The sequence below is a fragment of the Microbacterium sp. F2E genome (assembly GCF_020905435.1).
In the GTDB taxonomy this organism is placed as follows: domain Bacteria; phylum Actinomycetota; class Actinomycetes; order Actinomycetales; family Microbacteriaceae; genus Microbacterium; species Microbacterium lacticum.
Window position 1 is genome coordinate 1 of sequence record NZ_JAJJIB010000021.1, and the last position, 42476, is coordinate 42476.

A 42476-nucleotide genomic window follows, 5' to 3' on the forward strand; every position below is an offset into this window, starting at 1 on the left:
TCGTCACTCAGGACCAGATCAGCTTTCGGACGCCCAACTCGTGCCATACCCCATTCTAAGAGATAGACAACGAATTACTGGCGTACGACACTAGAGCGTCTCGCGACAAGGCGGAGAGCGGTCTGACCACCCGGTCCGGTCGCACCGGTCCCACCCCCCAGCACCACCCGAAAACCGAAAGGAACACCATGCGACACAGCACCAGACGCAGTCTCATCGTCGCCGCTACGGTGACCACCGCCGCCCTCACCCTCTCCGCGTGCGCGGGCTCGTCGAGCCCCGACAGTACGACCGACGCCGAGGGGACGTTCACCCCGCTCACCGAGATCTCGCTGCAGCTGCAGTGGCTGCCGCAAGCGCAGTTCGCCGGGTACTACCTCGCTCAAGAGCTGGGGTATTTCGAAGAGGAAGGCTTCGACTCGGTCGAGATCGTCCCGTCCGGCGGCGACATCGTGCCCCAGGACGCGCTGGCGGCGGGCGACGTCGACTTCGCGATCGCCTGGGTGCCGAAGGTGCTCGGCACCATCGAGTCCAGCGGCGTCGAACTGACCGACATCGCCCAGGTCTTCCAGAAGTCGGGCACGACGCAGGTCTCGTGGGCAGGGGACGGCATCACGAGCGTCGCCGACTTCGAGGGCAAGCGCATCGGCTCGTGGGGCTTCGGCAACGAGTGGGAGATCTTCGCCGCGATGGTTGCGGAGGACCTCGACTCGACGTCGGTGTCGATCACGACCCAGGACTTCTCGATGAACGCGCTGCTCGACGGCGACGTCGACGCGGCCCAGGCGATGACGTACAACGAGCTCGCGCAGGTCCTCGAGACCGTCAACCCCGACACCGGCGAGCTCTACACGCTCGACGACCTCGACGTCATCTACTACGAGGACACCGACGGCGCCATGCTGCAGGACGCCATCTGGGCGGACACCGAGCGACTCGCCGAGGACCCCGCGTACGCCGACGCCGCGGTACGGTTCCTCAAGGCGATCATCAAGGGCTGGCTGTACGCCCGCGACAACGTCGAGGAGGCGGCCGACATCGTGTGGGACGTCGCATCGACGGCGGAGCTGGCCTACCCGGTCGGCCCCGTGCACCAGCTGTGGCAGCTCAACGAGGTCAACAAGCTGATCTGGACGGATGCTCCGTTCGGCGCGATCGAGAGCTCGGCGTGGGAGAAGACCGTCGCCGGCGCGCTCGCCGCCGTCAACCAGGACGGCATGAACCTCATCACGGCGGCGCCCCCGGCATCCGCCTACTCCAACGAGTACATCGAGGCGGCCATCGCGGCCCTCGAGGCCGACGGCGTGACCGTCGACGGCAGCTACACCCCCATCGAGGTCACCCTCACCGAGGGCGGCCAGTAACACCACTCGATCTGCCGGGGGCCTCGCGCCCCCGGCAGATCACCTCACCGGGAGACACACCATGAGCACCACCGACTCCACCACCGACCTCGACCAGCTCACCCGCACGCTCGACCGTGCCCATGTCTTCCACTCCTGGTCGGCGCAGGCCGCGATCGCTCCGTTCCCGATCGCGGGCGGGCTCGGCACGCACGTGTGGGACCACTCGGGCCGCCGCTGGCTCGACTTCTCGAGCCAGCTCGTCAACGTCAACATCGGCCATCAGCACCCCGCCGTCGTCGCAGCCATCAAGGAGCAGGCGGAACTGCTCACCACGATCGCCCCCTCGACGGCCAACCTCTCGCGCGGCAGGGCCGCCGAGCTCATCGCCGGTCTCGCCCCCGACGGCTTCGAGAAGGTCTTCTTCACCAACGGCGGTGCGGATGCCAACGAGAACGCGATCCGGATGGCCCGCCTCCACACGGGGCGCGACAAGGTCCTGTCCCAGTACCGGTCCTACCACGGCAACACGGGCGCCGCGATCGTCGCGACGGGCGACTGGCGCCGCGTGCCCAACGAGTTCGCCCGCGGGCACGTGCACTTCTTCGGCCCGTACCTCTATCGCAGCGAGTTCTGGGCGAGCACGCCCGAGCAGGAGTGCGAGCGCGCCCTGCACCACCTGCGGCGGGTCATCGAGGCCGAAGGGCCGGCGACGATCGCCGCGATCCTGATCGAGTCGATCCCGGGGACCGCGGGCGTCCTGGTCCCGCCGCCCGGATATCTCGCGGGGGTGCGGGCGCTCGCCGACGAGTTCGGCATCGTGCTCATCCTCGACGAGGTGATGGCGGGGTTCGGACGCACGGGTCGCTGGTTCGCGTTCGAGGACCACGGCGTCGTCCCCGACCTCATCACCTTCGCCAAGGGCGTCAACAGCGGGTACGTGCCGGTCGGCGGCGTGCTGATCTCCGACCCCATCGCGGCGACCTTCGACGACCGGGTGTTCCCGGGCGGACTGACCTATTCGGGGCATCCGCTCGCCGCGGCATCCATCGTCGCGACGATCGAGGCGATGCGCTCCGAAGGCATCGTCGAAGGCGCCCGGCGCGTCGGGGCCGACGTGCTCGGTCCCGCGCTGCGGCAGCTCGCCGAGCGGCACCCTGCGATCGGCGAGGTCCGCGGCGTCGGTGTGTTCTGGGCGATCGAGTTCGTCGCCGACCCGCAGACGCGCGAGCCGGTCTCGGCGGCGGTCATGGGGCGCCTGAAGGCCGACCTGTTCCAGCGCGGACTGCTGCCGTTCGTCGCCGACAATCGCATCCACGTCGTCCCCCCGTGCCCCGTCACCGCCGACGAGGTGGCGGAGGCGATCGACATCTACGACGCCGCGTTCTCCGCGGTGCTCTGATCCGACGACGATCCGGAGAAGGACGACATGAGCAACGGCAGCATCTCGACGCCGATCATCGACCACCGCGTGGGGGGAGCGCCCTGGTCGGGGGCCTCATCCCGCACCGCACCCGTGTACAACCCCGCGACCGGTGCGGTGAGCGCTCAGGTGCGTCTGGCCGGCGCCGCCGACCTCGACGCCGCGGTCGCGACGGCATCGGCCGCGTGGCCGGCCTGGCGCGACGCGAGCATCGCCAAGCGGCAGACCGTGCTGTTCGCGTTCCGCGAGCTGCTGAACGCGCGCAAGGACGAGCTCGCGGCGATCCTGACCGCGGAGCACGGCAAGGTGACCTCCGACGCGCTGGGCGAGATCACCCGCGGCCTCGAGGTCGTCGAGTTCGCGTGCGGACTCGGCCACCTGCTGAAGGGCTCGTACTCCGACAGCGTCTCCACGGGAGTCGACGTGTACACGCTGCGCCAGCCGCTCGGCGTGGTCGGGGTCATCAGCCCGTTCAACTTCCCCGCGATGGTGCCGCTGTGGTTCGTGCCCATCGCACTGGCCGCCGGCAACGCGGTCGTGCTCAAGCCGAGCGAGAAGGACCCGTCCGCGTCCGTCTGGATCGCCGACCTGTTCGCCGAGGCCGGCCTGCCGGACGGAGTGCTGAGCGTCGTCCACGGCGACAAGGAGGCCGTCGACGCCCTCATCGACCACCCCGCCGTGCGCGCGGTGTCCTTCGTCGGATCGACGCCCATCGCGGCCTACATCTACGAACGCGCCGGGGCCGTGGGCACACGCGTGCAGGCGCTCGGCGGTGCCAAGAACCACATGCTCGTGCTGCCCGACGCCGACCTCGACCTCGCCGCCGACGCCGCCGTGAACGCGGGGTTCGGTTCGGCGGGCGAGCGGTGCATGGCCGTGTCGGCGGTGCTCGCCGTCGAGCCGATCGCAGACGCGCTCGTCGCCAAGATCGCCGAGCGCATGGCGACGCTGCGCACGGGCGACGGCACCCGCGGGTGCGACATGGGGCCGCTCATCACGCGCGAGCATCGGGACAAGGTCGCCTCGTACATCGACATCGCCGCCGCGGACGGCGCCGATGTCGTCGTCGACGGGCGCGATGTCGTCGTCGACGGCGAGCCGGGCGGGTTCTGGCTGGGGCCGACCCTGATCGACCGTGTGCCCCTGTCGTCGCGCGCGTACACCGACGAGATCTTCGGCCCTGTGCTGTCGGTGATCCGGGTCGCGGGCTACGACGAGGCGCTCGCGATCATCGAGGCGGGGCCCTACGGCAACGGGACGGCGATCTTCACGAACGACGGCGGCGCCGCGCGGCGGTTCCAGCGTGAGGTGTCCGTGGGCATGGTCGGCATCAACGTGCCGATCCCCGTCCCCGTCGCCTATCACTCGTTCGGCGGGTGGAAGGCGTCGCTGTTCGGCAGCGCGAAGGCGTACGGTCCGCAGGGGTTCGAGTTCTTCACGCAGGAGAAGGCCGTCACCGCTCGCTGGCTCGACCCCTCGCACGGCGGCCTCAACCTCGGGTTCCCGCAGCACGATTGAGCCCTCCCATGCCCCGCCCCGGCTCCGTTCTTCCCGCGTCCGTCGTGCCCGCGCAGATCGACGACCTCGATGAGGCGATCGCCGCGCTCGGCGCCACGGGCGACGACTTCGCGCGGCTGCTCGACAGAGCATCCGCGATGCGCGACGAAGGGCTGCGCCGGGCGGGCAGACCCGGGGTGATCACCTACTCGCGCAAGGTGTTCGTTCCGCTGACGACCCTCTGCCGCGACCGCTGTCACTACTGCACCTTCGTGGACACGCCGGCCCAGCTCATGCGCAAGGGGGCTCCGCTGTTCCTGTCCGACGAGCAGATCCTCCGCATCGCGCGGGCCGGGCGCGAGCTCGGCTGCCGGGAGGCGCTGCTCACGCTGGGCGATCGCCCTGAGGAGCGGTGGCCGCAGGCGCGGCAGTGGCTCGACGAGCACGGCTTCGCCTCGACGCTGGACTACGTGGCGCGCGCCGCGCGCCTCATCACCGAGCACACGGGGCTGCTCGCGCACGCCAACCCCGGCGTCATGTCGGCGGACGAGCTCGGCATGCTGCGCGAGGTCGCCCCCTCGATGGGGATGATGCTCGAGACGACCTCCCGCGACCTGTTCGAGCGGCCCGGCGGCGTGCACTACGGCTCGCCGGACAAAGACCCCGCGGTGCGGCTCGCGGTGCTCGAGGATGCCGGCCGGGCGCGCATCCCGTTCACCTCCGGCATCCTCGTCGGCATCGGCGAGACGCTCGCCGATCGGGCCGCGTCGCTGTTCGCGCTCCGCGACGTGCACCGCCGCCACGGGCATCTGCAGGAAGTGATCGTGCAGAACTTCCGCGCCAAGCCGCGCACCGCGATGCGCGATGCGATGGACCCCTCGGAGCGCGAGTACGCCGCCGCGATCGCGGTCGCCCGACTCGTCCTGGGCCCCGAGATGCGGATCCAGGCGCCGCCGAACCTCACGCGCCTGGACGACCTCGCGCTGCTCGTGCGCGCGGGCGTCGACGACTGGGGCGGTGTCTCGCCGCTGACGGCCGATCACGTCAACCCGGAACGGCCGTGGCCGCAGCTCGACGAGCTCGCGATGCGCACCCGCGCGTGCGGCTACGAGCTGACCGAGCGCCTCACCGCGCACCCCGAGTACGTGCAGGATGCCGCACAGTGGATCGATCCGGCGCTGCACGGTGCCGTCACGCGTCTCGCCGGGCCCGATGGGCTCGCGGCGACCGGCGCGGCTGTCGATCAGGACGCGCGCGTGCCGGAGGCGAGCGCGCGGCGCGCGGGCGCGGCGGTGGCCGATCTCGTCGACCGCGCCGCGATCGACCCGGGCGTGCTCGACGATCGCGAGTGGGAGATCCTGCTGCGCGCCGAGGGCGCAGAGCTCGAGCAGGTCGTGGCGGCGGCCGATGAGCTGCGCCGGCTGACCGTCGGTGAAGCCGTCAGCATCGTCGTCAACCGCAATCTCACCTCGACGGGGCTGCGCGCCCACGACACGGGGAGAGCGGGGGAGTTCACCCTCGCCGAGGTCGGGGAGATCGCCCGGGACGCCGTCGCGCTCGGCGCGACGGAGCTGTGCGTCCAGGGCCGGCTGCCCGACGGCGAGGACCCGAGCGGCTACCTCGAGATCGTGCACGCCGTGCGCCGCGCCGCGCCGGCGCTGCACCTGCATGCGTTCCGCCCGCAGGACATCGACGACCTCGCCACGCGCGGTGGTCTCGGCGTGGACGCGGCGCTCGAGGCCCTCGTCGCAGCGGGAGTCGGGACCTTCCCGGGGACCGGCGTCAAGGTGCTGAGCGAGCGCGTGCGCCGCCTCGTCGCCCCCGAGGACCTCGGGATCGACCGGTGGGTCGAGATCGTGGTCGCCGCGCATCGACGCGGGCTCCGCTCGACGTCGGTGCTGTTCTACGGCCACGTCGAGACCTCGCTCGAGCGCATCGCCCACCTGCGTCTGCTGCGCGAGATCCAGCGCGACACGGGCGGCTTCACGGAGTTCGTCCCGATCCCGCTTCCCGGTCACGGCGTCCCGCTCGTGCCCGGCAGGTCGCCGCGCGACGAGCACCGTGCGATGGTCGCCGTCTCACGGCTGCTCCTGGGTGGATCGATGGGCGGATCGATCCGGAACCTGCAGATCCCGTGGACTCGGCACGGGGTGGACCTCGCCGCCGAGCTGCTGCGCTGCGGCGGCAACGACCTCGGCGGCACGCTGCTGGACGGCGGCGTGCGGCCCGACGCGGGCGTCGAACAGGGACTCGAGCTGCCGGTCGCCGCGGCCGCACGGCTGGCCGGGCGGGTGATGCGCCCGTTGCGGGTGCGCGCCACTGACTACGCCGATGCCGGCCACGCCGTCGCCGACGCCGCCGAGTCGGGAGGCGCGGCATGACCACGCGGATCGGCGTCGCCGTCATCGGCGCCGGGTTCGCCGGCATCGCGGTCGCCGCGCGGTTGCGGGCCGCGGGCCACGACGTGCGCATCATCGAGCGGGCGCCCCGCGTGGGCGGGACGTGGCGCGACAACGTCTATCCGGGTGTCGCCTGCGACGTGCCCTCGCACCTGTACAGCCTGGCGGACCACCCGCATCCGGGCTGGTCGACGCAGTTCGCCCCGGGCGGGGAGATCCGCGACTATCTCGAACGCATCGTCGCCGAATCGGGGCTGCACGACGTCCTGCGGCTCGGCGTCGCCCTGGAGCACGCCGACTGGGACGCGCATGCCCGTCGGTGGCGGTTGACGCTGGCAGGCGGTGAGACGCTGCACGCCGACGCGCTGGTCCTCGCGTGCGGCCGCCTCGTCGAGCCGCGGCTTCCCGACGTGCCCGGAATCGCGTCCTTCCCCGGACCCGTGCTGCACACGGCGCGCTGGGATGCCGGGTTCGACCCCGCCGGAAAGCGCATCGCCGTCATCGGGACCGGCGCCAGCGCCGTCCAGCTCGTGCCGCAGCTGGCCCGCCGGGGCGCCGAGGTCACCGTGTTCCAGCGCACGCCCGCGTGGATCGTGCCGCGGGGCGGGCGCGACTACACCACGGCCGAGCGCGACCGCTTCGCGCGGCATCCGGAGCTCATCGCGGCGCTGCGTGCGCGCCTGCTCGCCGACGACGAGGCGCGCTTCGCGGCGCGGGCCGGTCACGACCGTGCGGCGGCCGACGCCGCGCGGTCCGAGGCGACCCGGCACCTCGCGGCACAGGTGCCTCCCGGCGCGCTGCGCGCACGGCTGACGCCGGACTACCCGTTCGGCTGCAAGCGGGTGCTGCGCTCCGACGACTTCTATCCCGTGCTCGCCTCCGGGGCCGCCGTGCTGGAGCCGTCCGCCCTGGCCGCCGTCGAGGAGGGCGTGCTCGTGGCGGCCTCCGGGGCGCGGTACGCCGACATCGACGCGGTCGTGCTGGCCACCGGCTTCCACGCGCAGCGCCAGCCGTACGCGGAGATCGTGCGCGGCGAGGACGGGATGAGTCTTGCGGACCACTGGGCGACGGGCATGACCTCGTTCGCCTCGACGGTCGTCGCGGGGTTCCCGAACTTGTTCGTCCTCAACGGGCCGAACGCGGCGCTCGCCCACACGTCGTCCCTGCTGATCCTCGAAGAGCAGGCGGGCTACGTCACGCGGGCGCTGGGCCGGCGCACCGCGCACGGCGGCGTCCTGCGGACCAGGCCCGAGGCCGAGCGCGGGTACACGGCATCCATCGATCGGCGTGCCCGCGGCACGTCCTGGCTCGGCGGCTGCGACAGCTGGTATCGCGACGATCGCTCCGGCCGACTCACCCTGCTGTGGCCGGGCACGGTGGCCGATTTCCGTGCGATGATGGCGGCCGCCGACGGCTCCGAGTTCGAGCCCGCGTTCGATTCCGATGGACGGCCGCTCACACCGGAGCGGCTCGCGCACTACCAGGAGGTGTGAGATGACCGTGCGATTCGGCTACAAGGCATCCGCCGAGCAGTTCGGTCCGACCGAGCTGGTCGATCTCAGCGTGCGGGCGGAGCGCGCGGGGTTCGACTCGGTCTTCGTCTCCGACCACTTCCAGCCCTGGATGCACGAGGGCGGGCATTCGCCCTCCGTGCTGCCCGTGCTCGGTGCGATCGGTGCGCGCACGGAGCGCGTGCTGCTGGGAACGTCGGTGCTCACCCCGACGTTCCGCTACCACCCGGCCGTCGTGGCCCAGGCGTTCGCGACGCTCGGGGTCATGTTCCCGGGGCGCGTCGTCCTCGGCGTCGGCACGGGCGAGGCGCTCAACGAAGTGACGCTCGGGCTGTCGTGGCCCGACCCGCCCGAGCGGTTCCAGCGGCTCAAGGAGGCGATCGCCCTCATCCGCGAACTGTGGACCCGCGAACGGGTGAGCTTCGACGGGACGTATTACCGGGTGACGGATGCCACGGTGTACGACCGACCCGACATCCCCGTCCCGATCTGGATCGGTGCCGCCGGCCCCGCCGCCGCACGGCTGGCCGGACGCGTCGCGGACGGGTTCATCACGACGAGCGGCAAGGACCCCGCGCTGTACACCGACACCCTCCTCCCCGCCGTCGCGCAGGGGCTCGCCGCGGCGGGCCGTGCGGACGACGACCTCGAGCGCATGATCGAGGTCAAGGTCTCGTATCACCCCGATCGCGACGAAGCGCTCGAGCGCACCCGGTTCTGGGCGCCGCTGGCGCTCACCCCCGAAGAGAAGACCGGCATCGACGACCCGCTCGAGATGCAGCGGGCCGCCGCACGGCTGCCGATCGAACGCGCGGCATCCCGGTTCATCGTCTCGGACGACCCCGACGAGCACGTCGAGCGGATCGCCGCGTACGTCGACATGGGGTTCCGCCACCTCGTGTTCCACGACCCGGGGCACGATCAGGGCGGCTTCTTCGACCGCTACGAGGCCGAGATCCTGCCCCGTCTGCGCGAGAGGTTCCCGCAGTGACGCCGACGGCCGACTGGGTCGTGATGATCCCCGTGCGCGCCGCGGCCACCGCGAAGTCGCGTCTCGCGCCGCTCGGCGGTGCCCGTGCGCAGGTCGCCCGCGCGGTCGCCCTCGACACGATCACCGCCGTCGTGCAGTGCCCCGCCGTCGCGCGCGTGCTGGTCGTCACCGACGACGCCACGCTGCCGGCCGCCCTTCCCGCCGGCGTCGAGGTCGTCGCCGACGGTGCGGAGGGGATCGACGAGGCGCTGCGCCTGGCGGCGGCGCTGGCCGGTGACGACGCTCACCGCGCGGCGCTGCCGGGGGACCTCCCCGCGGTGACCGGCGCGGAGCTGGCCGCGGCGCTGGAGCGCGCGCACGCGGTGCGACGCGGCGTCGTCGCCGATGCCGAGGGCACCGGGACGACGCTTCTCACCGCACGCGCCGGGGTGCCCTGGCGCAGCGCGTACGGCGCCGGTTCCCTCGGGCGTCACGTCGCGCTCGGGTGCGTCGTGCTCGAGCTGCCCGCAGACTCCGGCCTGCGACGCGACGTCGACACCCCCGACCAGCTCGCGGCGCTGGCCGACCGGCTCGGCCCCACCACGGCGGCTTCGCTGACCCGCGCGACGGCCGGGGCGGATGCCGCGCCCGAGACCCCGGACTGAGCGAGCCCGGACAGAGAGAAGGGCCGGTCGGCGTGACGCCGACCGGCCCTGTCATCTTGTTGCATCAGCGATGTGCAGAAGAGGAGTTCTGCAACGCGATCCCGCAGCCTGGGGAAGCCGGCGGATCGCGGTGAGACGACTGTATGACGCGGCGACGGCGGCGGCGGCGACTCTCGTCGTTCGCATACCGGTCGCATAGCCGACTGTCAGGAACGCAGCAGAGCGAAGCCCGCCGACACCGAGACCGACACACGGTGATCCGAGCCGGCGTCGACGGTCAGCCGGTTCTGGAACTCGCCCGCCGACACGTCGCTCGCCACGGCGTACGACGCATCCGGGAGCGTCAGCTCCAGTCGACCCGCGCTGACGTCGACCGTCACCTCCTGGGGTGCCCTGCCCGTGAGCTCGCCGCCGATCGCGCCGGCGCTCAGGCGCAGATCGGCCTCGTCGACGCCGTCCAGGTCGAGCACGAGACGGCCCGCCGAGACGTCGGCGTCCAGGCTCTGCGCGGTCCCCGAGACGCTCATCGAGCCCGCGCTGAGATCGAGGTCGAGGCTGCTGTACCGGCCGTCGGCACGCAGGGCTCCCGCACTCAGCGACAGATCGGCGTCGAGCGCGACGCTCGCGAGCGACTGCGGCAGCGTCAGCACCGCGACGTCGCCTTCGCCGAACAGACGCCAGCCGCCCCACCAGCCGCGGTCGGTGCGTACGGTGACGCTGTCGCCGTCGCGGCCGAGGCGCCAGTCCGCGGCGCCGCCCTGCACATCGAGGCTGACGGTGTCGCCGCCGTAGACGATCGTGAGGTCGGCGGCCGCCACGTCGACGTCGAGGCTGCGGATGCCCGTGGCATCCGCCGTCAGCGTCAGCGTCTCGGTGCGCTGCGATGCCGCGCGCACCGCCGAGAACACGCCGCTGAACACGGCGCCGACGATGAGCACGGAGCCGAGCACGATCGCCAGGATCGCGATCACGCGCGCCGAGGAGCGCGGACCGTCCTGCTGGGGACCGTTCCCGGACGGACCGGGGGCCGGGGGCGCGGGGGGCTGCGGGGGAGTCAGGGTGGTGCTCACAGGTGTGCTCCGTTCTGAGGGGCGCCGTCGGCGCCGGGATGCTGGCCGTGCTCGAGGTGCACCAGCACCGCGAGCACACGGCGGTTGCCGTGCTCGTCCTGCTCGAGGTCGAGCTTCTGGAACAGGGAGGTGATGTGCTTCTCGACGCTCGCCTCGGTGACGAACAGCGTCTGTGCGATCGCCTGGTTGCTCTTGCCTTCGGCGATGAGTGCCAGGACGGTGCGCTCGCGGTCGGTGAGCCGCGCCATCCGCTCGTCGCGGGCGCGGCGCGTCAGCAGCTGCGCGACGACCTCGGGGTCGAGCACGGTGGCACCCGCCCCGATGCGCTCGACGGCGTCGAGGAAGTCGCGGATGTCGGCGACGCGGTCCTTCAGCAGGTAGCCGAGGGCGCCGGCCTGACCGGTGATGAGCTCGCTCGCGTACCGCTCCTCGACGTACTGGCTGAGCACGAGGACGGGCAGCGCCGGGTGGTCGGCGCGCAGCGCGATCGCGGCGCGGATGCCTTCGTCGGTGTAGGTGGGCGGCAGCCGCACGTCGAGGATGCACAGCTCGGGGTCGGTGCGGGCGACGTTCTCGGCGAGCTCGGTGGCGTCGACGAGCGCCGCGACGACGGTGTGTCCGGCGTCCTCCAGCAGGCGCACGAGTCCCTCGCGCAGCAGGGCGGAGTCCTCGCAGATCAGGATGCGCACGGGACGCTCACCTCCAGGGTGGTCGGGCCGCCGGCCGGGCTGTCGAGACGGCTCGTGCCACCGGCCGCGGCGATGCGGTTGGCGATGCCGTCGAGGCCGCCGCCGGGGAGGATGCGCGCGCCGCCGATGCCGTTGTCCTCGACGCGTGCCCACAGCGTCGGCGTGCCACCGACGGCCTCGTCGTCGCGCAGGCGCACCGTGACGCGTGTCTCACTGGCGCGCGAGTGCTTCGCGGCGTTGGTGAGCGCCTCGGCGATCGCGAAGTACGCGGCCGCCTCGGCGGTGCGGCTGCACCGGCTCGTCGAGGCATCCGGCAGGCGTACGTCGAGCTGCACGGGAACGTGCGACCGGGCGGCGAGGGCCGAGAGGGCGGCATCCAGCCCCCTGTCGTCGAGGACCGAGGCGTGGATGCCGCCGGCCAGCTGGCGCAGTTCGGTGATGGCGGCCTTGGTCGAGGTGTGCGCCTCGTCGATGAGCGCCTTCGCGGCGGCAGGATCGGTGTCGATCTTCTGCTGCGCGAGGCCCAGGGTCATCGCGACCGAGACGAGCCGGGGCTGCACGCCGTCGTGCAGGTCGCGCTCGATGCGGGTGCGTTCGACCTCGCCGGCGCGCACGGCGCTCTCCCGCTGCGTGCCGGCCTCGCGCGCCTGCTCGACGAGCTGGGCTTCACGGTTCGGCACGAGGATCGCCCGCGTCAGCACGCCGTGGAGCACGGCGATGCCGGCGAGCAGGGCGGCGCAGACGATGAGGCCGAGGACGCCGACCAGCAGCGCCCACTCGACGGCGACGTGGAGGCCCGTGACCGGCACGCGCACGGTGTCGCCGCCGAAGAGCGGGGCGAACAGCAGCACGAGGCTCGAGGCGAGCCGCCGACCAGCGGCAGCACGAACAGGCCGAGGATGGTCGAGACCGCGGCCGACGCGATGCCGCGCCACATCGGGCCGTCGGTGAACTGGTCCCAGACGCTGCTCAGCCACCCGGCGAACCCCGGGCGGTCGCGGCGACGCGCGCGCAGGGCGGGCAGGCCGTACCGATAGAGACCCTCGACCCGCTCGTACTCGAGCCACGCGGTCGCGTAGAGCGCGTAGACGAAGGCGAGGAGGAACAGCAGTCCGATGCCGAACAGCAGCACGAGGCTGATGCCGAGGCTCAGCAGCGTGGCGAGCACACCGAAGATCACCGAGCCCACGACGCCGACCGCGGCCAGCTGGGCGAGCGCGCCCAGGGCGCGCGCCGTGCGCCCGCGCCGCGACCGCGTGGACGGAGAGGTGGTCGCCGGGCCTGCCGGTCCGGCGGCTGTCCCTACAGCCGGTGGGACGGGCGTCGCGGAGGGCGCCGGAGCGGCCTCGGAGGTGGCCGCGGGGAGGGGCGCGGGAATGCTCGCGGTGGTCATGGCTCCTACGGTAGGGGCGGCCCACGCACGGGCACACGGGTGCCAGCCGGTGGAATCGGATTCGGGATAACCCCCGGCCCGCGGGAGGATGGAGGGGTGAGCGCCCCCGACATCCGCCTGATCGCCGTCGACATGGACGGCACACTGCTGCGCCCCGACGGCTCCATCCCCGAGGGTCTGTGGAGCCTCCTCGACCGAATGCGGGAGCGCGGCGTCGCGTTCGCCCCCGCGAGCGGCCGTCAGCTGGCGACCCTCCAGCGCATGTTCGCCGGAGTGGAGGGCGAGCTCGACTACATCGCGGAGAACGGCGCGTACGTGGTGCGGGGCGACGAGGAGGTGAGCTCCGACGCCGTGGATGCCCGTTTCGCGGCATCCGTCGTCGCGCGCCTGCGCGCCCACGTCGCCGCCGGAACGCTCCGCGCCGGAATCGTCGTCTGCGGCAAGCGGTCGGCCTACATCGAGGAGACCCACCCGGAGTTCCTCGCCGAGGTGCAGAAGTATTACGCGCGCCTCGAGATCGTGGACGACCTCGACGCCGTCGACGACCAGGTGCTCAAGCTCGCGATCTACGACTTCGACGGCGGCGAGGAGCACACCGCCGTCGCCTTCGCCGATCTCCGCGAGACCCATCAGGTCGTCGTCTCGGGGCTGCACTGGGTCGACATCATGAACGCCACGGTGAACAAGGGCGTGGCCCTCCGGAACCTCCAGGCGGCCCTCGGGGTCACCCCCGCCCAGACCGCGGCCTTCGGCGACTACCTCAACGATCTCGAGCTGCTGCAGGCGGCCGACTGGTCCTACGCCATGGCCGACGCGCACCCCGACGTCGCGGCGGTCGCCCGCCACCGCGCGCCCTCGAACGCCGACGCGGGCGTGGTCACCGTCATCGAGGGGCTGCTCGGCGACTGAACCCGCGCGCGTCGGGTAGACCCCCGGCGCCTCCCGCGGGCGTAGCGTGGATGCCATGGTCACGATTCCCACGGTCACTCTGAACGACGGCACCATCTTCCCCCAGCTCGGATTCGGCACCTACAAGCTGACCGGCGACGACGGCATCGCCGCGATCGGCTCGGCGATCGAGAACGGCTACCGGCTTCTCGACTCGGCCCTCAACTACGGCAACGAGAAGGAGGTCGGCGAGGCGGTGCGGCGCAGCGGCATCCGCGACGAGCTGATCGTCACGACGAAGGTGCCCGGCCGCGAGCACGGCTACGAGGAGACGATCCACTCGGCGCACGCGTCGCTCGACCGCCTCGGGCTGGACCGCATCGACCTCTACCTCATCCACTGGCCGAACCCGTCGGTCGATCGCTATGTCGAGACCTTCCGCGCCATGATCGACCTCCGCGAGAAGGGCCTCGTCGGCTCCGTCGGCGTCTCGAACTTCACCGAGGCGATGCTCACCCGCCTCATCGACGAGACCGGTGTCACCCCGGCCGTCAACCAGGTCGAGATGCACCCCTACTTCCCGCAGCAGGCGCTGCGCGCCTTCCACGCGAGCCATGGCATCCGCACCGAGAGCTGGAGCCCGCTCGCGCGCCGCAGCGAGCTGCTCTCGGAGCAGGTCATCGCCGACGTGGCATCCGCGCACGGGGTGACGCCCACGCAGGCGGTGCTGCGCTGGCACACCCAGCTCGGCTCGACGCCCATCCCCAAGTCGGCGACGCCGGAGCGTCAGGTCGAGAACGCCGACATCTTCGGGTTCACGCTGACCGATGACGAGGTGCGGGCGATCTCGGGCCTCGAGCGCGGCCGGCTCTGGGGCGGCGACCCCGACACGCACGAAGAGATGTGACGCGGGCCGCCGGGCGGGCGGGTCGTGTGGCGCCGCCGCCGGCGGTATGCGCGGCCGCGCGGGCGGGCCATCCGACTCGGGCTACTACGGCTGCCCGGGCGGGTCAATCCCCCTGACGGCGGCCGGTGCGGCGCTTACGGTGGCTGCAGACGCGGCCGCGCGGCCGCGAGAAGCGGAGGGCGCGATGAGCGACCAGACTTTCGAGCAGCCGGCGGATGCCCCGGACTCGGACGACACCGAGGTGACCACGGAGCCCGGCGGGCTCGGCGACGACGGCACGATCCCGCCCGACCCTGACGGCGTGGCCGCCGGGCACACCGGCGAGGCCTCTACGTTCGAGCCGGAAGAGGACGAGGCCGCGCCCGCGTGAGCAAGCGGTCGAGGCCGTAATAGACGTAGCCGACACCGATGAGGGCCACGGTGAGGCCGGCGATCCACGCGATGACGCCGCCGACGCCGTTCACCGAGGCATCCATGAACGGGTGCGGCACGGTCGTGCCGCACCCGAAGCGGCCGCCCGCCGAACTGTAGGTGAAGGCGAACGCGAGATACGCGTAGGGGATCGGGCGTCAGCCACTGCCGTGCGGCGAGGCGCGCGAAGCGGAAGCGCAGCTCGTTGCCCACCCGGGTAAGCCCGAAAGAGGGGGCGCGACGGGCGGGGCCGGGTTCGACGAAGTCATGTTGTTAGGATAGCCTCGCCTGGCTCGGCGCGCGCCGCCGGGCATCCCCATCACCGCACCGAAAGATACGTCACGCATGCCTTCGACACGTGCTCGCTCATTCCTGCTCTCCTCCGCCGCGCTCCTGTCCGCGGTGACTCTGGCCGGCTGCGCCGGTTCCGCGACCCCGGCGGCGTCGTCCTCCGAGACCGCCTCGACCTCGGTCACGGTGACCGACAACCACGGCGAGCAGACCGTCGCGGTGCCCCCGCAGCGCGTCGTGGCGACCGACAACCGCACCATCACGGTGCTCGATGACTGGGGCGTCGAGGTCGTCGCCGCGCCGCTCGACATCTTCCCCGCCGACCTCTCGTACAAGGAGGAGGGCTCGAAGACGGTCAACATCGGCAACCACGGCGAGCCGAACCTCGAAGCCGTCGTCGCCGCCGACCCCGACCTGATCGTCAACGGCCAGCGCTTCGCCTCGTACTACGGCGACTTCCAGACCCTCGCGCCCAACGCGACGATCGTCGAGCTCGACCCGCGCGAGGGCGAGGCGTTCGACGCCGAGCTGAAGCGGCAGGTCACCGTGCTCGGCGAGATCTTCGGCAAGCAGAAGGAGGCGGCGAAGCTCGTGGCCGACTTCGAGAAATCGATCGAGCGCGTCACCGCGGCCTACGACAAGAACGACACCGTCATGGCCGTGATCACCTCGGGCGGCGAGATCAACTACGCGGCTCCGTCGACCGGCCGCACGCTCGGCCCGGTGTTCGATGTGCTCGGCCTCACGCCCGCGCTCACCACCGACGGCTCGACCGACCACCAGGGCGACGACATCTCGGTCGAAGCGATCGCCGCCTCGAACCCCGACTGGATCCTCGTGATGGACCGGGATGCCGGGGTCAGCGCGAACACGGACGAGTCCTATACTCCGGCCAACGACCTCATCGGGTCGTCGGAGGCGCTGAAGAACGTCCCCGCCGTCACGAACAAGCACATCGTCTACATGCCGGCGGGCACCTACTTGAACGAGGGCATCGTCACGTACACGACCTTCTTCAACTCGTTCGCCGACGCGCTCGAAAGCTGAGGCGCCGCGTGCAGCGCGCTCGCCAGCGGCTCCTCACGTGGCCGCTGCTGGGCGGGCTCGCCGTCGTCATCGTCCTCGTCGCGGCCTCGCTCATGGTCGGCGTGTACGACGTGTGGGGGGCACCGGACGGTGGAGAGATGTTCCTCATCACCCGCGCGCCCCGCACCGTCGCGCTCGTGCTGGCGGGCGCGGGGATGGCGATGTGCGGGCTCGTCATGCAGATGCTCACCCAGAACCGGTTCGTCGAGCCGACGACCACCGGAACGACCGAGTGGGCGGGGCTCGGCCTGCTGGTCGTCATGCTCCTCTTCCCCGACGCACCGCTCATGGTGCGGATGGTCGGGGCGGTGGCGGCGGCCTTCGTCGGCACCATGATCTTCTTCCTGTTCCTCCGCCGCGTCGTGCTGACGTCGTCGGTGATCGTGCCGATCGTCGGCATGATGCTCGGCGCCATCGTGGGGGCCGTCTCCACCTTCATCGCCCTGTCGACCAACACGCTGCAGAGCATGGCGATCTGGTTCACGGGATCGTTCACCTCGGTGCTGCGCGGCCAGTACGAGCCGCTCTGGATCGTGCTGTTCGTCGTGATCGCGATCTTCATCGCCGCCGACCGCTTCACGATCGCGGGGCTCGGCAAGGAGGTCGCGACCGGCGTGGGCGTCGACTACGACCGGGTCGTGCTCATCGGCACCGGCCTCATCGCGCTCGCGGCGGGCGTCGTCACCGTCGTCGTCGGAAACCTGCCCTTCCTCGGGCTGATCGTCCCCAACGTCGTCTCGCTCATCCGCGGCGACGACCTGCGCTCGAACCTCCCGTGGGTCGCGCTCGGGGGCATCGCGCTCGTCACGGCGTGCGACATCGTCGCGCGCGTCATCAACATGCCCTTCGAGGTGCCGGTCTCCCTCATTCTCGCGATGATCGGGTCGGTCGTGTTCATCCTCCTCCTGCTGAGGCAGCGTCGCCGTGCCTGAGATCCCCGCCGCCCCGCCCATCGCCGCGTCGATGCGCCCCGCCACCTCGCCGCGAAGCGCGCCGCCGCGCCGGACCCTGCCGTTCGCGACCGCCGCGCGCGGGCGCCGGTACGCGATCGTCATGACCGTGCTGGTCGCCCTCGCCGTCGCGGTGGCCGCCGGCATCCTCGCGTGGGAGAACCCGATGCCGCTCGGCAGCGACGGCTTCTGGCGCATCGCCCAGCTGCGCGTGACGAGCCTCATCGTCATCGTCGTGATCGCGTTCTGCCAGGGCATCGCGACGATCGCCTTCCAGACGGTCACCGCCAACCGCATCGTGACGCCCTCGCTCCTCGGCTTCGAGTCGCTCTACACCGCGATCTCGACCGCCGCGATCTTCTTCTTCGGCGTCTCGGGCGCCCTCGCCGTGCAGGGCGTCGGAGCCTATCTCGCGCAGGTCGCGGTGATGCTGCTGTTCTCCGGCATCCTCTACGGCTGGCTCCTGTCGGGGCGGCGCGCGAACGTGCAGATCATGCTGCTCGTCGGGATCATCCTCGGTGGAGCGCTCGCGGCGTTCTCGACCTTCCTGCAGCGCCTGCTGACACCGACCGAGTTCGACCTGCTGACCGCACGTCTCATCGGCTCGGTCGCGAATGCGGATGCCACGTACCTCCCGATCGCGATCCCGCTCGCCGCGATCGCCGTGGTCGCCCTGATGTGGGGCGCCCGGCGGCTCGACGTGCTCGCCCTCGGCCGACCCGTCGCGCTCGGGCTCGGCTCACCGCACCGCCGCGACGCGATCCTCACTCTCCTCGCCGTCTCGGTGCTCATGGCGGTGTCGACCTCGCTCATCGGCCCGATGACGTTCTTCGGCTTCCTCGTCGCGATGCTCACCTATCAGCTCGCCGACACGTACTCCCATCGGCGCATGTTCGCGATGGCGTGGCTCGTCGGATTCGTCGTGCTCGGCGGCGCCTACGTCGTCCTCAAGCACGTGTTCTACGCGGCGGGGTCGGTCGGCATCATCGTCGAGATCGTCGGCGGCACGTTCTTCCTCGTCTTCCTCCTCCGAAAGGGGCGCCTGTGATCTCGCTGACCGGCATCGAGAAGCGCTACAGCACGCACGTCGCGATCGGCCCGATCGACCTCGACCTGCCCGCGGGCGGCATCACCGCCCTCATCGGCCCGAACGGCGCCGGCAAGTCGACGCTGCTCACGATGATCGGCCGACTGCTCGAGGCCGACGCCGGCACGATCTCGATCGCCGGCCACGACGTGGCATCCACCAAGTCTCGGGAGCTCGCGAAGGTCGTCGCGATCCTGCGGCAGGAGAACCACTTCGTCACCCGGCTCACCGTGCGCCAGCTCGTCGGGTTCGGGCGCTACCCGTACTCGCGAGGGCGGTTGACGGTCGACGACGAGGCGATCATCGACCGGTCGATCGACTTCCTGGGCCTCGCCGAGCTCGAAGGCCGCTACCTCGACGAGCTCTCCGGCGGGCAGCGTCAGCGCGCCTACGTCGCGATGGTGCTCGCGCAGGACACCGACTACGTGCTGCTCGACGAGCCGCTGAACAACCTCGACATCCAGCACGCGGTGCAGATGATGCGGCACCTGCACCGGGCGGCCACCGAGCTCGGCCGGACGATCGTCGTGGTGCTGCACGACATCAACTTCGCCGGGCACTACGCCGACCGCGTGTGCGCGATGAAGGACGGCGCCGTCGTCGCGTTCGGCACGCCCGACGAGATCGTGCAGCCGGACGTGCTCACCGAGATCTTCGACACCCCGGTGGAAGTGATCGAGGGGCCGCGCGGCCCGCTCGCCGTCTATTACTGAGCGGGCGCGTCAGAGCTGCGCGCCGTCGTCCCACGGGTCGTGCAGACCGGGGTTCCGGCCCCGCCACGACTCGTAGGCGATGAGCCACCCGATCGACAGCAGCACGGCGAGCGCGAGGCCGAGCCAGCTGCTGCCGAACACCTGCCCGAACACGACGCCGAGCACGAGCAGGGCGATGCTGCCGAACAGCCACCCCCAGCGTCCGCGGGGCCAGCCGGTCTTCTCGGAGTCGGAGAGGCTCATGCGCTCAGCGTAGACGCCCGCGGGGCACCGTCACCTGCCGCGGTGGTCTTCGGGGGCGAGCCGGGGGCCGCGGCGCGGCTCGAAGGCGCCGCTCAGCATGATGAGTCGGATGACCCGCTGCCGGTGGCCGCGCCACGGCTCGAGCAGCTCGACCATCCCGTCGTCATCGACGCGGTGACCGGTGAGGGCGTAGCCCACCTGGTGGGCGAGGTGGTAGTCGCCCACGCTCACGGCATCCGCGTCGCCGTAGGCGCGGATGCGCGTCTCGGCGCTCGTCCAGAGGCCGACGCCCGGCAGGCTCGTGAGCACGCGGTCGCGGTCGGCGCCCGATGCCGCCGCGTCGGCCGCGCGTTCGATCGACGGGCGCCGACGGGCGGCGGCGACGACGGTGCGCGACTGCGGCGGCTCGAGCCCGGCGCGGTGCCACGTCCAGCTGGGGATCAGGTGCCAGTCGGCCGGCGGCGCGAACATGGGTCGCGGGGTGGGGCCGGGGGCGCGCTCGCCGCACCAGGTGAGGATCATCCGCCACGCGCCGAATGCCTGCAGCCCGGTCACCTTCTGCTCGAAGATCGCGCTGACGAGGGCGTCGAAGAGGAGGTCGGTGCGGCCGATGCGCAGCTGCGGATGCCGGTGGTGCACGCTCGCGACGAGCGGATGGCCGCCCGTGTCGAAGTCGCTCGGGTCGTCGCCGTCGCCGCACAGGCGCGGCACCTGGTCGAGCGCCCAGGCGGCACCGGGTCCCCACGCCGCGGCGCGCACGCGCGTGCGCTCGACGCGCAGGGCGAGCGTCGCGACGCCCTCCGGCGTGCGGCTCACCCGCCAGATCACCCCCTGATGCTCGGTGTGGGCCGGGTCGTGCGCTCCGCGCTGGTGCGCCGCCAGCGCCCGGCGCACGTCGATCGGCACGCGCGGGCGGAACTCGGTCTCGCAGGGCGGGCCGGCGGGCGGGCGGGGGTCGTGGGCCGCCGCGGGGCGAGGGACGCGCGCAGAAGCGTGCGCCTGAGGCATCCACTCCCGCGTCGTCATGCCGTCACCCTACGTCACGACCTCCGACACCCGGGCACGGGCTGTGGCTCGCGCCCGCCGGGGCCCCTGCGGCGGCCGGTGGTCACCATTCGTCGGATCGGTGGTGCTGGTGGAGCCTGCCGGGTCGCGTTGGTCTACTCCTGCCCCACCGGTCCGGCGGGTGAGGAGGTGCCGCCGGCTGCGCGGTCAGAAACGGTCGGTCGCGGCGGCTGCCTCGTCGCCGGCGGGGAGCGGGGGCCCCCGGCGGCAGGTGGTCACCATTCGTCGGACCGGTGGTGCTGGTGGAGCCTGCCGGGTGGCGTTGGTTTACTCCTGCCCCACCGATCCGGCGGGTGAGGAGGTGCCGCCGGCTGCGCGGTCAGAAACGGTCGGGCGAGGGCGTGCCGTGGCCGAAGCGGATGACGACGTCGGCGTGCCGGTCGAAGCGGTACCCGATGCCGCGCACCGTGCGCACGATGTCCTCGTAGCGGCCGAGCTTGGCGCGCAGGCGCCGCACGTGCACGTCGATCGTGCGCTCGCCGGGCACCTCGTCGCCGTCGGCGTAGCTCCACAGCGACGACACCAGTTCGGTGCGCTCGATCGTGCGGCCCTCGCGCAGCACGAGGTACTGCAGCAGCTCGAACTCCTTGAAGGTGAGCGACGACGGCTCGCTGTCGATGTGCACGCGCCGACGCGAGATATCGATCGTGACGCCGCCGGGCACGTGGTCGTCGTCGGGGGTGTCGGCCTTGGTGCGGGCGACGGCGCTCGGCTCGTGCAGCGCGAGGCGGACGACGTCGACGTCGCGCCCGCCGGCGTGGGCGGGGGCGAGCGCGACGGTGGCGTAGCTCTCGGCCTGCGGGGCGAGCTCGGCGAGCGTCTGGCGGAGCGCCGTGACGATCGTCGCGAGCGAGACGCCGTCGGTGGCAGCCTTCAGCTCGTCGAGGCCGACGTAGAGGGCGAAGCCACGCGGGGCGGTGCCGGCGGGCACGCCGGGGGCCGCCGTCGTGGTGGCCTCGGGCGCCGGAGCGGGCGGCGCGAGGCGGGCCGGCGCGGGGGCGTCGACGAGAGCGTGCAGGTGGCGGGACGGGGCTGTCGGAGCGGGGGCGAGCAGAGCGGTGTTCGACACGAGATGGTCCTTTGGGGCGGAACCCGGGCGGTGCGCCAAGAGAACGGGTTCGGGCGTGTGCTGCAGAGTCGGCGCTGCTCCCGAGGGGGAGGGCCGGTGTGCGAGGCATCCGTCATCCGCATTGTGTGCGGAACGCGTCGGTGACTCGGGGGTCGGCGCTCCTGATCTTCTGGATGAGACGTCAGAAGCGGAGGGCGGACCCGGCGGGGATGACCGTCAGATACACATTCGGCAACACATGGCAACGCGCGGCATCATGATGCCGGCAGTTCCGTTCGCCTCCCGGGCGGACAGAGTGCGTGCGTTGTCAGTCATGGGGCGATTATGACGAACCGAGTCACGATGTGTCAAACCGCACGGATGCCGCGCCGTGAAGATGACGCAATGTGACAGATCGCTCAGCCGCCCGCGCCGCGGTGCGTGGCGGGCCGGATTGTCAGGGACCGGGCGTAGCGTGGAGGGATGACCGCGTTCCGTTTCGCGAATGAGAAGGATGCCTCGCGCTACACCCTGCACAAGGGCTCCGACCTCGTCAGTGTGCTCGACTACCGCGACGACGGGCGCACGATCGCCCTCACCCGCGCCTACACGATCCCGACCTTCCGGGGCCACGGGTACGCGGGCCAGGTCGTCGCCCGCGCCGTCGCCGAGATCGAGGAGCGCGGCGACCGCGTCGTGAGCCCCGTGTGCTGGTACGTCGCAGACTGGTTCGAGGCGAACCCCGGCCACGACGAGCTGCTGGCGCCGCGCCGAGCGAGCTGAGAGCTACCCTCGCCCCGACCGCCCGTCAAGCCCCTGCCCGACGGCCGTATCCGCCCGCACACTGAAGGCGCGGCGGGCGACCACGTCGTCGCGGAAGGGGCACGACATGGCGCACGACGAGCACACGGATGGGGACCGGACGGGAGACCCCGGACGAGGCCGGAACGACGATCTACCGGAGGGCGTGATCGACGCCGCACCGGCGACCGGCTGGGAGAGCGCCGAGGTCGCCGACGGCGAGACGAGCGAGCGCTCGGATGCCGAGGCCGTCGAGGCGGCGCTGCCCGAGGACGCCGCAGCGGAGGAGCGCGCATGAGCGAGGAGACCCAGGACGAGCCGGTCCTCGATCAGCACGAGACCACCGAACAGGAGCGCCTGGACGGCGTGATCGCGCAACTGCGCGCCGACGTCGCCGGTGAGGATGCGGCGGTCGTGGAGACCGCCGTGCGGCGGCGGCTCGACGACACGGGCATCTCGGCGGAGGAAGAGCTCATCGCGCGACTGGTCGCGGAGCTCGCGGGCTGAGCCGCGCTCACCCCTCGAGCCGCGCCCGTCGGCGGGGCCGAACGCGGGCGTCGCGCCGGGCGGCGCCCGCATGATCAGGTCTCGGCGAGCCACCGGCGGATCTCCGCCGCGGTGGGCCCGGCCGTGCGGATCAGCGTCTCGTGGTGGTGCCCCTCGATCACGAACGGCGTGGCGTCGGGAATCCCAGCGACGACCTCGTCGAACCATGCCTGTGGGACGACGACGTCGAGCTCGCCGCGGACGACGAGCGTCGGCGCCGTGATCTTCGGGTAGGCGTCCTCGGGGCGGTGCACGAGCATCGCCTGCATCTTGCGTCCGAGGTTGGGCCCCGCGTGGAGGTACTCGCGGGCGCCGAGCAGGAGCACCTTGCCGCTCTCGCTGAGGAGGTCGCGGCCGAGTCGCCAGAGCTGCACCAGCGCGCGGCGGTGCCGGCGGTCGACGGTGGGCGCGACGAGAACCAGCCGGTCGACGAGGTCGGGATGGCGCACCGCGACCTCGGTGACGACCTGCGTGCCCATCGAGTGTCCGAGGAGCAACGCCGGGCCGCGACCCAGGTGCCGGAGGTAGGCGGCGACGAGATCGGCGAGGCGCTCGATCGTGGGAGTGCGCGGCGGCTCGGGCGCATCGCCGTAGCCGGGCAGGTCGACGGCGACGACGACGGCGCCCTCCTCGACGCGCTGCACGAGGTCGGCGAACACCTTCCGACCCATGCCGATCCCGTGGACGAGCAGAACGGTGCGGGGCGCGGGCGCCTCGCCCCGGCGCTCGGCGATCAGCGTCGAGCCGTCGTACGTGAACTCCTCGATCTCGCCGTCGTCGGGCCGCACGCCGGTCGCCTCGTCGATCGCGCGGTCGACCTTCTCGGCGACCTCCGCCGAGGCATCCTTCACCGCCTCGGTCACCGTCTCGGCCGCGGATTCTGCGGTCGTCTGCGCGGAGTTGTCGTCGGATGCCACGCACCGAGGCTACCCGGCCGCGGAAGCGGCCCCGACCCGAGCCCGGTGCGACAGGCATAGCCTGATCCTGATGACCTCTCCCGCCACCTCCAGCATCCCGCTCGATCACGGCCAGCGCTGGCGCGCGTTCTGGGTGTGCGTCTCGGTCGCCGCCCTCACGATCCTCGACCTCAGCAAGGTCAACGTGGCGCTCCCGTCGATCGAGGCGGCGTTCGGCGCGGCATCCACCCAGCTGCAGATCGTGGTGTCGGGGTACGTGCTGATGTTCGGGCTCGCGCTCGTGCCGTTCGGGCGGCTCGGCGACCAGCGTTCGCGGCGGCAGCTGTTCATCATCGGCCTGAGCCTGTTCACGATCACCTCGATCGTGTGTGCGCTCGCGCCGACGATCGAGATCCTGATCGCCGGCCGGCTGCTGCAGGGTCTCGCCGCCGGCATCCAGATGCCGCAGGTCATCGGCACGATCCAGCAGATCTTCACGGGCAAGGAGCGCGGCCGCGCGTTCGGCCTGTTCGGGGCGACGATCGGCATCGCGACGGCGTTCGGCCCGACGCTCGGCGGGCTCATGATCGCCCTCGGCGGCGCGCAGGACGGCTGGCGCTGGATCTTCTGGATGAACGTGCCGCTGTGTCTCGCGGTGCTCGCCGGCGTCGTCTTCCTGCTGCCCCGCACCCGCACGCCCACGCCCGGGAGGCTGCAGCTCGATCCGATCGGCCTCGTGCTGTTCGGCGTCATGATCGTGACCCTCATGTGGCCGTTCCTGTTCACGACGGGCTCGCCCGACGACGACCCGCGGCGGTGGTGGTCGCTGGTCGTGTTCGTCGTGTTCGCCGCGGCGTTCGTCTGGTGGGAACGGCGGTACGCCGCATCCGGCAAGGCGCCGCTCATCCCGTTCGCGCTCTTCACGATCGCGTCGTACCGCAACGGCACGCTGATCGTGACGACGTATTTCACCGCGATCCCGGCACTCTTCCTGCTGACCACGCTGTTCCTGCAGCTGGGGGTGGGCCTCGAGCCCGTGTTCGCGGGCATGGTGTCGATCGGCTTCGCGCTCGCGAGCGCCGTCAGTGCCTGGTACGGCGGCAACCTCGTCGGCCGCCTCGGACGGCCGCTGGTGGTCTGGGGCCTCGGCATCGTGCTGGTCTCGGTGGTCGTGCTGACGGTCGTCGCGTACACGGTGCCGGCCGGCGTGGTCGCCTATGCGATGGCCGGCGTGATGTTCGTCGCGGGCATCGGGGCGGGCCTCGTCGTCGCGCCGAACCAGACGCTGACCCTCGCCGAGATCCCCACCCGCTCGGGCGGCCTCGCGGGCTCCGTCGGCCAGCTCGGCCAGCGGATCGGGACGGCGGTCGGGACGGCCGTCGCCCTGTCGCTGTTCTACGCCGCGATCTACCGCGACAAGGATGCCGGGCGCGCGGGCCTCGACGTCTACCACGACGCCTATGCCTTCGGCATGATCTCGGTTGCGCTGTTCGTCGCGCTGGCGTTCCTCCTCGGCGTGATCGACCTCGCCTCGCGACGGCGCGCCCGCGGGCGCTGAAGGCGGGGTTCGCGCGGCGGGGGTTTTACGCGGCGGGGGTTTTACGCGGCGGGGCGGCCGGGCGATGTCGGGGGCCCGACCTACCGTGGAAGCATGCGCATCCTGCACACCTCCGACTGGCACATCGGGCGGACCTTCCACGGTCACTCCACGCTCGAGGCGCTGCGCGGCGTGCTCGAGTCGCTGACCGCGCAGGTGCGCGAGCACGACGTCGACGTCGTGATCGTCGCCGGCGACGTGTTCGACTCGGGCACGCCCGCGGCGGCCTGCTATTCGCTGCTGTCCGACACCCTCCGCGCGCTCGCCGGCACCGGCGCCGAGGTCATCGTCACGAGCGGCAACCACGACTCCGCGGCCCGGCTGGGGTTTCAGTCGGGACTCTTGCGCGACGGCATCCACGTGCTCACCGATCCCACCGCCGTCGGCACGCCGATCACCGTGACCGATGCGCACGGACCGGTGCACATCTACGGCATCCCGTTCCTCGAGCCCGCGCTGCTGCGCCACGTCTGGCCCGGCGTGACGTCGCAGGCGGGGGTGCTCGGTCACGCGATGGATCTCGTGCGCGCCGACCTGGCGGCGCGTGCGGGCCTCGCCGACCCGGCCGGGCCGATGCGGTCGGTCGCGATCGCGCACTGCTTCGCGGCGGGGGTCGCGCCGACGCCGCATCTGGAGCGCGACATCCAGCAGGGCGGCCTCGACGTCGTTCCGCTCGAGACCTTCGCCGGAGTCGACTACATGGCCCTCGGGCACATCCACGGGCGCCAGCAGCTCTCGCCGCACATCCGGTACGCGGGCGCGCCGCTGCACTACGCGTTCGGCGAGGGTGACAAGCCGCGCGGGTCCTGGCTCGTCGAGCTGGATGCCGCGGGCTTCGCCGGTGCGCAGTGGCTCGACCTGCCCGTGCCGCGCCGCGTCGTGACGTTCCGCGCGCCGTTCGACGACCTGCTGACGGATGCCGCGCACGCGGGCGCAGAGGATGCCTGGGTGTGCGCCGAGTACACCGACGCCCTGCCGCAGGCCGACGCGATGCGCCGCCTTCAGGAGCGCTTCCCGTTCTGCATGAAGGTCGTGCACGCCCCGGGCGTCGTGCGCGAGGGCGACGGGCGCACCTACGCGCAGCGCGTGCGCGCCGCGCGCACCGATGCGGAGCTCGTCGAGGCGTTCCTCGGCCACGTGCGACCAGGAGAGGGCGTGAGCGAGCACGAGGCCGACATCCTGCGCGACGTGCTCGACGAGCGGGTGCGCGCGGAGGCGGTCGCGTGAGACTGCACACGCTCGAGCTCACCGGGTTCGGCCCATTCCGCGAGACTCAGCGCGTCGATTTCGACGCCTTCGGCGACGACGGAGTGTTCCTCATCTCGGGGCGCACCGGCGCCGGCAAGTCGAGCATCCTCGACGGGGTCAGCTTCGCGCTGTACGGCACGGTGCCGCGCTACGACGGCGGTGAGAAGCGGCTGCGCAGCGACCACAGCGCGCTCACCGACCCGACCGAGGTGAGGCTCGAGTTCACGATCGGCGACACGCGGTGGCGCGTGACCCGGTCGCCCGAGTACGACCGGCCGGCCAAGCGCGGTGGCGGGCTCACCACCGAGATCGCGCGCGCCGTGCTCGAAGAGCAGGTCGACGGGGTGTGGGTCGGGCGCGCCGCGAAGCCACGCGATGTCGGCGTCGCCCTCGGCGAGATGCTCGGGCTCGGGGCGCAGCAGTTCCAGCAGGTGATCCTGCTCGCGCAGAACAAGTTCTCGCGGTTCCTCCTGGCGCCCGGCGACGAGCGGCAGACGCTGCTGCGCGCCCTCTTCGGCACCCGCCGGTTCGAGCAGTACCGCGACGACCTCGAGCAGCGCCGCCGCGAGGCGCAGAAGACCCTCGCCGGCGCCACGACGCAGACCGAGACGCTCCTCGACCTCGCCGAGCGGATGGTCGAGGAGCAGACGCGGAATGCGGCCGGCGGGGGTGAGGTTCCGGGAGCGGCGGTTGGGCGTGCGTTGGGCGGCGCCGAGGTGGGTGCTGGTGATGGTGGTGGAAGGGGTGCGGACTCTGGTGCCGAGGCTGACGTGGACTCTGGCTCCGACGTTGTAAGCGGGGCGGACTCTGGTGCCTATGGCGGCAGCGTGGACCCGGGTGCGGGCGATCTGTCGGCGCGCCGCGCGGCGCTGATCGTCGCGGTCAGCCGCGCCGACTACCGCATCGAGCAGGCCGCCGCCGTGCTCGCGAACGCCGAGGGGGCGCACCGCGACGCTCTCGCCGAGCACGGCGCGCTCGTCGAGCGCGACAAGCAGGGGCGTGAGCGCGCGGCCGTGCGCACGCGGCTCGCCGAGCTCGAGGCACGAGCGCCCGAGCGCGCCGTCGAGCGTGAGCGCCTCGAGCGCGCCCGCGCCGCCGAGGCGCTGCGTGCGCCCATCGACGCCGTCGAGCGCGCCGACACGCAGCGTCGTGCGGCCGAGGACGCGGCAGCTGGCGCGCTGGCGGAGTGGACGGCGTCGGGCGGCGAGGCATCCATCGACATCGCCGCTCGGATCGACGAACTCACCGCCGAGCTCGCGCGGTGGGAGGATGCGGGGGCGCTCGAGCGCGCGCAGGTGCCGCTGCTCGCCCGGCGCGACGCCGCCGCGGCCGCCGTGGCCGATGCCGACGTGGCGCTTGCGCAGCTCGACGCGCAGCTCGCGCTCATTCCCGCCCAGGCCCGTGACCTCGACGATGCGATCGCTGAGGCGCGCGCCGGCGCCGCCCGACAGGGCGACCTGCGCGTCCGCCGCGACGAGCTCGCCGTGCAGCACGCTGCGGCGGGCGAGGCTGCCGCGCTCGCCGAGCGCAGCGCCGCCGCCGAACAGGAACACCACGCCGCGAGCATCGCCGCCGCCGCCGCGGCCGGCGCCGTCACCGAGCTGCTGCAGCGCCGCCTTGCGGGGCACGCGGGGGAGCTCGCCGCTGCGCTCGTCGACGGCGAGCCCTGTGCCGTCTGCGGCGCGACCGCGCACCCCGCGCCCGCCACCGGGTCCGCCGAACCGGTCACCGACGAGGATCTCAGCGCGGCCGAACAGGAGCGGGAGCGCGCGGGAGCCAGCGCCGTCGCCGCCGCCGACGCAGCGCGCGCCCTGCGGGATCAGCTCGCCGCCGCCCGTGCCCGGGCGGGCGGAAACGACCTTCCCTCGCTCGTCGACGCCCTGGCATCCGCGGAGTCCGACCTCAACGCCGCCGACGCCGCGGTGCGCGACCTCGAGCAGTTGATCGCGAAGCGCGCCGAGCTCGACGAGCTCACCGCCGCGGCGCAGCGCGAGCGGGCAGCACGCGCCGACCAGCGCGGAGCCGACCGTGAGGAGCACGCCGCGGCGGCCGCCGAGGCGACACGCGCGGAGACAGTGATCGCCGCCGCACGCGGCGATCACGCCAGCGTCGCCGCTCGGATCGAGGCCGGCGCCGCCGAGCGGGTGCGCGCGGAGCGCCTCGCCGACTCCCGCGCCGCACTCGCGGAGCGCCGGCGCGCCGAAGAGACGGCGCGAGCCGACTGCGACGCACGACTCGCGGGCAGCGGGTTCCCGACGATAGACGCGGCGCGGGCCGCGCTGCTGCCCGCCGCGGACGTCACCGATCTCGAGGAGCGGCTGGCCCGCGATGCCGCCGATCTCACCGCCACCCGCGCACGGCTGCTCGACCTCGAGCTCTCCGCGACCGGTGATGACGTCACCGCCGAGGCGCTCGCCGACTCGGCGGCGCGGCTCGCGAGTGCCGACACCGCGCGGAGCGCTGCGATCGCGGCCCTGCGCGGGGCGGAACTGGCCGCAGACGCGCTCCGCGACCTGTCGGAGCAGGTGGACGAGGCCGCCGCGCAGGTCGAGGAGATCGCCGATCGGGCGAGCGCTGTCACGCGCCTGGCCGACACCGTCGCCGGGCGCGCGCCGAACACGCTGAAGATGGACCTCGAGACCTTCGTGCTCGCGGCGGAACTGGAAGAGATCGTGGCGGCGGCCAACGTGCGGCTGACGGAGATGTCGTCGGGCCGCTACACGCTGCACCACTCCGACGCGCGGGCCGCGCGCGGGCGCGCGTCGGGGCTCGGCATCGAGGTGCTCGACGCGCACACCGGACGGCTCCGCAGCCCGCAATCGCTGTCCGGCGGCGAGACATTTCTCGCCTCGCTCGCTCTCGCCCTGGGGCTCGGCGAGGTCGTGACCTCACGCGCCGGTGGCATCCGGCTCGACACGCTCTTCGTCGACGAGGGGTTCGGGTCGCTCGACCCGGAGACCCTCGAGCTCGCGATGCGCACCCTCGACGAGCTGCGGGCGGGCGGGCGCACGGTCGGCGTCATCAGCCACGTCGAGGCGATGAAGGAGCAGCTGCCCGCGCAACTCGTCGTCGAGGCGACCCCGCAGGGCCCGAGCATCATCCGCCAGGCCGTCGCCGCCGACGCCTGAGCCCGGCACCCGCGCTCCGCCGCCGCGCCGGCTCGTGGCATCCGACTTGTGGTCAGTTGTTGCGGGGTCGCGGCGGGGGACGCCGCCACGAGTGACCAGAAGTTCGAGCCGAGGGCCGGGGTCAGGCCTCGGGGTGCGCGGCCAGGCTGTCGTGGATGCGTCGCAGGTCGACGAGGAGCGATCCGATCAGCATCCAGTGCGTCGGCGGCGCCGTGATCACCTCGAGCGGCCGGGTCAGCGCCGGCTCCTCGGCGGAGAGGTCGAGGTCGCCCGTCGACACCGCGAGGCGCAGATCGTGCGCGGCGCGGTGCAGCTGCTCGGCGATCGCCGTCGCGTAGCGGTCGCCCGCGATCGTGTCGTCGTAGTCGTCGACGAACGCGCGGGTCATCCCGGTCAGCTGCGTCGTGATCGCGAACAGGCGCCGCACATCGGTGCTGAGGGCCTCGACCTCCTCCGAGCTGCGACGGCGCCGCGGGTTCAACGCCAGCGACTCGTCTGCCTGCGTGATCGCCACCTCGGCCGCCGTCACCGAGCCGCGCAGCGCCCGCGCCTGCGCGAGCAGGTCGTCGAGGGACGCGGCGGTCTGCGGCTGCACCAGCGCGCTGCCCAACCGGTCGAGCGCGTCGGCGGTGTCGCCGGTCAGGATCGCGACCTGCTCGCGGGCCGGACCGAGCGCGAGCGGCGGCACGATCGCGACGTTCACGATCAGACCGGTGACGGCGCCGATCGCCGTCTCGAGAATGCGATCGACCGCGTAACCCGGCGTCGCCGTGCCCAGAGCGAGCACGAGAATCGCGCTGATCGCCATCTGGTTCGCCGTGCCGGGAGTCGCGCGAAGCGCCCACGCGACGAGCAGCGCGCACGTCACCGCGAGCGCCACCGCCCAGAAACCCGAACCCAGCAGCAGTCCGATCGCCGAGGCGACGATCACACCCGCGATCACCCCGACCGTCCGCTCGACACCGCGGCCGAACGACTGGCTGATGCTCGGCTGCACCGTCAGCAGCGCCGCGATCGCCGCGAACACCGGCGGCGGTCCCTCGACGAGCCAGCCCGCGATCAGCCACGCCGCCGCCGTCGCGACCGCCGACTTCACCACCTGCAGCAACGACGAGCGGCGCGCGGCGCGCAGCGACCAGTTCATGCCCTCACGTTACGCGGGCGGATCCCCGCCCAGCGCGCACGCACCGGCGGCCGCCCCACCGCTCAGACGCCGTAGCGGCTCCGGATCTCGGTGCGCAGCTGCGCGCTGCACGCGGCGACGGTGCTGCGCCAGTCGGTGATCGCATCGTCCTGCGCGCTGTCCGACACCGCCTTCAGCACCGTGATCGGCACGCCGAAGCGCTCCGCCACCCAGATGTAGGCGTAGGTCTCCATGTCGACGAGCGTCGCGCCGAGGGTGCGAATGGATGCCACGGCATCCGCGTCGTCGACGAAGTGGTCGCCCGTGGCGATCGTCACGGTGCCGCCGCCGGTCTCCACGCGCGCCGGGAGGGACACGTGCTGCCCGGCGATGCCGTCGATGTCGGTGACGTCGTGCTGGATCGCCGCGGCGATCTCGTGCACGCCGGTGACCGAGGCATCCACCGAGCCCGCCGTGCCGACCACGACGACCTCGTCGATGCCGCCGGCGTCGAGACGGCGGGTGAGGGCGTAGGCCGCGTGCAGCTTGCCCGGCCCGGTGACGAGCCGCTCGAACCCGTCGAGCGGGTCTTCGAAGGCGTCGAGTTCGGAGGCGAGGGCGGCGACGAGGAGCTTCACCCCCTCATTCGTCCATCCGCCGCGAGTGCTTCCCTCCGCTGCGGGGAGCCGCCTCGCCGCGACGTGCGCCGGTCGAGATCGGTTTCTCACGGCGCCCGGGGCGCGCGAGTGCGCTCCGTGGGACAAGATGAGGATGTCGGGTCTCGACGGACCCGTCCGCGTGGAGATCGGAGCGACATGACCCTGCAGACCGTTCCTCTGGACACCCCCGACGGTGTGACCGCCCGACTGGGCTGGGACCCGGCGACGAGTGTGCACGACCGGCGTCGCATCATCGCCAAAGAGGTCATCGCCGCCAAGCTCGGGTGCGAGCCCACGGACATCCGCGTCGAGCGCGAACCTCCGCGCGGATTCGGGTACCACACGCGCCTGATCGCCTCGCGCGACGGCGAGGAGCTGCCGATCTCGATCGTCACCGCCAGCTATCGCGCGGCGACCGTCGTCGCGATCTGCGACCCGTCGCTCTCCGTCGGCATCGACATCCGCGACATGCACCCCGACGACGCCGACATCCGGCAGATGGGGCGCCACTCGCGACTGATCGACGAGTCGAACACCGAAGAGCTGCTGCAGCACTGGGTGCGCGTGCAGGCCGTGCTCGAAGCCGACGGGCGCGGCGTGCGCGTCGCCCCCGACCGCGTGCACCTCGACACCGGGCGCAACAAGGGCTGGATCCCCGACCGCAACATGAAGTACGAACTGGTCGACGCGTCACGCGACGGCTGGATCATCACGGTCGCCGTCGGCCGCCCCGTCCCTCCGGCGACGCGCCCCTGACCCCCTGACCCGCCTCAGTCGACGAGGTCGGGGAACGCCTCGCGCAGCTCGGCGAGCCACACGGCGGCGTTGCCGTCCGACGGCGCGCGCCAATCGCCGCGCGGCGACAGCGACCCGGCCGCGAGCACCTTCGGTCCGTTCGGGATCGCCGTGCGCTTGAACTGCGCGAACCCGAAGAAGCGCTTCACGAACACCTGCAGCCAGCGCACGATCGCCGCGCGGTCGTAGGCGTAGCGGTCGGCGTCGGGGAATCCGGGCGGCCACGCGCCCGCCGTGGCATCCGACCACGCCTGCTCGGCGAGGAACGCGATCTTCGACGGGCGCAGTCCGTAGCGCAGCACGTGGAACAGCGCGAAGTCGTGCAGCGCGTAGGGGCCGATCGTGTCCTCGGTCGACTGCACCTTGCCGTCCTGTCCGGCGGGGACGAGTTCGGGGCTGATCTCCGTGTCGAGCACCGACTGCAGCACGTCCTTCGCCTCCTGCGTCAGCGCGGCGCCGTCGTCCGGATGCGCGATGACCCAGCGGATCAGGTGCTGGATGAGCGTCTTCGGCACGCCCGCGTTGACCGCGTAGTGGCTCATCTGGTCGCCGACGCCGTACGTCGCCCAGCCGAGCGCCAGCTCCGACAGGTCGGAGGTGCCGACGACGAAGCCGCCGTTCTGGTTCGCGAGGCGGAAGAGGAAGTCGGTGCGCGCCCCCGCCTGCACGTTCTCGAACGTCACGTCGTAGACGGGCTCGCCGTTCGCGTAGGGGTGCCCGATGCCCTTCAGCAGCTCGGTCGCCATCGGACGGATGTCGATGGTCGAGATCGTCGCGCCGATCGCCTCGGCGAGGGCGACCGCGTTGGATCTCGTGTGCTCGCTCGTCGCGAATCCGGGCATCGTGTAGGCGAGGATGTCGCTGCGCGGGCGCCCCATCCGGTCCATCGCGCGCGCGACGACGAGCAGGGCGTGGGTCGAGTCGAGCCCGCCCGAGACACCGATGACGGGCCTGGGTGACCCGATCGCACGCATCCGCTGCTCGAGCCCGGAGACCTGGATGCTGAACGCCTCGTAGCAGTCCTGGTCGAGGCGGGCGGGGTCGTCGGGCACGAACGGGAACCGGTCGAGGGGGCGGCGGAGGGTCGTCGTGGATGCCAGCGCCGAGGGCGGGTCCACGTGGAACGGGATGCGACGGACGGAGGCGGCAGCCTCCGCCTGCACCCGGTTGTCGTCGAACGTGCCCTGCCGCAGGCGGTCCTGCCGCAGCCGGTCGAGGTCGATGTCGGCGAGGGCGGTGCGCGGACCGTCGGGGAAGCGCTCCGTCTCGGCGAGGAGCGCCCCGGCCTCGTAGATCATCGTCTGCCCGTCCCACGACACGTCGTTCGTCGACTCGCCCTGGCCGGCCGCGGCGTAGACGTAGGCCGCGTTGCAGCGGAACGACTGCGACTTCGCGAGCAGATGCCGGTCGTCGGCGCGGGCGATCGTGATGGGGCTGCCGGAGAGGTTCAGCAGCACCGTCGCGCCGGCGAGCGCCGCGGTGGACGACGGCGGGATCGGCACCCACATGTCCTCGCACACCTCGGCGTGCACGACGAGACCGGGCACATCGGATGCCTCGAACACGAGATCCGTGCCAACCGGCACCTCTTCGCCGGACAGGGTCGTCGTGGCGGGGGCGCCCGCGCCCGACGCGTACCAGCGCGCCTCATAGAACTCGCGATAGGTGGGGAGGTAGGTCTTCGGTGCGACGCCGAGCACGGCGCCGCGGTGGATGACCACGGCGCAGTTATACAGCCGTGCGCCCAGCTGCAGCGGCGCCCCGACCACCAGCAGGGTCCGCAGTGACCGCGAGGCGGCGACGACCTCGTCGATCGCCGCGCGAGCGGCGTCGAGAACGACGTCCTGCATCACGAGGTCGTCGATCGCGTAGCCGGTGAGGCACAGCTCGGGGAAGACCGCCACCGCCGCACCCTCGTCGTGCGCGGCGCGGGCCGCCGCGATGACGGCGGCGGCGTTGCGCGGCGGATCGGCGACGGCCACGGGGATCGTGCAGGCCGCGACGCGCGCGAAGCCGTGCCGGTAGACGCTCTCGAACGGTAGCTGCTCGCTCACCTGCCCAGTCTGGCACCTCGTCTCGGGTGGCTGGGGCGGAGTCGACCGGGGCGACGTCCGAGCCCGCGGCTAGGGTCGATCGCGGAAGGGTGACATGCGATACATCGAAGACAGCGGCGACGGCGCACGGATCGTCTGGAGCGCGAGCGACCTCAAGGCCGCCGCCGAGTGCGAGTTCGCGTGGCTGCGCGCCATCGACGCGAAGCTCGGCCGGCTGCCCGCCGTCGAAGAGCCCGAAGACCTCACCCTCGCCCGCGCCGGCCGCCTCGGCACGCAGCACGAACTGCGTCAGCTCGAGGCCTATCGCGCGCAGTACCCCGGCCGCGTCGTCGAACTGCCCGAGACGCGGTCATCGGATGCCCAGGGCATCGCCGCGGCCGTCGCCGCGACGAACGCGGCGCTCGCCGACCCCGACGTCGCGGTGATCTATCAGGCGGTGTTCGCGACCGACGAGTTCGTCGGCTTCGCCGACTACCTGCTGCGAGAGACCGCGGAGGATTCGCCCGGCGTGGACGCTGACGCCGAGCCCGGTGCGTGGATCGTGCAGGACACGAAGCTCGCCCGCCATGCCCGGGTGACCGCGCTCATGCAGCTGGCGGCATACGTCGATCAACTCGACCGCCTCGGCGTCCGTCGCAGCGACCGCGTCGAGCTGCTCCTCGGCGACGGCACGACCTCGACGCACGAGGTGCGCGACCTCATGCCCGTCTTCCGCCTGCGCCGCGAGCGCCTGCGCGCCCTGATCGCCGACCGCGACCTCGCCGCCGGGGCCGAGGGCGAGCCGATCGCCTGGGGCGACGACCGCGGCGAGCTGCGCGTCGTCGCGTGCGGGCGCTGCGCGACGTGCGACGCCGAGGTCATCTCGCACCGCGACCTGCTGCTGGTCGCGGGCATGCGACCCGTGCAGCGCGATCGGCTGCGCGCCGCAGGCATCCTCGCCATCGACGACCTCGCCGCCGCCCGCGAGGCGCCCGAGCGCATGTCGTGGGACACCTTCACGGGCCTACGCACCCAGGCGCGCCTGCAGCTGGAGAGCCCCGCCGGCGGGATCGTCGCCCTGCTGCCTGCGTCAGCGCCCGCACCGGGGCCGGCACCCGACGAGGTCGCGGCAGTCGAGGTCGTGGCCGCCGAGAACGCTGTGGAGGCACCGGGCTCCGAAACGGTCGAGCTGCCGCCCGTGCCGACCTACGAGGTGGTGTTCCCGAAGGCGATCGGCGCGCTCCCGCGGCCCGATCGCGGCGACATCTTCTTCGATTTCGAGGGCGATCCGCTGTACACCGAGACGCCCCCGCCGGGCGGCCGGCCGCAGTGGGGGATCGACTATCTGTTCGGCTGGGTCGACGATCGAGAGCAGTACTCGGCGCTCTGGGCGCACACGCACGCCGAAGAGCGCGCGGCGCTCGAGACGTTCCTCGACATCGTGATGCTGCGGCGCAAGACCCACCCCGGCATGCACATCTACCACTACGCGCCCTACGAGACGACGCATCTGCTGGCGATGGCCGCCACGTACGGCGTGCGCGAGGCGGAGGTCGACACGCTGCTGCGCGAGGGCGTGTTCGTCGATCTCTACCCGATCGTCCGCCGGGCGCTGCGGGTCGGGTCGCGCTCGTACTCGATCAAGAAGCTCGAACCGCTCTACATGGGCGCCGAGGTGCGCACGAGCGACGTGCAGCGCGGCGACGACTCGATCGTGAAGTACGTCGAGGCGCGCACCCTCGCGGATGCCGGCGACACGGCCGCCGCGCAGGCGGTGCTCGACGACCTCGCCGACTACAACCGGTACGACTGCGTGTCGACGCGTCGCCTCCGCGACTGGCTCGTCGAGCGGGCGCGCGAGGCGAATCTCATGCCGTCGGCCGACATCGATGCGGCCGAGCGGCACTACGAGCCGTCGCCGCGCGCCGAGGCGCTGAACCGGCTCGCGAACCGGGCGGCCGAAGCCGACCACGCCGACGAGCCGGCGGTCGCCGCGCTCCGGCTCGGCGCGGCCGCGATCGACTACTACCCCCGCGAGGCGAAGACCTTCTGGGCGACGCACTTCCTGCGGCTTCGCGAACCGGTGTCGATCTGGGAGGACACCCGCGACGTCGTCGTGTTCGACCACGACCGCTGCCGCGTGCTGACCGACTGGCACATCCCTGAAGGGGCACGGGTGCAGCGCCGGGTCGTGCAGCTGCGCGGCGACCTCGCCCCGGGCACGAAGCTCACGGCCGACTCGTCGGCGTACCTCGTGTACGAGCTGCCGGCGCCGTTCCCGATCGACACGAGCCCGCGCTGGATCCACGCGGCTCGCTCGGCGCGCATCGTCGACACGCTCGACGACGGTGTGATCCTCGAGGAGAACTCCATCGCCGGGTTCACCTGGCAGGAGCTGCCGATCGCGCTCACCCCGCCCGCGCCGCCCCAGGCCGGCAGCCAGCAGGCGGTGATCGACCGGTGGGCCGACGGCGTGATCGAGGCGGCGCCGACCGTGGCCGCGGAGTTCCCCCGCGACGCGGCTACCGACCTGCTGCTGCGCCGCGCGCCGCGCACCGCATCGGGCACGCTGCCGCGGTCGGCGGGCGACGACGTCGACGACATCGCCCGCGCCGTGCAGGAGCTCGATCACAGCTATCTCGCCGTGCAGGGCCCGCCCGGAACGGGCAAGACGTACGTCGGCTCGCACGTCGTCGCGCGGCTCGTCGCCGAGCGCGGATACAAGGTCGGCGTCGTCGCGCAGTCGCACGCCGTCGTCGAGAACATGCTCGAGCGGATCGTCGCCGCCGGGCTCCCCGCCGCGCGGGTCGCGAAGGCGCGGAAATCCGGCGCCTCCGGCGACGCGCCGTTCACGGTGATCGCGAAGGACGGCTACGCGGCGTTCGCCGACGAGCATCCCGACGGGTACGTCATCGGCGGCACCGCGTGGGATCTCAGCCACCCCGGCCGGGTGGCGCGCGGCAGCCTCGACCTGCTCGTGATCGATGAGGCGGGGCAGTTCTCCCTGGCATCCACCATCGCCGTCTCGGTCGCCGCCGACCGGCTGCTGCTCCTCGGCGACCCGCAGCAGCTGCCACAGGTGAGTCAGGGCACCCACCCCGAGCCGGTCGACACGTCGGCGCTCGGCTGGATCATGGACGGCGCCGCCGTCATCCCCGACGACCGCGGCTACTTCCTCGCGCAGACCCGGCGCATGCGCCCCGAGGTCGCCGAGCCCGTCTCGCAGCTCTCCTACGCCGGCCGCCTCGCGGCGCACCCGTCGACCTCCGCGCGGCACCTGGACGGCGTCGCTCCCGGGGTGATCCCCGTGCCGCTCTCGCACACGCGCAACGCGACGTCGTCGCCCGAGGAGGCGGACGCCGTCGTCGCGATCGTCGGCGACCTGCTCGCTCGGCCCTGGGTGGCGGGGGAAGGGGAGCCGCCGCGACCGCTCGCGCAGAGCGACCTCATCGTCGTGACGCCCTACAACGCGCAGCAGATCGTCGTCGAAGAGGCGCTCGCCGCGGCGGGGTGGGGTGAGGTGCCCGTCGGCACGGTCGACAAGTTCCAGGGGCAGGAGGCCGCCGTCGCGATCGTCTCGCTCGCGGCCTCGTCGGGGCGCGATGCGCCGCGCGGACTCGAGTTCCTGCTGCTGCAGAACCGTCTCAACGTCGCCGTCTCACGGGCCGAGCACACCGCCTACGTCGTCTACAGCACCGGCCTCCTCGACGACCTGCCCCGCACCCCCGAGGGCGTCGCCCGGCTGAGCGCGTTCGCCCGGCTGGTCGGTGCCGTGTGAGCGCCCCGTAGACTCGCGGCATCCGCCGGTTCGCGGGTGATGATGAGAGGGATGCCATGGCCGACGACGCGCCCCGCCAGTTCGAGATCGACCTGCCGCCCGAGGTCGTTCCGGGCAGCTACGCCGATTTCGCGAACGTCTGGCACACGCCCGACGTCTTCGTGATGGACTTCGTCTCCCTCGCCCGCCCGCCGCAGGCGGCGACGGATGCCGAGGGCAACGCGGTCACCGTCGTCCCCGGCCGCGTCGTGCAGCGGGTGCGCATCCCTCCGCGGCAGGTGTTCGAGCTGGCGAAGGCGCTCACTCAGCAGCTGGAGTTCTGGGAGCAGGAGACGGGCCACCGCACCGGCGACTGACGCACGCGGCGCGGGCGGAACGAGGCATCCATCGGGCGTATGCTCGCCGAGGCGCCGCGCTTTCTCCTGCGGCGCCGGCGAGCGAAGGCGGTGACGACCATGGCAGACGATAGTCCGCGCGCCGCGGCGTCCGCAGCTCGCGTCTTCGCACGCTGAGCGCCGGCCCGTGGCGCATCGGCGCGCACGCACAACGCTCGACAAGGCGCTCACGGTGCACTCGGCGCTCGTCGCGCGGCGGCAGACCGAGGTCAACCTGCAGCAGAACGAGCAGGTCAAGAAGATCTCGTCGTGGGCGGCGATCATTTTCGCGCCGACGCTCATCGGCACCGTCTACGGCATGAACTTCGACATCATGCCCGAGCTGCCCGCATCCGCGCAGGTGAACATCTCGTCGGCGACCAGGTCCAGGTATCCCTCCACCAGGTCGGGACTGCGCATGGACTCCTCGTTGGCGCGCACGAGGTGCGCGATCGACATCCCGCGTGCGTCGCAGCTGGCGAGCAGTTGCGCCGAGGTCGCGAAGGGGTGGGGGGCGGAGACGTCCAGGGTTCCGGCGGTGCCCGGGGTGGCCAGTGACTCGACCCGGGGTTCCTGCGGATCCTCGGTCGTCTGGACCATGACGAAGCCGCCTCCCACCGAGTAGTAGGTGCGCTCCAGCAGGAGGGAGGAGGGGGCGCTGCTCTCCACGGACCCGGACGAGGGCGATCCACCCGCCGGGTCGTGGCCCACGAGCCCCAGCAGCACCGCCCTGTCGGTGTTGTGCCCGCGTCCGGCGGCGCCCAGGGAACCCAGCAGGTCCACGGTCAGCCGGTGGATGTGGGGAGAACCCAGGTCGGCGAGTTCGGCTGCGAAGGCCAGACCCGCCCGCATGGGGCCCACCGTGTGGGAGGAGGAGGGACCGATGCCGATGCGGAAGAGGTCGAAGACCGACAGGGGGTGCGGCGCTTCCGCGGCTGCGACCTGACCCGCGACGAGGGCGGCCGGGGTGGGTTGGTCGGCACCGTGGTGCTCAGGGGTCTGCCGGTGGAGGGGCGCGGGATGCAGATCCGTGGCCACCGTTGTGCCCCTCCCCGGGACTCAGTGACGGGGGCGGTGGGGGCGGCGCAACCGTGCAGAGCGGATCAGGGCCACGGGGCCCGGGTCCTTGACGCGGCCGTGAGGAATGGGGCTCCGGCGGATCAGGATGCGTGGGGGTCCAGGAGTTCCTTCAACACGGTGGCCTCGGAGATGTCGGAGCGTTTCGCGGCGGTGAGCAGCGTGAGGGGACCGGCTGCTGCCCGTTGCCGCAGATCCGCGAGCGCGTCGGCATGGTCGGGACCACGGAGCTCCTCCAGGTAGCGGCGGCGGAACTCCGGGTACTTCGCCGGATCGTGGGCGTACCACCGACGCAACTCGGGTGAGGGGGCGACCTGTTTGCACCACTCGTCCAGATGGGCGCGCACCTTGCTCATGCCGCGCGGCCACAGACGGTCCACCAGGACACGGTCCCCGTCAGCGGGGTCGGGGTCCTCGTAGATCCTGCGCACCCGGACCTGCGGCCGCTCCACGGCCTGGTCAACCTCTTCGGGTCCCCCCTGTTCCGACACGTCCCTCCCCCTCCTTCTCCCGCCGAAGTCCGTCCTCTTTCTCGGCGAAGTCCGTCGTGCCACGGTCCCGGCGGTGTGGTGGACGGCATGCGACACGCGTTCTCCTGCCAGGACCGACGCTAGTCGTGTCGCGCTCCGTCCGGGAGTCTGCGCCAGGGGCAGTCCGGGGGGCAGCCCGGGGGCAGCCCGGGGGCCGGCTCATCCCTGCGTCTGCAGGATCTCCCCCGTCGAGGTCGCGATCCTGTGTCCCACGCCGTCGACCACCACCTCGAAGGCATCTGTCCCGGGATCGGTGGGCACCGAGGGGCCATCCTTGTCGGCGCCGCCCTCGGCCGTCTCGCCCTCGTCGGTGCCGCCCTCGTCGGTGGGGGCGGAGGACGGGAGGGAGTGGAAGGTCACCGGCCACGGGCTGGAGGAGAGTGCGGGGACTGGCCCGTCGAGCCCCGCGGCCCACGCGTCGAAGCCGGGGACGGACACGCGCCAGCGCTCGGCACCGCTGGTTGGGTCGATGCCCAGCAGAGCGGCACGGGCGGGGGAGGTGTCCGTGCACAGCTCGAGGGCGACCAGGGTGTCGCGGTCGTGGATCCAGGATCCCTGACCGTCCAGTGCACCTCGGCGCTGGCAGGCGTTGTCGTCGCCCAGGAACCACATGGCCGAGGAGGTGGTGGAGCGTCCGTGCACGCCCGTCATCTGCAGGCGTGTGAGGCCGGGGAGTTCCTGGGGGCGGGGGCTGAGGAGGCGAAGGACCCGTCCTGGGCGCGCCACTCGTCGAGGGGGCCGGCGTGGACCAGCTGTGGTCGGGGTCTGAATCCTCCGGTTTCGAGGAGGCTGCGGTGGATGGTATGTCGACCTCGGGGTTATGTTGACCGGCTCGGTGAGCGCCCAGGCGGGGCAGGGGTGAACGGTTGAGCCGGTCAACATAACCATTGGCTCTGGAGTCGGGGTTCGCTTGATCTGACCGGGGCGGTCGCTGGGATCGCTCGGCTTCAGGTCGAGGAGGACCGAGATGGTGGTTCATCGTGATCAGCGCCGCGCCGACGTGCGGGATGTGCTGGATGAGTTCGAGAGGTGGCTGCTCCAAGAGCGATCAGCGCAGGAGTGCACGGCTGCCGCGTACACGGCTCGCGTCGCAGCATTCGTGGAGTGGCTGCCCGCGCCGGTCGAGGAGTCGCTGCGGAAGCTGACCGCGGCGATGCTGATCGAGTGGGTGGACCTGGAAGCAGCGCGTGGGCTGAAGGCATCGACGTTGGGCAAGCAGCTGGTGATGCTGCGCTCGTTTCTGCAGTACGCTCACCGCTCCGGTCGGATGGGACAGGACCTGTCCGGGGTGGTGCCGCACGCGGCGGCGTGGCGACTCTCATCGATTCCGGACCCGGTGCCGGCGGGCACGATCGAGGCACTGTTCGACACTCTCGATCTGCGTTCACCGAAAGGGCTGCGTGACCGGGCGATCCTGCTGCTTCTTACCGGGCTCGGGCTGCGCGCTTGTGAGATCGCCGGCCTTCGGCTCGACGACATCGGCTGGCGCACCGGAAGCCTACGCATCCGGGGCAAGGGCGACCGTGTCGATGAGCTCCCACTGCCCGACGAGGTCGGCCACGCCTTGGAGGATTACGTGCTCCACGGCCGCGGCGGCAGGGTCCAGGGCGAGGAGGTGTTCTGGACGGTCATCGATCCGGTCCAGCCACTGAGCGCCAACGGTGTCTGCGGGACGATCCGGCAAATCTGCATCAAGGCCGGGGTGGAGAAGTTCGGCCCACACCGGCTGCGGCACACGTTCGCGACCGGGATGCTCGCCACTGGGGCGACGTTGCAGGAGGTCCAGGGGCTGCTACGCCACGCGCATCTACCCACGACCGCGCTCTACGCCAAGGTCGACAAGAACCGGCTCACCGCTCTCGCACCCGAATGGCCGGCGGCCGCGTCATTGGGCAGGTGTCCACGATGAGCGGGTTGCGCGATCTGATGGACGGTTACCTGGCGACCCGGCGGGCACTCGGGTTCAAGCTCGTCGCGCCAGGCAAGACTCTGGATGCGTTCGTCGGCTGGATGGAAGACGCCGGTGAGCCCACGATCCGCCGGGATCTGGCGACCGCGTGGGCAGCACAGTTCTCCCGCGGCACGGTGCTGGAGCGACTGAACTATGTCCGCCAGTTCGCCGAGCATGTCGCCTGGTTCGACCCCGCGGGGGGTATCAGATGGTCTGTGTAAGGGGTGAGGTTCATCTCGAAGGAGAACATCATGGAGACCATGGCTATCAGTCCGGAGCGCGAGGAGCGTC

General features: G+C 72.1%; 40 protein-coding genes and 1 pseudogene. 27 read left to right on the top strand and 14 right to left on the bottom strand.

Translation table 11 applies throughout. The features are described from left to right. Positions 1-188: 188 nt before the first annotated feature. The 7 genes from LOK55_RS12700 to cofC all read left to right on the top strand — a co-directional run bounded on the left by LOK55_RS12700 (position 189) and on the right by cofC (position 9808). Positions 189-1364: an ABC transporter substrate-binding protein gene (locus LOK55_RS12700; protein WP_229935652.1), complete on the top strand. Its 1176-nt coding sequence runs from the start codon at positions 189-191 to the stop codon at positions 1362-1364. Positions 1365-1425: 61 nt separating this feature from the next. Then, positions 1426-2745, top strand: coding sequence for an aspartate aminotransferase family protein (locus tag LOK55_RS12705; protein ID WP_229935653.1), 1320 nt, complete (start codon positions 1426-1428; stop codon positions 2743-2745). Positions 2746-2772: 27 nt separating this feature from the next. Then, on the top strand, positions 2773-4284 hold the full coding sequence (locus tag LOK55_RS12710) for a CoA-acylating methylmalonate-semialdehyde dehydrogenase (RefSeq protein ID WP_229935654.1): 1512 nt from the start codon (positions 2773-2775) through the stop codon (positions 4282-4284). An 8-nt stretch (positions 4285-4292) separates the two neighbouring features. After that, on the top strand, positions 4293-6644 hold the full coding sequence (cofG, locus tag LOK55_RS12715; RefSeq protein ID WP_229935655.1) for a 7,8-didemethyl-8-hydroxy-5-deazariboflavin synthase CofG: 2352 nt from the start codon (positions 4293-4295) through the stop codon (positions 6642-6644). Beyond that, a complete protein-coding gene (locus LOK55_RS12720) occupies positions 6641-8155 on the top strand; it encodes an NAD(P)/FAD-dependent oxidoreductase (protein ID WP_229935656.1) in 1515 nt (504 codons plus the stop codon). The genes cofG and LOK55_RS12720 overlap by 4 nt, the downstream gene beginning before the upstream one ends. Before the next feature lies 1 nt (position 8156). Then, the gene (fgd, locus tag LOK55_RS12725) at positions 8157-9164 is read left to right on the top strand and encodes a glucose-6-phosphate dehydrogenase (coenzyme-F420) (protein WP_229935657.1); all 1008 of its coding nucleotides are present in this window, start codon (positions 8157-8159) and stop codon (positions 9162-9164) included. Continuing rightward, entirely contained in the window at positions 9161-9808 is a 648-nt protein-coding gene (gene cofC / locus LOK55_RS12730) for a 2-phospho-L-lactate guanylyltransferase (protein ID WP_229935658.1), read from the top strand. Before fgd ends, cofC begins: the two co-directional genes overlap by 4 nt. A gap of 206 nt (positions 9809-10014) precedes the next feature. On the opposite strand, the gene LOK55_RS12735 is transcribed toward cofC, so the two are convergent. The 4 genes from LOK55_RS12735 to LOK55_RS14325 are packed head-to-tail and all read right to left on the bottom strand — an operon-like array spanning position 10015 to position 12960. After that, positions 10015-10878: a hypothetical protein gene (locus LOK55_RS12735; protein WP_229935659.1), complete on the bottom strand. Its 864-nt coding sequence runs from the start codon at positions 10876-10878 to the stop codon at positions 10015-10017. Beyond that, positions 10875-11567, bottom strand: a complete 693-nt coding sequence (locus LOK55_RS12740) for a response regulator transcription factor (RefSeq protein WP_229935660.1) — start codon at positions 11565-11567, stop codon at positions 10875-10877. Before LOK55_RS12740 ends, LOK55_RS12735 begins: the two co-directional genes overlap by 4 nt. Next, on the bottom strand, positions 11555-12376 hold the full coding sequence (locus LOK55_RS14320) for a histidine kinase (RefSeq protein ID WP_308066683.1): 822 nt from the start codon (positions 12374-12376) through the stop codon (positions 11555-11557). The genes LOK55_RS12740 and LOK55_RS14320 overlap by 13 nt, the downstream gene beginning before the upstream one ends. Then, a complete protein-coding gene (locus tag LOK55_RS14325) occupies positions 12262-12960 on the bottom strand; it encodes a sensor domain-containing protein (RefSeq protein WP_308066680.1) in 699 nt (232 codons plus the stop codon). Before LOK55_RS14325 ends, LOK55_RS14320 begins: the two co-directional genes overlap by 115 nt. 96 nt (positions 12961-13056) lie before the next feature. On the opposite strand from LOK55_RS14325, the gene LOK55_RS12750 reads away from it, so the two are divergent. From LOK55_RS12750 to LOK55_RS12780, 8 genes are all read left to right on the top strand, one after another. Beyond that, positions 13057-13869, top strand: coding sequence for a Cof-type HAD-IIB family hydrolase (locus tag LOK55_RS12750; protein WP_196324263.1), 813 nt, complete (start codon positions 13057-13059; stop codon positions 13867-13869). 55 nt (positions 13870-13924) lie between these two features. After that, positions 13925-14755 carry an aldo/keto reductase gene (locus LOK55_RS12755; protein WP_229935661.1) on the top strand — a complete coding sequence of 277 codons (831 nt, stop codon included), beginning with the start codon at positions 13925-13927 and terminating at the stop codon, positions 14753-14755. A gap of 184 nt (positions 14756-14939) precedes the next feature. After that, the gene (locus tag LOK55_RS12760; RefSeq protein ID WP_141380166.1) at positions 14940-15125 is read left to right on the top strand and encodes a hypothetical protein; all 186 of its coding nucleotides are present in this window, start codon (positions 14940-14942) and stop codon (positions 15123-15125) included. A 38-nt stretch (positions 15126-15163) separates the two neighbouring features. Continuing rightward, positions 15164-15286, top strand: coding sequence for a hypothetical protein (locus LOK55_RS14150; protein WP_268252585.1), 123 nt, complete (start codon positions 15164-15166; stop codon positions 15284-15286). A 225-nt stretch (positions 15287-15511) separates the two neighbouring features. Then, positions 15512-16504, top strand: coding sequence for a siderophore ABC transporter substrate-binding protein (locus tag LOK55_RS12765; protein WP_229935662.1), 993 nt, complete (start codon positions 15512-15514; stop codon positions 16502-16504). Positions 16505-16512: 8 nt separating this feature from the next. Then, positions 16513-17475, top strand: coding sequence for an ABC transporter permease (locus LOK55_RS12770; RefSeq protein WP_229935663.1), 963 nt, complete (start codon positions 16513-16515; stop codon positions 17473-17475). Positions 17476-17506: 31 nt separating this feature from the next. Further along, positions 17507-18541 (top strand): iron chelate uptake ABC transporter family permease subunit, encoded by a 1035-nt coding sequence (locus LOK55_RS12775; protein WP_268252592.1) that lies wholly within the window; start codon positions 17507-17509, stop codon positions 18539-18541. Continuing rightward, complete coding sequence (locus tag LOK55_RS12780) at positions 18538-19293, top strand: ABC transporter ATP-binding protein (RefSeq protein ID WP_196324266.1); 756 nt, start codon at positions 18538-18540, stop codon at positions 19291-19293. The genes LOK55_RS12775 and LOK55_RS12780 overlap by 4 nt, the downstream gene beginning before the upstream one ends. 9 nt (positions 19294-19302) lie before the next feature. Here the strand turns inward: LOK55_RS12780 and LOK55_RS12785 are convergent, their stop codons facing one another. From LOK55_RS12785 to LOK55_RS12795, 3 genes are all read right to left on the bottom strand, one after another. Then, positions 19303-19536: a hypothetical protein gene (locus LOK55_RS12785; RefSeq protein WP_229935665.1), complete on the bottom strand. Its 234-nt coding sequence runs from the start codon at positions 19534-19536 to the stop codon at positions 19303-19305. Between the two features lie 30 nt (positions 19537-19566). Next, complete coding sequence (locus LOK55_RS12790) at positions 19567-20562, bottom strand: DNA-3-methyladenine glycosylase (protein ID WP_229935666.1); 996 nt, start codon at positions 20560-20562, stop codon at positions 19567-19569. Positions 20563-20920: 358 nt separating this feature from the next. Then, positions 20921-21670, bottom strand: a complete 750-nt coding sequence (locus LOK55_RS12795; protein WP_229935667.1) for a winged helix-turn-helix domain-containing protein — start codon at positions 21668-21670, stop codon at positions 20921-20923. Positions 21671-22132: 462 nt separating this feature from the next. On the opposite strand from LOK55_RS12795, the gene LOK55_RS12800 reads away from it, so the two are divergent. The 3 genes from LOK55_RS12800 (at position 22133) to LOK55_RS12810 (ending at position 22957) form a co-directional block, all read left to right on the top strand. Continuing rightward, the gene (locus LOK55_RS12800; protein WP_141380159.1) at positions 22133-22432 is read left to right on the top strand and encodes a GNAT family N-acetyltransferase; all 300 of its coding nucleotides are present in this window, start codon (positions 22133-22135) and stop codon (positions 22430-22432) included. A 106-nt stretch (positions 22433-22538) separates the two neighbouring features. Next, positions 22539-22748, top strand: a complete 210-nt coding sequence (locus LOK55_RS12805) for a hypothetical protein (RefSeq protein WP_229935668.1) — start codon at positions 22539-22541, stop codon at positions 22746-22748. Beyond that, positions 22745-22957 (top strand): hypothetical protein, encoded by a 213-nt coding sequence (locus LOK55_RS12810; protein WP_229935669.1) that lies wholly within the window; start codon positions 22745-22747, stop codon positions 22955-22957. The genes LOK55_RS12805 and LOK55_RS12810 overlap by 4 nt, the downstream gene beginning before the upstream one ends. Positions 22958-23031: 74 nt before the next feature. On the opposite strand, the gene LOK55_RS12815 is transcribed toward LOK55_RS12810, so the two are convergent. Continuing rightward, positions 23032-23913 (bottom strand): alpha/beta fold hydrolase, encoded by an 882-nt coding sequence (locus LOK55_RS12815; protein WP_229935670.1) that lies wholly within the window; start codon positions 23911-23913, stop codon positions 23032-23034. Between the two features lie 70 nt (positions 23914-23983). On the opposite strand from LOK55_RS12815, the gene LOK55_RS12820 reads away from it, so the two are divergent. The 3 genes from LOK55_RS12820 to LOK55_RS12830 all read left to right on the top strand — a co-directional run bounded on the left by LOK55_RS12820 (position 23984) and on the right by LOK55_RS12830 (position 29865). Then, entirely contained in the window at positions 23984-25450 is a 1467-nt protein-coding gene (locus LOK55_RS12820; protein WP_229935671.1) for an MFS transporter, read from the top strand. 93 nt (positions 25451-25543) lie between these two features. Next, on the top strand, positions 25544-26716 hold the full coding sequence (locus LOK55_RS12825) for an exonuclease SbcCD subunit D (RefSeq protein ID WP_229935672.1): 1173 nt from the start codon (positions 25544-25546) through the stop codon (positions 26714-26716). After that, complete coding sequence (locus LOK55_RS12830) at positions 26713-29865, top strand: AAA family ATPase (protein WP_229935673.1); 3153 nt, start codon at positions 26713-26715, stop codon at positions 29863-29865. The genes LOK55_RS12825 and LOK55_RS12830 overlap by 4 nt, the downstream gene beginning before the upstream one ends. Before the next feature lie 121 nt (positions 29866-29986). On the opposite strand, the gene LOK55_RS12835 is transcribed toward LOK55_RS12830, so the two are convergent. After that, complete coding sequence (locus tag LOK55_RS12835; RefSeq protein ID WP_229935674.1) at positions 29987-31009, bottom strand: aromatic acid exporter family protein; 1023 nt, start codon at positions 31007-31009, stop codon at positions 29987-29989. A 62-nt stretch (positions 31010-31071) separates the two neighbouring features. After that, complete coding sequence (locus LOK55_RS12840; protein WP_229935675.1) at positions 31072-31626, bottom strand: nucleoside phosphorylase; 555 nt, start codon at positions 31624-31626, stop codon at positions 31072-31074. A gap of 177 nt (positions 31627-31803) precedes the next feature. Here LOK55_RS12840 and LOK55_RS12845 point away from each other — a divergent pair, with 177 nt between their 5' ends. Beyond that, the gene (locus LOK55_RS12845) at positions 31804-32403 is read left to right on the top strand and encodes a hypothetical protein (RefSeq protein WP_229935676.1); all 600 of its coding nucleotides are present in this window, start codon (positions 31804-31806) and stop codon (positions 32401-32403) included. Between the two features lie 14 nt (positions 32404-32417). Here the strand turns inward: LOK55_RS12845 and LOK55_RS12850 are convergent, their stop codons facing one another. Continuing rightward, positions 32418-34496, bottom strand: a complete 2079-nt coding sequence (locus LOK55_RS12850) for an NAD(+) synthase (protein ID WP_229935677.1) — start codon at positions 34494-34496, stop codon at positions 32418-32420. Positions 34497-34590: 94 nt separating this feature from the next. Between LOK55_RS12850 and LOK55_RS12855 the strand changes: the two genes are divergently transcribed. The 3 genes and pseudogenes from LOK55_RS12855 to LOK55_RS12865 all read left to right on the top strand — a co-directional run. Then, entirely contained in the window at positions 34591-38253 is a 3663-nt protein-coding gene (locus LOK55_RS12855; protein WP_229935678.1) for a bifunctional RecB family nuclease/DEAD/DEAH box helicase, read from the top strand. 56 nt (positions 38254-38309) lie between these two features. Continuing rightward, complete coding sequence (locus tag LOK55_RS12860; protein WP_229935679.1) at positions 38310-38609, top strand: DUF3467 domain-containing protein; 300 nt, start codon at positions 38310-38312, stop codon at positions 38607-38609. A gap of 184 nt (positions 38610-38793) precedes the next feature. Then, a pseudogene (locus tag LOK55_RS12865) lies at positions 38794-38973 on the top strand (CorA family divalent cation transporter); the annotation flags it as partial. Here LOK55_RS12865 and LOK55_RS12870 read toward each other — a convergent pair. The 3 genes from LOK55_RS12870 to LOK55_RS12880 form a co-directional block, all read right to left on the bottom strand. Continuing rightward, the gene (locus tag LOK55_RS12870) at positions 38940-39665 is read right to left on the bottom strand and encodes a serine dehydratase beta chain (protein ID WP_308066681.1); all 726 of its coding nucleotides are present in this window, start codon (positions 39663-39665) and stop codon (positions 38940-38942) included. The pseudogene LOK55_RS12865 and the gene LOK55_RS12870 overlap by 34 nt on opposite strands. A gap of 122 nt (positions 39666-39787) precedes the next feature. Beyond that, a complete protein-coding gene (locus LOK55_RS12875; RefSeq protein WP_229661512.1) occupies positions 39788-40195 on the bottom strand; it encodes a DUF488 domain-containing protein in 408 nt (135 codons plus the stop codon). 198 nt (positions 40196-40393) lie between these two features. Further along, positions 40394-40885, bottom strand: coding sequence for a hypothetical protein (locus LOK55_RS12880; RefSeq protein ID WP_229935680.1), 492 nt, complete (start codon positions 40883-40885; stop codon positions 40394-40396). 316 nt (positions 40886-41201) lie between these two features. Between LOK55_RS12880 and LOK55_RS12885 the strand changes: the two genes are divergently transcribed. Both LOK55_RS12885 and LOK55_RS12890 read left to right on the top strand, forming a co-directional pair. Beyond that, positions 41202-42143, top strand: a complete 942-nt coding sequence (locus LOK55_RS12885; RefSeq protein WP_229935681.1) for a tyrosine-type recombinase/integrase — start codon at positions 41202-41204, stop codon at positions 42141-42143. Next, positions 42140-42406, top strand: coding sequence for a hypothetical protein (locus tag LOK55_RS12890; RefSeq protein WP_229935682.1), 267 nt, complete (start codon positions 42140-42142; stop codon positions 42404-42406). The genes LOK55_RS12885 and LOK55_RS12890 overlap by 4 nt, the downstream gene beginning before the upstream one ends. Positions 42407-42476: the final 70 nt, after the last annotated feature.

Excerpts from the sequence above, each read along its gene's own strand:
- fgd (WP_229935657.1), top strand. The coding sequence starts at position 8,157 with ATGACCGTGCGATTCGGCTACAAGGCATCCGCCGAGCAGTTCGGTCCG.
- LOK55_RS12845 (WP_229935676.1), top strand. The coding sequence starts at position 31,804 with ATGACCCTGCAGACCGTTCCTCTGGACACCCCCGACGGTGTGACCGCC.
- LOK55_RS12720 (WP_229935656.1), top strand. The coding sequence starts at position 6,641 with ATGACCACGCGGATCGGCGTCGCCGTCATCGGCGCCGGGTTCGCCGGC.
- LOK55_RS12885 (WP_229935681.1), top strand. The coding sequence starts at position 41,202 with ATGGTGGTTCATCGTGATCAGCGCCGCGCCGACGTGCGGGATGTGCTG.
- LOK55_RS12710 (WP_229935654.1), top strand. The coding sequence starts at position 2,773 with ATGAGCAACGGCAGCATCTCGACGCCGATCATCGACCACCGCGTGGGG.
- LOK55_RS12785 (WP_229935665.1), bottom strand. The coding sequence starts at position 19,536 with ATGAGCCTCTCCGACTCCGAGAAGACCGGCTGGCCCCGCGGACGCTGG.
- LOK55_RS12855 (WP_229935678.1), top strand. The coding sequence starts at position 34,591 with ATGCGATACATCGAAGACAGCGGCGACGGCGCACGGATCGTCTGGAGC.
- LOK55_RS12800 (WP_141380159.1), top strand. The coding sequence starts at position 22,133 with ATGACCGCGTTCCGTTTCGCGAATGAGAAGGATGCCTCGCGCTACACC.
- LOK55_RS12790 (WP_229935666.1), bottom strand. The coding sequence starts at position 20,562 with ATGACGACGCGGGAGTGGATGCCTCAGGCGCACGCTTCTGCGCGCGTC.
- LOK55_RS12890 (WP_229935682.1), top strand. The coding sequence starts at position 42,140 with ATGAGCGGGTTGCGCGATCTGATGGACGGTTACCTGGCGACCCGGCGG.
- LOK55_RS12860 (WP_229935679.1), top strand. The coding sequence starts at position 38,310 with ATGGCCGACGACGCGCCCCGCCAGTTCGAGATCGACCTGCCGCCCGAG.
- LOK55_RS12775 (WP_268252592.1), top strand. The coding sequence starts at position 17,507 with ATGCGCCCCGCCACCTCGCCGCGAAGCGCGCCGCCGCGCCGGACCCTG.
- cofG (WP_229935655.1), top strand. The coding sequence starts at position 4,293 with ATGCCCCGCCCCGGCTCCGTTCTTCCCGCGTCCGTCGTGCCCGCGCAG.
- LOK55_RS12700 (WP_229935652.1), top strand. The coding sequence starts at position 189 with ATGCGACACAGCACCAGACGCAGTCTCATCGTCGCCGCTACGGTGACC.
- LOK55_RS14150 (WP_268252585.1), top strand. The coding sequence starts at position 15,164 with ATGAGGGCCACGGTGAGGCCGGCGATCCACGCGATGACGCCGCCGACG.
- LOK55_RS12760 (WP_141380166.1), top strand. The coding sequence starts at position 14,940 with ATGAGCGACCAGACTTTCGAGCAGCCGGCGGATGCCCCGGACTCGGAC.
- LOK55_RS12810 (WP_229935669.1), top strand. The coding sequence starts at position 22,745 with ATGAGCGAGGAGACCCAGGACGAGCCGGTCCTCGATCAGCACGAGACC.
- LOK55_RS12880 (WP_229935680.1), bottom strand. The coding sequence starts at position 40,885 with ATGACGGGCGTGCACGGACGCTCCACCACCTCCTCGGCCATGTGGTTC.
- LOK55_RS12825 (WP_229935672.1), top strand. The coding sequence starts at position 25,544 with ATGCGCATCCTGCACACCTCCGACTGGCACATCGGGCGGACCTTCCAC.
- LOK55_RS12805 (WP_229935668.1), top strand. The coding sequence starts at position 22,539 with ATGGCGCACGACGAGCACACGGATGGGGACCGGACGGGAGACCCCGGA.
- LOK55_RS12765 (WP_229935662.1), top strand. The coding sequence starts at position 15,512 with ATGCCTTCGACACGTGCTCGCTCATTCCTGCTCTCCTCCGCCGCGCTC.
- LOK55_RS12705 (WP_229935653.1), top strand. The coding sequence starts at position 1,426 with ATGAGCACCACCGACTCCACCACCGACCTCGACCAGCTCACCCGCACG.
- LOK55_RS12835 (WP_229935674.1), bottom strand. The coding sequence starts at position 31,009 with ATGAACTGGTCGCTGCGCGCCGCGCGCCGCTCGTCGTTGCTGCAGGTG.
- LOK55_RS12755 (WP_229935661.1), top strand. The coding sequence starts at position 13,925 with ATGGTCACGATTCCCACGGTCACTCTGAACGACGGCACCATCTTCCCC.
- LOK55_RS14325 (WP_308066680.1), bottom strand. The coding sequence starts at position 12,960 with ATGACCACCGCGAGCATTCCCGCGCCCCTCCCCGCGGCCACCTCCGAG.
- LOK55_RS12820 (WP_229935671.1), top strand. The coding sequence starts at position 23,984 with ATGACCTCTCCCGCCACCTCCAGCATCCCGCTCGATCACGGCCAGCGC.